The organism is Acidovorax sp. 56, from assembly GCF_002749705.1.
Taxonomy (GTDB): Bacteria; Pseudomonadota; Gammaproteobacteria; order Burkholderiales; family Burkholderiaceae_C; genus Acidovorax.
Genome location: NZ_PEEV01000001.1, coordinates 2,194,613 through 2,250,192, shown reverse-complemented (window position 1 = coordinate 2,250,192; position 55,580 = coordinate 2,194,613). Strand labels below are relative to the sequence as shown.

The following is a 55,580-nucleotide window of genomic DNA, read 5'->3' as shown; positions in this document are numbered from 1 at the left end:
CAGCGGCCTGGGCCTGGCCATCGTGCAGGCCATCGCCCAAAGGCACGGCGCCACGGTGGCGCTGGGTGCGTCCGAGCGTTTGGGTGGGCTGATGGTGGCGGTGCAATTTGCTATCAAATAGATAGCTTCTTGCGCTGGATGGATAAGCGCTGGGTGCCAAAAAACCTAGAAACCTGAAATGGATCTGCTGCGACGGCCCAGCGTCGCCTGGGCGCCAGACGGCGCCTGGCTGGGCCCGCACAATGCCCACACCGCGTCCACCAGGGCCTTGCACGGCACGCAGGCCCCGCAGTATTTCAGGTAAGTCTCACACCATGCACTTCATCGTTCTGGGCGCAGGCGCCATTGGTTGCTATGTGGGCGGGCGCCTGGCGGCCCACGGCCAATCCGTCTGCCTGGTGGGGCGCCCCCACGCGCTGGCGCCGCTGCAGGCGCACGGCCTGCGGGTGAGCGACCTCGACGGCTTTGACCGCCAGGTGCCCGCAGCCGCTTTGGCGCGGGTGCACACGCTGGCTGATGCCTCGCCCGGGGCCGACAGTGTCATCCTGCTGTGCGTCAAAAGCGGCGCCACGGCATCTGCCGCGCGCGAACTGGCGGCGGCTTGCGCACCAGGCACCCCCGTCATCTCGCTGCAAAACGGCGTGGACAACGTGGCCCGCATTGCCGCCCTGGCGCCGGGTTTGACGGTGCTGGCAGGCATGGTGCCCTACAACGTGGTGCTGCGCGGGGCCCATGTGCACCGCGCCACCGCAGGCCCCATGCAGTGGCAGTGCGACGCCATCACCGAGCGCATCGCCCCAGTCTTCAACGCCGCAGGCCTGGCCACCGAACTGCCGCCCGACATCCGCGCCGTGCAGTGGGGCAAGCTGCTGCTCAACCTGAACAACCCGGTCAATGCGCTGTCCAACCTGCCCTTGCGCGAGGAACTGCTTGACCGCCACTGCCGCCGCGTTTTGGCCGCCCTGCAAACCGAGGCCTTGGGCGTGATGGCCCAGGCAGGCATCGCCCCCGCCCAGCTCACGGCCGTGTCGCCCACCCTGTTGCCCCACGTGCTGCGCCTGCCCAATTGGCTGTTCACCCGGGTGGCCCGGCGCATGCTGCAGATCGACGCCACCGCCCGCTCATCCATGTGGGACGACCTGGAGGCCGGGCGGGTGACAGAAATCGACGCCCTGTGCGGCGCCGTGGTGCGGTTGGCTGCCCAGCAGGGCATGGCGGCGCCGTTGAGTGCGCGGATGTGCGCGTTGCTGAGCGGGCCGAGGTTGCGCCTGTCTGGTGCGGAGATGCGGATGATGTTGGGGGTGTAGGTGCGGTGCTTTGTCGGGTTACGCTGCGCTAACCCGACCTACGATGAGGCACTGTAGTTACCCGTAGGTCGGGTTAGCCTGCAAGGCGTAACCCGACGCATGCCCCTTACTCCCGCCCGACCCCCTCCAGATCCGGCTCCACTTGCCCCCAGTCGGCTGGGTAAATCCCCGCCGTCACAAAGCGCCGAAAGCTCGAATACGGCCACTCCGACGCTGACTTAGCCCAGCCGTGCTTCACCGGGTTGTAGTGGATGTAATCCACATGGCGGGCGTAGTCGTCTTCGTCGCGAACCCGGTGCTCCCAATAGCGGTGTTGCCACACGGCCTGCTCCTGCTTGGCGGCGCGGGCGGCATCCTTTGTGCCGCGTTGATGCACAGGACCATGTTTGGTGAACCAGGTCTTGATGAGCCGCCAGCGGGTGGCAAAGTCTGCATCGTCTGGCGGCAGTGTCCAGAGGCAATGCACATGGTCAGGCAGCACCACCATGGCATCTATGGAGAAAGGGCGCGATGCGCGCACCGTGCGCAAGGCGGCGCGTAGGGTTTCGACGGCGGCTTCGGATTGCAGCAGGGGGCGGCGCTGGTGGGTGACGACGGTGAAGAAATAGGTGGCGCCCGGGGTGAAGGCGCGGCGGTATTGCATGGGGTGGTGTGGGGCGTAAGGAGGGTGTCGGGTTACGCTGCGCTAACCCGACCTACGGGCGTAGCGGGCGTTGTCTCCAGCGCCACATGCAGCCCCGCTTTCAGGCACCCTAGCGCCACCGAGGTCCGAAACCGCCGCACGTTGTCGTCGCCCTCAAACAGGCGCTGCGTCAGCGCCTCGTAGTCGGCCATCGAGGCCACGTTCACCACCAGCAGGTAGTCGGCCTCACCGGTCACGCTGTAGCACTGCTGCACGGCCTCTTCGGCGGCAATGCGCTCGCGCAGCGGGGCGGTGCGGTCGGGGCGCTCGTTTTCCAGGTGCACTTCCAGCACGATGGTCAGTGGCTTGCCGACCTTCACCGGGTCCAGCACCGCCACGTTGGCGCGGATCACGCCGTTGTCTTTCAGGCGCTGGATGCGCCGCTGCACGGCGGGCGCCGACAGGTTCACGGCCTGCGCTATCACGCGTTGGGGCGTGGTGTTGTCGGACTGCAGGATGTTGAGGATGGCAAGGTCAAAGCGGTCAAGTGCAGCGTTGGTGGTCATGCAAGGCCCCTGGAGTGAGCGAAAGTTGCGTTCAAGGCCCCAAAACAGAGCCAAAAGCACGCGCCATACGCACTACATTTTTGCGCATGACTGCATCCCGTCTTCAACGTTTCTTTCCCTTCCTTGCGGTGCTGGGCTCCGTCACTGCCTTGGGGCTTGGCACTTCGTGGGCCAAGCAGGTGTTGTTTCCGGCCGTGGGCGCGCAGGGCACCACGGCAGTGCGGGTGGGCCTGTCGGCGGTGTTGATGCTGCTGCTGTGGCGCCCCTGGCGCTGGCGCCTGTCGCGGGCCGATGCCAAGGCCGTGGCCCTGTATGGCGCTGCGCTGGGCGCCATGAACCTCATGTTCTACATGTCCATCCAGACTCTGCCATTTGGCTTGGCCGTGGCCATCGAGTTTGCCGGGCCGCTGGCCGTGGCCATCTGGTCATCGCGCCGCGCTGTGGACTTTGTGTGGGTGGCACTGGCCATGGTGGGCCTGGGCTTGCTCCTGCCTTTGGGGCTCAGCGGCAGCACGTTGGACCCGGTGGGGGTGATGTATTCGGTGGGCGCTGCCGTGTTCTGGGCGCTGTACATCATCTACGGCAAGCGGGCCGGGCATTTGCACGCGGGGCAGTCGGTATCGCTGGGCCTGCTGGTGGCAGCGATGGTAGTGGTGCCCGTGGGCGTGGCGCATGCAGGCGCTGCGCTGCTGTCCCCCTCGGTGCTGCTGGTGGGCTTGGGGGTGGCGGCCATCTCCAGCGCCATTCCCATCTCGCTGGAAATGATGGCTTTGAAGCGCCTGCCCAAAGAGGCCTTTGGCATCATGATCAGCATGGAGCCCGCCGTGGCTGCGCTGCTGGCGCTGCCGCTGCTGGGTGAGCAGTTGAGCGCCATCCAGTGGCTGGCCATCGGGTGCATTGTTGCGGCATCGATGGGCAGTGCCATGACGGCGGGGCGATCCAAGGCGGCGCACCTTGCCCGCAGTGAGCCCGTCACGGTCTCCGGATAACCCGGGCCGTGGCAGGAGGCTACAGTGCCTCTTGTGTGGTCGGCCAGCCCAAGTGTCGGGTTTTACCCAGAGGCCGAAGGGGCTTTCTGCGACAATCCCTGGATAACAAGTGAGTGGATTGAGGGAAAGCCGTGCGAGCAGTGTTCGCCATCAAGGCGTGGGCTGCCGTAGCACCTGGCCTGCAAAATCAAGCGCAATGGTTGCAGTGGGCACAGGCCCCTGCCTGCCCGGTGGGTGTGGCCGAGGTCGATTTGGCCCATGTCCCGCCTATGTCGCGCCGCCGTCTGGGCCTGTTGGCCAAGATGGCGGTTTCTGTCGCCGATGCGGTATTGCCTTCAGGCCAAGGGGTGGATATCCCCATGGTCTGGGCTTCGCGTTATGGTGATGCTGAAAAAATGATCGCCCTGCTCAAGAGCCAGGCCCAGCAAGAGCCTTTGTCTCCGACCGCCTTTGGGCTGTCTGTGCACAACGGCGTGGGGGCGCAGTATTCCATTTTGCGGGGTGTGCGTGCCAACGCCGTGTGCGTGGCTTCATCGCATTGCGCCCCTGAGGCCGGGGTGGTGGAGGCGGTGAGCCTGCTGCAAGAAGAGGGGCGCGAGGTGATGTTGGTCTGTTATGACCAGCCTCTCGCCAGCGAATACGCAGCTTTTCATGATGAGCCCGTGGCTGACTATGCGTGGGCGTTATTGCTGGAGCCCTTGCGCGCGGGCTGCGAAGGGTTTGCGCTCCAGGCTTTGGACGCTGGTGGCAGTTTTGAGCGCGATAGTTCTGCTGCTGCGCTACCGCACGGGTTGGATGTCCTTCATTTTTTGTTGCAAGCCCATCGCAAAAACATGGTCTGCTCTCATGCAGCGGGTCAGTGGCTTTGGGAGCGTGTGCATGCTTGAATCGATCAATAGGGTGTGGCGCATAGTGGCCACGGGGTTTTGCTTTTCTGTTTTTGGATTGGGCGGGCTGGTTTTGCACTGCGTGGTGTGCCCGCTGCTCACCGTGGTGGTACGTGCGCCAGCGCGCCAGCAGCAGTGGTCGCAAACCATCATCCATTTCTGCTTTCGCTGGTTTGTGGCCTTGATGAATGGGGTCGGTGTTATCTCCTATGAGGTGCATGGCCTGGATCGCTTGAAGCGGCGCGGACTGTTGATCCTCGCCAATCACCCATCGCTGATTGACGTGGTGTTTCTGATCTCCTTTGTGCGCCATGCCGATTGCATCGTCAAAGCGCAGTTGTCGCGCAACCCCTTCACGCGCGGCCCCATCCGTGCGGCCGGTTTCATCACCAATGGCGATGGTGCGGGTTTGCTGGAAGACTGTGTGCGGTCACTCAAGGCTGGCAACAACCTCATCGTATTTCCGGAGGGCACGCGCACGCCGCTGAGTGGCCCCGTCAAGCTGCAACGTGGCGCAGCCCATGTGGCGGTGAAGGGGCGTGTGGACATCACGCCTGTGCACATCCACAGCAGCTTGCCGATGCTGACCAAAGGAACGCCATGGTGGAAAGTGCCCGCACGCAAACCCCATTTCACGATCGAGGTCCGTGAAGATATTGAGATTCACGATTTTTGTGCATCGTCTGCCAGCGAAGCATTGGCGGCACGCCATGTGACTGAGCATTTGTCAGAACAACTTTTTAAGAGATCAGCCTGTGCCTCAACTTGAGCAAGAGATCAAAGAGATCATCATTTCGTCCCTGGCGCTGGAAGACATCACCCCAGACGACATTGACCCTGTGGCACCTCTGTTTGTGGAGGGCCTGGGGCTGGATTCCATCGATGCCCTGGAGTTGGGGCTGGCATTGCAAAAGCGCTACGGGCTGAGCCTGTCCGCCGATTCGGAGCAGACACGCCAGCACTTTGGCAGCGTCCGTTCCCTGGCTGCCTTCGTGGCAGCCCATCGCGCGCAGTAGCCCAGTCCCAGTATGCGCGAGACAAGCACCACAGTTTTCACGGTTACTGCATATGAACAAAGAAGCCATTTATGAGCGCATCGCCTCTATCTTGCAAGAGACTTTCGAGATAGACGCCAGCCGCATCACCCCGGACGCCCGCCTGTACGACGATCTGGACATCGATAGCATCGACGCTGTGGATTTGATCGTCCAGCTCAAGCCCTGGGTGGGCAAGCGCTTGAATGCCGATGCCTTCAAGGCTGTGCGCACAGTGCAGGACGTGGTGGACGCTTTGCACCAATTGGTGAACGAGCCCGCGCCCGCAGCCTGAACGCGACCACGACTTGCGCGCCATGCACAAGCTGGTGACCGCCGTGCTGGTGGTGTTGACGGTGTTGTACCCCCTGGGCGTATACCTGGCCATGGGCCGTGTGGCCCCGCAATGGCTGGCCGTGCTGCTGATGCTGCTGGCTGTGCTGCGCGCGGTGGTCACGCGCCAGCGCTTTTGGTGGGCAGTAGCCTTGGGGGCTGCGGTGCTGGCCCTGGCTGCCTGGTGGCAGGGCGATGCGCTGGCCGTCAAGCTCTACCCGGTGCTGGTCAACGCCGTGCTGCTGGTGGTTTTCACGTTCAGCCTGCGCCACCCGCCCACCGTGGTGGAGCGACTGGCCCGGCTCACCGAACCTGGCCTTTCGCCCTCGGGCGTGCGCTACACGCGCAAGGTGACGGTGGTGTGGTGTGTGTTCTTTGTGCTTAACGGCGCCGCCGCTGCCTATACCGCCACCTTCAGCAGCGACGCCACCTGGGCCCTGTACAACGGTCTCATCGCCTACATATTGATGGGCTGCCTGATGGGCACTGAGTGGTGCATACGGCAATGGGTGAGGCGCCGCGAAGCCATGGCCTGATCCAGAAAAACTGCTTTCCCTGTTCCAACAACTCCAAGAATCCAGGAATCGAGCAAAGGTGAATACTTTCTCAGCATTGTCCGAAGTGGCACTGCCGCAGTCGCGTGCGGCCATGCATGCGGTGGCGACCGTGGGTGGGCGCACGGTATCGCATGCAGACTGGCTGCACAGCGTGCAGGCCTGGTGCGCAGCCTTCCAGAAGGTGCCGGGCACCGAGGTGGGCCTGTATTTTGACGACCCACTGTCCTTTGCGGCATCGCTGTGGGGCGCCTGGCACGCGGGCAAGACGCCAGTGCTCGCCAGCGACCTGCAACCACACACCTTGGCACACCTGCTGCCCCAGGTGCAGGCGTGTGCGGGCCTGCTGCCGGACGCTGTGCTGCCGGACGGCGCTGGCGCCGCAGCCGTGGTGCTGCAGCCTCTGTCGTTGCGTGATGCGCGGGTGGTGATGTTCACTTCTGGCTCTACAGGCGCCCCTGAGCGCATTGCAAAGCACCTCTCTCAGCTGGATGCCGAAGTGCATGCCCTGCAGGCCGTGTTTGGCGCCCTGGCCGATGCGCCCGGCCTGCGCACGCTGGCCACGGTGTCGCACCAGCACATCTATGGCTTGTTGTTCCGTGTGCTGTGGCCGCTGGCCGCAGGCCGTCTGCTGGGCACTGACTTCTTGCGCTACCCCGAAGAACTGGTGGCGCAGCTGTCCGTGCCTGGGCCTGCGTTGCTGATTTCGAGCCCGGCCATGCTCAGTCGCCTGCCGGACCATCTGGACTGGGCGGCCGCGTCGCAAGGGCTGCGTGGCATTTTTTCGTCGGGCGGCCCTTTGCCTCCCGATGCGTCAGCGCAGAGCCTGGCCTTGCTCGGGCACTCGCCCACCGAGGTGTTTGGTAGCTCTGAGACCGGCGGCATTGCCTGGCGGCGCAGGGCTGAGCAGGGCGATGCCTGGCAGCCCCTGCCGGGCGTCCAGGTGCGCCTGGCCGACAGTGGCTGCCTCTTCGTGCGCTCGGGCCACTTACCCGATGCAGCGGTGTGGTGGGAGACTGCCGACCGCGCCCTGCCGCAGGATGGGGGTACAGGCTTTGTGCTACAGGGTCGGGCTGACCGGATCGTGAAGATCGCGGAGAAGCGCATTTCCCTGACGGCCATGGAAAACGCTCTGTTGGCCAGTGGATGGGCGACCGCAGTCAAAGCGGTGGTGCTTGAGTTGCCTCACTCTGCAGCCCGTGTGGGCATGGTGCTGGAGCTCAATGACGCGGGCTGGCTGGTCCTGCAGCAGCAGGGGCGCAGGCAGATGGGCGCTGCGCTGCGCAGCTTGCTCGAGCCCTGTGTGGACCGCGTGGCGCTGCCGCGCAGCTGGCGCTACGTGGCACGTCTACCGCAAAACGCGCAAGGCAAGACCACGCAGCATGACTTGCTGGAGCTGTTTCGCCCGCTGATGCCGCCGCCCCAATGGCTGCAGCGCAGTGCGCACCAGGCGACGGCCAGTTTGCGGGTGGATGCGCAACTGCGCGTGCTGGACGGACATTTTCCTGGCGCCCCCATCGTGCCAGGCGTGGCGCAACTGCACTGGGTTGTGGCGCTGGGCATGCAGGCTTTTGGCATCCCTTCGGCTTTTTTGCGGGCCGAGGTGGTCAAGTTCCAGCAACCCATCCTGCCCGGTGACACCGTGCAGGTCCAATTGCAATGGGGGGCTGACAAAGGGAGCTTGCAGTTTGCCTTGACGTCTGAGCGCGGATCGCATGCCAGCGGGCGACTGGTACACGGGGTGCAGAAATGACCGTGCCCAGGTTCAACCCGGTGGCCATCATCCCGGTCTACAACCACCCCACCACCATTGGCCGCATGGTGCAGGGCGTGCTGGACGCTGGCCTGCACTGCATCCTGGTGGACGACGGCTCCGAGCCCGGCTGTGCTGCGGTATTGGACGCGCTGGGTGTGCAGCATGGGGCCTTGGTCACGGTGCTGCGACTGGTGCACAACCAGGGCAAAGGGGGCGCCGTGATGACGGGGATGCGCCATGCGCTGGCAGCTGGCTACAGCCATGTGCTGCAGATCGACGCTGATGGGCAGCACGCCGTAGCCGACATCCCCGCATTCATTGCGTTGGCCCGAGCCCAGCCTGACGCCATGGTGTGTGGTGCGCCACGCTATGACGCCAGCGTGCCCAAAGCACGCCTGTATGGCCGCTATGCCACCCATGTGTGGGTGTGGATCAACACCTTGTCGCTGGACATCGAAGATTCGATGTGCGGCTTTCGTGTCTACCCGCTTCGCGACGCGATTGGCGTGATGGACGGCGCCCGCATTGGCAAGCACATGGAGTTCGATACGGAGATCCTTGTCCGCATGCACTGGAAGGGTGTGCCTTTCATCACGCAGCGCACGGCTGTGACGTACCCGCAGGATGGGTTGTCGCACTTTCGCGTGTGGCGCGACAACGTGCTCATCTCGGGCATGCACACCCGCTTGTTTGGCGGGATGCTGCTGCGCAGCCCTGTTTTACTCGCACGCAAGCTGTTGGGGCGTGCCCGTCGCAGGTCGGTGGCATGACGGCACGCGCACCTCGGGCCCAAGCCACGACGCCGGATGTCACCTCGCAAGATGTGCCGCACTGGGCGCATTTGGGGGAAAGCACCTTTGTGGCTGGCATGTGGCTGCTGTACCAGGTGCACCGGTTTCTGGGTCGCTGGCCGTTCCTGGCCTGTTTGTACCCTGTTGTGGCGTACTACTGGCTGGCCAAGCCGATAGCACGCCGCGCCTCCTTGCAGTATCTGCAGCGCATGCAGGCGGCCCATGGCTTGTGGCCTGCGGTGCCGGGCTGGCGGCAGAGTCTGCAGCACTTTCGGGTGTTTGCGCAGGTGATTTTAGACAAGCTGCTGGCGCTCACCGGGCGTTACCGGTTCGAGCGCGTGGCTTTCGTTGGGGGTGAGCCGCTCGATGCTCTGCTGGCGCAGGGGCGAGGGGCGGTGGTGGTCACTGCGCACATGGGCTGCATTGAGCTGTGCCGCGCCATGGCTGAACGGCGTGAGGGGCTGCGGCTCAACGTTCTGGTGCACACGGCCCATGCCCAGCGCTTCAATCGGCTGATGCAGCGCCTGGCGCCGGACAGCGGAGTGCAATTGTTGCAGGTCACTGAATTCAGCGCGGCCACCGCCATCATGCTGGCCGAGCGCGTGGCGCGTGGCGAGCTCATTGCCATTGCGGGCGACCGTGTTCCTGTACACGAGAGCCGTGTCACGCACGCACCGTTCCTGGGGCATGAGGCGCCTTTCCCTTGTGGTCCTTACATCCTGGCGGCTGTGCTTGAATGCCCGCTCTACTTCATGGGCTGCGTGCACGAAGGCGAGGGCTATGCCGTGGAGTTTGTGCTGCTGGCCGACCGCGTGCAGCTACCGCGGGCCCGGCGCGAGCAGGCCATTGCCGAGTACGCATCCCTCTACGCCCAGCAGCTCGAGCGCATGCTGTGCAAGGCGCCCTACGACTGGTTTAACTTTTTCCCTTTCTGGGAGCAAGGCGTGGCTGCGCGTCCTGCTTCCACTGCTTGATCCCATGATCAATGGACTCTCCCCCATGAGCTGTGCCCCCGTCTCCTATTTTTCCAGGGGGCTCTTTTATGCCGACTGACAAAGAGCTGGCATCGCGCGATCGGCTGACTTGCGAGATCGACATCACACCGGCGTTTTACGACATCGACGTGATGGAGATCGTGTACCACGGCCACTACGTGCGTTACCTGGAGCTGGCGCGCAGCGCGTTGCTGGCGCAGTTCAACTACGACTACCCGCGCATGCGCGATTCGGGCTACGCATGGCCTGTCGTGGACATGCGCCTCAAGTATGTGCGCCCGGCCACCTTTGGCCAGACGCTCAAGGTGCGTGCCACCATCACCGAGTGGGAGAACCGCCTGCGCATCGACTATCTGCTGCGTGACGCTGCAACGGGCCACAAGGTCAACAGTGCACACACCATCCAGGTGGCGGTGGATATGCAGACACGTGCCATGTGCTTCGTCTGCCCGCCTGTGTTGTGGAAACGGTTGGGGGTGGCACCATGAGGTTCGCTGCATGGTTGTGGGCTGTGTCACTGTGTGCGATGGCGCTTGCTCCGGTGCATGCGGCAGAGCCCGCTGCGCAGGAGCTGCTTGCCCAGGTGCGCCAGCGTGTGCAGGACGCCCCTGTCGTGCGTGGCACCTTCGAGCAGCTCAAGACCGTCAAGGGCTTCAAGCAGCCACTTCGGTCCAGCGGCGATTTTGTTGTGGCGCGTGGCAGAGGCATCGTCTGGCATGTGCTGCGACCGTATGAATCGCTGCTGGTCGTCAAACCTGACAGCCTGCAGTCGCGCGGCAGCGACGGCAAGGTGACCATGCAGATGCGGGCGCAGGATGAGCCTGTGCTGCGCACCGTCAATGCCATGCTGTTCGCCGTGATGTCGGCCAACCTGGCAGAACTCGCCCAGCACTTCGAGGTGACGGGGCAGGTGGCGGCCAAGGGGTGGTCGCTGCATCTCGTACCCCGCGATCCCACACTGGCCCAGTGGCTTGCTGCCGTAGATCTGCAAGGCAACCAGTTCGTGCAAGAGGTCAAGCTGCAGGAGGCGCGTGGCGACAGCAGCGTGATCCGCATCACGGCCCCCGTGGCAGAGAACGCCTTGCGCCCGCAGGATGCGGCGCAGTTTGACTGAGGGTGGCGTAGCGCAATGCGTGTGAATTCCATGTCAACCCAAGACGCCCAGCCAGGCTGGCTGTGGCGCACGGCGGCACTGGCCTGGCTGCTGGTGACCATCGCCGTGGGCGTGCACCAATGGCAGTTCTGGAAGCACGACGGCATTGACACCGACGTGATGGCCCTCTTGCCGGTGAACGAGCAGGCACCCGACGTGGCCCAGGCCACCGAGCAACTGGTGGGGCAGATGTCCCGCCAGGTGGTGGTGTTGCTGGGCACAGGCGAATGGAACGAGACGCGCTCGGCTGCGCAAGTGTTCCGCCAGTCGCTGGGTGCGGGGGCTGGCGCGCTCCTGCGGGAAGACGCCATGGCGCAGAAGACCTCCATAGATGCCGCGCTCGGCTTCTACCAGCCCTGGCGCGATCGCCTGCTCACGCCCGAGCAGCGCGCCATGCTGGCGGGTACGTCCGATGCCGCAATGGTGCAAAAAGCGCTGCAGGACTTGTACCAGCCTGCTGTGCAGGCCCGCCTGTCCGACTGGGTGAGCGACCCCCTGGGCCTGTGGACGCAATGGTGGACTGCGCGCGGGGCGCAGAGCCAAGCGCGGCCACGCGACGGCGAACTGTGGGTGGCGGCTGGCGGATTGCAGTGGTCGGTACTGCAGTACACGCTGGAGGGCTCGGCCTTTCGCCTTTCGGGCGAGCCGGTACTGGGCCATGCGCTGCAACAGGCGCTGGCCAATGTGCAGGCGAAGTGGCCTGGCGCCCGCATGGTCGTGGCCGGCGTGCCCCTGCACGCTGAAGCAGCGGCCGTGCAGGCCAACCGCGAGATCAACACCATCGGCTGGGGCTCTCTTGCTGGCGTGCTGCTGCTGGCTTGGCTGGCTTTCCGTTCGCTGCGGCCGGTGGCGCTGGTCGGTGTCTCGCTGCTGGTGGGCTGCGCGGTGGCGCTGTCGGTCACGGCGCTGTTCTTCGCGCAGGTGCACCTGTTGACCTTGGTATTTGGTGCCAGCCTGGTGGGTGTGGCGGAAGACTATGGCATCCACTACTTTGCCAGCCGCCAGGGGGCGCCCGGACGCAGCCCGCATGGGCTCATGCGGGGGCTGATGCCAGCGCTGTGGCTGGCTTTGGGCACCAGCGCCATCGCCTATCTGGCATTGGGCGCTGCAGCCTTTCCGGGCTTGCGGCAGATGGCAGTTTTCTCGGTGGTGGGGCTCACTGCGGCCATGCTCACCGTGGTCTGCTGGTTCCCTTGGCTGGACCGGGGCAGCATGCCGCACAGCCCTGTGGCCCAGAGCATTGGCCAGACGCTGATGGCTTGGCCGCGTTGGCGCCATGCGCTGCCTGGCTCTGTGGCTGCCTGCGCGGTACTGGTACTGCTCCTTTGGCTGCTGGGTGGCCTGCGCGTGCAGGATGACGTGCGTCAGTTGCAGAACGCCTCCACCCCTCTGGTGGCGCAGCAGCGCCAAGTGAGCGAGATCCTGGGCCTGCCCAGCCCTGCGCAGTTCTATCTGGTGCAGGGCAAGACGCCGGAACAGGTGCTGCAGCGAGAAGAGGAACTCAAAGATCGGCTCGACGCGCTGGTGGCGCGCCAGGTGCTGGCGGGTTACAGCGCCGTGTCAGATTGGGTTCCATCGGCCCGGCGCCAGGACGGCGATGCACAGTTGGTGGCCCGTGCCCAGACCGCCGTGTTCAAGGGGGTGAACACGGCGTTGGGCGAAGACTTTGCGCTGGTTGGCAGTCCTGCATCTGCACCACTCACGGTGCAGGCCTGGCTGGCGCAGCCCATCTCGGCAGCCGCGCGGCCGTTGTGGCTGGGCGAGCGCGATGGCAGCTACCGCAGCCTGCTCATGCTGCGAGGTGTGAAGGGTGTCGAGGCGCTGCCCGTTTTGGAAGGCGCCGTGCAGGGCCTGGAAGGCGTAGCTTGGGTGGACAAGCCGGCCGAGATATCGGGCCTGCTGCAGCGCTACCGTATCTCCATGACCGAGTTGCTGCTGTTGGGGCACGCACTGGTGCTGGCAGCTCTGTGGCTGCGCTTTGGCAGCAAAGCCTGGCGCGCCTGGATGCCCACGGTGCTCGCCAGCTTGGTGGTGGTGGGTGCACTGACGGCCACGGGTGCGCCCTGGCAGCTGTTCAACGTGCTGGCGCTCATGTTGCTGCTGGGCGTGGGCATCGACTACGGCATCTTCCTGCAGGAGCATGAAGACGACCCCCATGCCTGGCTTGCTGTGGTGATTGGCGCGGGCAGCACCTGGTTGTCTTTTGGTCTGCTCGGTCTGTCGCAAACCCCCGCACTCAGGGCCTTCGGCCTGACGTTGATGTTGGGCTTGCCGTTGGTGTTGGTGCTAGCGCCCTTGTTTCGGGCGGGTATGGGCGATACGAACGACAAGAAAGTGGGGGCGAAATGATGCGCCAGCGAGCACGAGTTGACAGCCCCGACCGAGTGGTGGCGAGGGCATGCGTGCCGTTGCTGGCCTTTGCGATGGCATTGCTGGCGGGCTGTGCCTTGCCGGGTGGCCCATCGGCTGGCGCAACCCACCCACCTTTGCTAGCGTTGGCACCCTCTGCCCTGGGCTGCACCGTGGGCGTGCAGCAGCGGTTGACAGTCCAGCGCCCAGGCCAGCCTGCGCAGCAATTGGAAGCCTTGTTGGAGGTGGATGGGCAGGCTGTGCGCCTGGCCTTCTTCGTGATGGGGCAGGGCATGGGCACCATGGCCTGGGACGGCCTGCAGTGGGATACACAGCTTTCGCGCCACTGGCCTGCGCAGTTGACGCCTGAGCAAGTGCTCAGTGATCTGCAACTGGCCTTCTGGCCCACGCCGGTGGTGCAGCAGGCTGTGGCGGCAATGGGGGCACCATGGCAATTGGAAAGCTCTGCCACTGGCCGTCGCCTGCTGCGTGATGGCAAGGAGTATGTGCGCGTGCAATTTGTGGAGAGTTTGGCGGTGGAGATCGTTTACCCCCAGGGCCCTTTCACTTTGCGGGTGGAGTCTCCTGGGGGCCCCCAACTGTGCGCTACGGCGCAGGAGCCGGTTTGATGTCTGTCACCACGGCTGTTTATCTGAATGCAGCATCGGCTTACAGCGCATTGGGGGTCGATGCCGAATCCATGCGTGCCCACCTGTTTGCGGACGCCGACCCCCAGACCTTGCGGTGGACAGACCAATACTCGCCGGGCCGTGTATTGCCCTTGGGTTGCTTGCCTGAGGGTGTTGAGCTGCCTGCACTGGACTTTGCACCGGCGCATCAGCGCTCTCGCAACAACGCGTTGGCCTGGGGGGCTCTGCACGCTTTGCAAGGTGCGGTCGCGCAGGCCATTGCACGTTTTGGCCCCACACGCGTAGCGCTCGTCGTGGGCACCAGTGCGGCCGGCATTGAAGAGGGTGAAGCCGCCGCCCGCTGCTTGTTCAATGAAGGGCGGTTCCCTCCTGGTTTTTCCTACCCTTTGCAAGAGATGGGGAACGTGGCTGAGTTTTTGGCGCAGCACCTGGGTGTGCGTGGGCCAGCCCATACCATTTCTACCGCCTGTTCTTCTGGGGCCAAGGCGCTGGCGTCTGCCGCGCGGTTGCTGCGGGCGGGCATGGCTGATGCCGTGGTGGCTGGTGGCGTGGACGCGTTGGGCCGCTTTACCCTGGCGGGTTTCAGTGCGCTGGAGGCTGTTTCGGCCAAGCGCTGTAACCCTCTGTCCGTGCACCGCAATGGCATCAATCTGGGTGAGGCAGCGGCCTTCTTTGTCCTGAGCCGTGAGGCCGGGCCTGTCCGTTTGGCAGGCTGGGGCGAGTCGCAAGACGCGCACCATATGTCCGCCCCTGATCCCACGGGCCAAGGGGCTGCGGCTGCCATGCGGCAGGCACTCGCACGCGCGGGTCTGGAGCCCGCTGACGTGGACTACGTCAATCTGCACGGGACGGCCACGCCGCACAACGACGCCATGGAAAGCCATGCCGTGCACGCCGTGCTGGGCAATGGCGTGGCGGTCAGTTCCACCAAACCGCTCACGGGGCACGCTTTGGCGGCAGCCGGCGCGCTGGAGGCGGCCGTGGCTTGGCATGTGCTGCACAACAACCCGCAGGGCGTGCTGCCCGTGCATTGGTGGGATGGCATGGCCGACCCGGACGTACCCTCTCTGGCGCCTGTCGTACCCGGTCTGCGGTTAGGGCGCCCCGTTCGTGCCGTGATGAGCAATTCTTTTGCCTTTGGCGGTAGCAACAGCGCTTTGCTGTTCACAGCCGCCTGATGAGTGATGACAACCTGATGAGCAGCGAATTTCTTCCCATCGAAAACTACGTACCCCACCGCGGCGTCATGCTGCTGCTGGACCGCCTGGTTGCCGCAGACGAGGACACGGCTGTGGCCGAGGTGACCGTGCCACGCGACGGTTTGTTTTTGCAGGACGCAGGCATGCCCTCTTGGGTCGGCATGGAATACATGGCACAGGCAGTGGCTGCCTGGGCGGGCTGGCGCGCGCGGCAAAAAGGGCAAGCGGTCAAGATTGGCTTTTTGCTGGGCTCGCGCCGGTACGAGGCAGTGCAGCCCTTTTTTGCACCGGGTCAGCGCCTTAGGGTCAGCGTGCGCTGCGAATTGCTGGGCGACAACGGCCTGGGCATGTTCGATTGCCGCATTCATGCAGACGGTGACGTGGAGCTGGCCAGTGCGCGCGTTTCGGTCTTTGAGCCCGAAGACGGTGGCGCCTACATTGCCGCTGCGCCAGCGGCAAGTTCCTGAGAGATCCAGTGGGCGAAGACTTTGCCTGGAGATTGGGCCGCTCATTGTGCAAGGGTTACGCCAATGCCCATCTGCACACATCGGGCATCCAGCAACACACTAAAAATCGCCATCCGGGAGATGGGCAGTAGATGGACGGTAGATGGACCAAAGAATGAATGATCTGACACACACAACGACACCTACGTCGGCTTCGGACACCACCGTGCTGGTGACGGGGTCCAGCCGAGGCATTGGGCGCGCGATTGCGCTGCGTCTGGCGCAGGCGGGCCACAACATCGTGGTGCATTGCCGCAGTGGCATGGATTTGGCTCAGAGCGCCGTGGCCGAAATTGAGGCCCTGGGCCGCAGCGCACGCGTGCTGCAGTTTGATGTGGCCGATCGCGCCGCCTGCGCGGCCGCCCTGGAGGCCGACATGCAGGCCCATGGGGCCTACTACGGCGTGGTCTGCAACGCAGGCATTGCTATGGACAACGCCTTCCCCGCCATGACCGGCGAGGAATGGGACCGCGTGGTGCACACCAACCTCGACGCCTTCTACAACGTGCTGCATCCCGTGGTCATGCCCATGGTGCGCCGACGCAAGCCGGGGCGCATCGTTACCTTGGCCTCGGTCTCGGCGCTCATGGGCAACCGTGGGCAGGCCAACTACAGCGCTGCCAAGGCGGGTGTGATTGGTGCGACCAAGTCGTTGGCCATCGAACTGGCCAAGCGCAATATCACCGTCAACTGCGTGGCCCCTGGCTTGATTGACACCGAAATGGTCAGCGAAGAGGTGCTGGAGCATGCGCTGGAGTTGATTCCCATGCGCCGCATGGGCACCGTGGATGAGGTCGCTGGCGTGGTTGCCTTCCTCATGGGTGCAGAGGCTTCGTACGTGACGCGCCAGGTGATTTCGGTGAACGGAGGTATGGTCGGATGAACGCTTCCCCTGGAACTACCAAGCGCCGTGTGGTCGTCACCGGCATCGGTGCGTTGAGCCCGTTGGGCAACGATTGGGCCACGGTGCGCAGCCACCTGCTGAGCGGTCGCAATGCCATCCGCGTGATGCATGAATGGGCTGACTATGAAGGCCTGAGCACCCAGCTGGGCAGCACGGTGGCTCCCTTTGAGCTGCCCGCGCACTACAACCGCAAGACCATGCGCAGCATGGGGCGTGTGGCGTTGATGGCCACGCGTGCCACAGAGCTGGCCCTGGAGAACGCGGGTTTGTTGGGGGACCCCTTCGTCAAGAGCGGGCAGATGGGGGTTTCCTACGGTTCCTCCGCCGGCACGCCCGCTGCCATTGGCGACTTCGGGCGCATGATGGCCGAGAAAAGCACCGAAGGCATCAACGCCAACACCTACATCAAGATGATGTCTCACACGGCGCCAGTGAACATCGGTGTGTTCTTTGGCACCACGGGCCGCATTATCACCACGTCCAGCGCCTGTACGTCTGGCAGCCAGGGCTTGGGTTACGCCTACGAGGCCATCCAAAGCGGCAAACAACTCGCGATGCTGGCAGGCGGTGCCGAAGAACTGGATGCGACGCAGGCTGCCGTGTTCGACACCCTGTTTGCCACCAGCACCAAGAACGGCACGCCCGAGCTGACCCCACGCCCCTTCGATGTGGGCCGTGATGGCCTGGTGCTGGGGGAGGGCGCATGCACCTTTGTCCTGGAAGAACTCTCGCACGCCCAGGCGCGTGGCGCGAACATTCTGGCCGAGATCATTGGTTTCGCCTCCAACTCTGATGGCACCCACGTCACCCACCCCAACCCCATCACCATGGCCCAGGCCATGCGCATGGCTTTGGACGATGCGGGCTTGCCCCCTGAGGCCATTGGCTACATCAACGCCCACGGCACTGCCACGGACCAGGGCGACATTGCGGAGACCCATGCCACCCATGCTGTGTTTGGCGATGCGGTGCCTGTGAGCACGCTCAAGGGCTACATGGGCCACACCCTGGGGGCCTGCGGCGCGCTGGAGGCCTGGATGACGCTGGAGATGATGCGTGAAGGCTGGTTCGCACACAACGCGAACCTGGTCGAGCCAGACCCGCGCTGCGGCGCTGTGGACTTCATCATGGGTGAAGCGCGTCCGTTGCATACCGAAGTGGTGATGAGCAACAACTTCGCCTTTGGCGGTATCAATACCTCTTTAATCTTCAAACGATGGAGCCATCAGTAAATGAAATCTATGCGCAAAGTGGGATGGACGGGTGCCTTGCTCCTGGCGCTTGCGATGTCCAGCGGCGCCGCAGTGGCGCGCACGGCAGACCTATACGAACCCCCCAGAATTTTGACGGTGGGTAGCCAGGCTACAGATTTGCAACACAGCCGTGATCGCATCATTGCTGCGGGCCAATCCCTTGGGTGGGCCGTGGTGCGAGAGACCCCCGAACTGCTGGAGTTGCAATACGACAAGCAGGGCAAGCACCAGGTCACTGTCTCCGTCAGTTATGACACTTCGGGCTACCTGGTTCGGTATGTCACGAGCACCAACCTCAATTACGCCGAAGTGGATGGGCAGCGCAAAATTCACCCCAACTACAACCGTTGGGTTCGGAACTTGATCAAACAAATTGGTGGGCAGTAAAGCACCCATTGGCTTAGCTGCTTTGCAGACCGGGAATCGTCCCTAAAAACGCAACAGGTCTTTTGTGAAAGGCCGGGAGAGAAAAATGAAAAAAGCGATTGTTTTGCTGGCGACCCTCGCGGCCGTGGGCTTGGTCCATGCCCGTGACGAAGTGATCACATTGCCCCTGGATGAAGTGGTGCGATTGGGGGTTGAACAAGGCAAGTTGGACGGTAGCGTGGCGTTCCACCTTTCCGGTGCGAACACCCCCAAGGTGGTCGCCCGTCTGGGTGAGGATGTCTCCAACAAGAAGACCAACAGTGTGGGCAAGGACACTGCCACCGCTTGCAAATGGGCTGCACTGTCTGCCTTGATGGCGTTCCAGCAATCGGCCAAGGAAAAGGGTGCCAACGCTGTGGTGGACATGCACAGCTTCTACAAGCGCAATGCGGTGAAGGACCCGGTGACCTTCCAGTGCCACGATGGCAACATCGTGACTGGCGTGGCCCTCAAGGGAACCTACGCAAACATCGCGAAATAACCCAGCGTTGAGGACGGCGATGGAGGCAGAGCCCGGTCTTCGGCTGCTGCTGGCCCCGCAGGCCTTGATGGGGGGCGCGGCGCAGCAGCTAGAGCCTGGGTGGCTGACTGCAAGCGAGTTGGCTCGCGCCGCGGTCATGCGCCAGCCGGGCCGGCACCACGAATTCATGGCGTGCCGCTATGCCCTGCGCCACCTGCTCGCCCTGGCCTATGGCCATGCAAGCAGCACTTGGCGGCTCGATGCCCCCGAGGGCAAACCGCCCCGGCTCAACGCTGCGGTGCATGGAGCCGTCCTGGCTGCAAACACCCACTTGTCTTTGTCCCATAGCGCTTCCCTGCTGGCTTGTGCGGCCTTTCGCCAGCCTGTGGGGGTGGATGTGGAAGTGGTGGATGCACGCGCGGGCAAGCGCGATGTGCTGGCATTGGCTGGCTTGGCCTGCACCGATGAAGAGAGGCGCCAATTGAGCGCCATGGCGATGGGGCCGCAGCAGCGCCTGTTGTTTCTGCAGTGGTGGACGCTCAAGGAGTCGTACTTCAAATGCACTGAAACGGGGGTGGACTTTTCACGCATACGCCGCATTGAGTGCCGTCCTGCGAATGCGGTGCCGGGATCTGGGCAGCGGCTGGCGCGGGCGCAATCCTGGGTTGGCAGCACACCCGCTGGTGAAGATGTCGTGCTGTCTGTGTGCACATTGGACGGCGCATTGCCCGCTGCCCAAATTCAAAACTGCGCGGAGATTGCCTGGCGCCAAGAAACCGAGTGGACGTTGGTCGAGTTGCCGAGCACTTGAGAGCGGATGAAGTGTTCAGCCGCCATAAAAAAGTCCGCAAGAGCATAGGCTCTGGCGGACTGGTGATTGGTCCCTTCGACAGGAATCGAACCTGTATCTAGCGCTTAGGAGGCACTCGTTCTATCCATTGAACTACGAAGAGATTGGGCGCGATTGTAGAGGCTGTAGCGATGCACTCTGGGCAGGGTTGCATTCTCAGTCGTACTTCATCGTGTAGATCAGATCCACCGCACTGTTGCTGCCCGCTTGCCCGCGCAGGGTGAGGCGGCGCGAGAGGTCGTAGAAGATGTACAGCGCGCCCATGGTGCCGGACAGGGTACGTTCGTAGGTCACGTACAAGTCCTTGGACAGGCGTTTGCCGAAGGTGAGGGCGGCGGCGCTGGCGTCTTCGCCGGCTGCGGCGCTTTTGAAGCCGATCTCGTCCAGGCCCACGCGGCTGGCCAGGTTGGCGGTGACCGACTGGCCCCGGTTGCCCAGCAGGGTCAGCGCGGCTTGCTGCAGCACAGCGGCTTCGGCACCGCCTGCAGTGGCGTCGCGGCCCAGCACCACCCAGGCGAGCTTTTCGGCGTCGGGCAGTTCGGGGTCTGAGTACAGGCGCACGCGGGGCGCCAGGGCCGAGCCGGTGACCTGCACGCCTGCGCGCACGCTGATGTTGGGGCGCAGTGCCAGGATGTCGAGCGAGGGGTTGTTGTACGGGCCGTTGAAGCGGATGAGGCCGGTCTCCACGTCCAGCACCTGGCCCCAGGCGCGGTAGCGGCCCTCTTCGGTGCGCACCTCGCCCGTCACGCGCGGGGGCGCGCCGGGGGTGGAGCTGCTGCGCAGTTCCACCTCGCCAGTCAGCCGGGTGGTGATGCCGTGACCTTGCAGGGCAAAGTCGCGGCCCAGGTTCAGCGTCACGGCCATCACCGGGGGCTTGGCGGTGGTGATGCGCCCGGTGGGCTCTGGTGCGGCCTGCTCGGCTTTTTGCTGGGCCTTGGCGGCGGCTTGTGCGCTGGCCTGGGCCTGCTTGTCGCGCGCGGCAGATCGCACCACCACGTCCGAGCCCAGCGTGGGGGCGGATTCGTCGGGCAGCAAGATGGTGGCGCGGTCGGTGGTGAGCTGGCCGGTCAGGCTGAATTGGCCTTGCTCCAGCGTGGCTTGCAGGTTGCCCGAGACGCTGACCTGCCGATCGGCACGCACGAGCACCTGCAGCGCTTTGGCCTGGGCTTGCAGGTTCAAGCTGATGCGGGGCGCTGCATTGGTGGCCGGGTCGGCATCGGTCCAGGCCAGGCGGCCGGTGGCCGAGAGCGTGCCCCGCTCGTCGGGGGCTGCTGTGCGGTTGCCGCTTTGGCCGGTGATGCGGGCTTTGCTGCCGCGCCCGCCTTGCAGCTGGAACTCGGTCAATTCCACCTGGTTGCCGCGCAGGTTGGCGCGCAGGCGGCCGCCTTGCAGGTCTACTCCGTCCAGCAGGGAGCGCACAGCCAGGTCATCTGCGGCCAGCGTGCCTGCCCAGCGCGGGGCATTGCGGGTGCCGGACAAAGTGGCGTTGGCGTCCAGCGTGCCGCGCACGCGCCAGCCGGGGGGGGCCAGGGCCGACCACACGCCTACGTCGGGCAGCCGTGCGCGCAGGGTGCCTGCCAGCGGTGCGTCGGCAGGCCAGGGGGGCTCACCCTGATCCCATTGGATGCGGGTGTTGGCACTGGCATCGATCTCGCCCGCGCGGGCACTGGCCCATTGCAGGCGGGCGCTGAGGGTGTCGGCCTGCAGTTGCACCGACAGCTCTGCCTGGCGCACGCCCGCCGTGCTGATGGCGGCAGCAGCGGTGGCCGCTTGGACGCTGCCAGCCCCCAGCCCCTGGCCGCTGCTGTGGCTGACCACGCCGGTGGATGCATCGCCGCCCAGAATGCGTACATCGCCCTGCGTGCGCCGCAGGCTGGCGCTGGCGCGTGGGGTGTCGGTGGTGTCTACGTTCCACTGCCCTTCCAGCAAGATGTCCGTGGCCAGGCCCAGCCGGGCCAGCAAAGGTTGCGGGGCCAGGGTGGGGGCGGTGGGCGAGGGTGTGGTGCCGGTTGCCGGGGAGGTGGCCTGCTCGGTACCCAGCGCATCCACCCAGGCCAGGGGCAGGCCCTGTAGCGTGCCCTGCGTTTGCACGCGGGGCAGGGCGCCTGCCACCGTGGTCAGGCGCAGGGGCTGCCAGCGCAGTTGCACGGTGCCGGGCAGGGGGCCTGTGATCTGGGCTTGGCCTGCGGTGGCTTGCACGGCCCAGCCCAGAGGTGTGTGGGTAGCGGCTTTGCGGGGCTGTTCTTTGGGAAGCACTTTGGCCGCAGGGGCACCGCTGTGCAACGACACGCTCCACGGCTCGGTGAGCTGGGCCGTCCAGGTGCCGCTCAGGCGCGTGTCTTGCCACTGGGCGCGCAGATGGCTCCACTGGGCTTGCCATGTGCTGGAGCCTGCTGCAGCACCCGCCCCAGTGCCTGCCGCCGGGGCGCTGAGGCCGCCGCTGAGGCGGGTTTGCAGCGACCAGCGCTGTGTGCCGGTGCGCGCCTCGCCTTCCACTGTCAGGTTGGCTTGGGTCATTTGCCCCTGCAGCTCAGCCTTCACCGTCCGCCATTGGATGGATGTGGCGACGTTGCTGGACGCGCCCGCTGGCAGCACCGTCTCCAGCTGGGGGCTGCTCAGCGTGGCTTGCACGCTAAAGGCAGGCTGGCCTGCGGGCCAGGCCGTGCCCTGCGCGGCGGCTTGCAGTTGTTGCTGCAGCGTGTGCCAGCCGCCATTCCACTGCCATTGCAGCTGCGCCTGGCCTTTGGCCGATGCCGTGCCCAGCGCGCTTTGCAGGGCTGCGCCCACCCAGGGTAGGCGGCCCAGCCAGCGCAGGGTTTGCTCCGCATCGTTCACGCGCAGCAGGCCGTTGCCCTGGCCTGTGCGCGGGGCCATTTGCCCTTGCAGGCGCAGCTCGGTCCCGGGCACGGTCACGTTCAACAGCCCTTGCGTTGCCAGCGTGGGGGTGGGGCTGGGTGTGGTCGTCTGTCCAACTGCCTCCGCGGCTGGACCCCGGCTGATGCGCAGGTCGGTGGCTTGGGCCTGCAGTTGCAGGGCTTGCAGGTTCAGCTTCTCGATGCGCGCAGTGCCCCCGTTGTCCAGGGGGTCCCACTGGCCTTGGGCCGAGAACGCATCGATGCGCAGGGCTGCCGCGTTGCCCGCTGTAGCGCTTGCTGGGGCGCCTGGGCGGGCGGCGCGCACATCGGCCACAAAGCGCACGGTCTGCGTGGCCTGCGACGGCACGCTGGCCTGCAGGCTGCCTGATAGCGGTGCCGCTGCGAGTGCGGTGTGCAGCGCCGCGGGCGACAGGTGGCTCAGGCGGGCTTCTCCTTCCAGCACGCCGCTGGCGGGCGTGAAGCGGCCTTGCACACTGAGGCTGCCCGCGTTGGGGCCCGCGCCCACGGTAGCGGTGGCGCTGGGCACTGCCCACTGCGTGCCGTTGTAGGTGGCCTGGGCTTGCAGTTGGGCCAGGGGCAAACGCTGTGTGTCCCAAGGGCCGGGCTGGCGGTTGGTCACATCGGCCGCCAGCTGCCAGGTGGCGGGTTGTAGGGCATTGCCCGCCGTGGTGCCCAGGCTCAGGGTGCCCTGCAGATCGGTGGCGGGGGCCTGGGGCCACAGGGCGGCCAGGTTCACGGATTGCAGGGTGGCCTGGGCTTTCTGCACGGGCTGGGCTGCCCAGGGCTGCACCGTGGCCTGTACGCTGGCGCGCATGGCGGCTGCGTGGGCCTTGGTGCCTGCCAGTGAGGTGCCAGGCTGCACATCCGCCTGCAACTGCAATTGGGCTGCTGCTGTGGCCAGCGTGCCTTGCAGGCTGGCGTGGGCCGTGGCGGTGAATGCCTCGGTGCGGCCGGGCAGGGCTGTGGTGAGGGTGCCATCCACCGTGGCTTGCAGTGCCATGGGCGCTGCGCCTTGCAGGGTGGCCTGTGCGGTGTACTGGCCCTGCGCCAGCGCCAGGTGGTCAATGCGCAGGTGGTGCGCCTGTCCGTCAAAACGGTACTGGCCTGCCAGCCCGTGCACCTGCAGTGGGGAGGCACTGGGCTTGTCGGTGGCGGTTGCGGTACTTGCTTGGTCCTCCGAGCCTTGTTCGGCCCGGCTCCATTGCAGTTGTGCGATCTCAAACGGCACCTCCATCGCCAGGGGCAGCAGCAGTTGCTCCAGGGGGGCGGTGGCGGGCGGGGGCTCGTTGGCTGGGCGTGGCAGGGGCGTGATGTGCACCTGCGCCGCGCTCACGGTGCTCAGCTGCAACTGGCGCTGCAGCAGCGGCGGCAGTTGCCAGCCCAGTTGGGCATCGGTCACTTCCACCGCCAGGGTGGGGCTGCTCCAGCGCAGCCAACCCACGCGGCCGCCGCTGCGCAGCGAGCCTGTGACGTCGCGGCTTTGCAGGCTTTGGCCTGCGGGCAGCCACTGGGCCACTTGCGTCAGGGCGGTGGCCAGTGATGTGGACTGCCCGGCCCACCACCAGGCGGCCCCGGCCACGCAGGCCAGGGTGATGCACAGGGCTGCCAGCGCCCACAGCAGCCAGCGCAGCACCTTGCGGGCCGGATGGCCCGTTGGGGCTGGGCCTGCGGCTGGCGTGGGTGGGGTGTGCGGTGTGGGCGAGGACGTGTCTTGTGGTGTCTGCATCAGAAGGTGAATCCCAGTCGCAAGTGCAGCCGCAGCTTTTTCGATTGAACGCCCCAGGCCAGGTCGGCCTGCAGCGGCCCCACGGGGCTGCGCCAGCGCACGCCTGTGCCCACGCCCACGCGCGGGTCCAGGTCGCCCACGCGGTCGGCCACGGCACCGGCGTCCACAAACAGGGTGCTTTCCCAGTCGGTCATGTTGCCGCCGTAGACGATGGGGCGTTGCCACTCCACGCTGGCCACGCCCATGTAGCGGCCGCCGTACAGCAGGTTGTTGTCGGTGCGTGCACCGATGGCACGGTAGCCGTAGCCACGCACAGTGGTGTCGCCCCCGGTCAGGAAGAGCTGGGCGACGGGGATCTCGGCGCTGTCGCGTGCCAGCACGGCGCCCACTTCGGTGCGCACGGCAATGCGGGCGCTGCGGGCCACGCCGTCGCCCGCCTCGACCCGCCCTGCGGGAAAGAACGATTGCCAGCGCACCAGCGTGCGGGTGAAGGGGTTGCGTTCAGGCCGCAGCGTGACGCCTGCGCCCAGCTCCACCGCAATGCCGTAGCCGCGCGTGGGGGCCGTGTTGCTGTTGAAGTAGCGGCCCGTCCAGCCGTAGTTCACGCTCAGGGCCGCGCTGTCCGCCGGAGCATTGAGGCCCTGGGCGCGCGAAGTGTCGTAGCGCAGGTAGTAGGTGCGGTCGATGTTCTTGGTGCTTTGGCTGCGCCCGCCCAGCACTTCCACGCTGTTGACGTCGTAGTCGCCTGTTTGCTGGCGTTGCGCCAGGCCCGAGGTGAACCAGCGCCAGCCGTTTTCGCCGGGCAGGGCCGTCCAGCCGGTGCCGATTTGCTGCGCCTTCTTGTCGAGCGAGAGCTTGTTGATGGCACGCCAGCCCTCTGTGGGCCACTGGTTGTGCGTGTGGTCGATGGACAGGCGCGGCCCGCTGTCGGTGGACACGCCCACGCCAAACACCAGCTTTTGCAGCTTGGCCTCGCGCACCTGGGCGATCACCGGGGCGGCCTGCGGGGTGGGGCTGTCGGTGTCCAGCGTCAGAAACACCGCGTCGTAGTAGCCGCTGCTGGCCAGGCGCTGCTGGGCATCCAGCATTTCGGCCTCGTCATACACGGTGCCGGTGGGCAGCCGCGCCAGGCGGCGCGCGCCGTCGGGGTCATAGCGTTCGTTGCCCTGCACTTTCAGCGGCCCGAAGCGGTAGGCGGGGCCAGGGTCGTATGTGACGGACAGGGCCGCCTGCTGCGTGTCCGCATCCACCTCGGCGCGGCTGTTGGTGATGCTGGCGCTGGGGTAGCGGCGCGCCTGCAGCTGGCGCAGGCCTGCGCTTTTGGCACTGGACCAGCCCGATTGCGTGAAGGCGCTGCCCTCGGGCAGGGCCCAGTTGCGTTGCACGCGCTCCAGCTGGCGCACCCGGGCATCGGGCTCCGCCTCTGCACCTTCGGTGAAGCGGATGTCGGCACTGGCAATGCGCGTTTGGGGCCCAGGCTCCACGGTGATGGTGACGGCATAGGGCGGTGTGGGAGCGGCCGCATCGGCGGGGGCTTCGCGCAGGCTGATGGTGATATCCGGGGCAAAGTAACCCAGGGTGCCCAGCAGCTCGCGCACATTGGCGTCGGCGGCGTGCAGCAGGCGGCGCAGCTCTTCGGCCTGCAGGTCGGGCAACTGGCGAAAGCGTTGCAGCTCCAGGTGGCGCTCCAGCGTTTCGCGCACCGTGTCAGGGGCTTTGACATCCAGGCTGAACGTTGCTTGCGCTGCCGCTGTGGCTGCGTCGGTGGTGGTGTGGGTCTCGTCGTCTGTGGGGGCTTGGCGTGGCCACAGGCTGCAGCCTTGCAGCGCCAGCGTGCCGCAAAGCAGCAACGCCGACCATGGGGCCGGCGTTGAATGGGGCAGTGCCTTGCGCACGGTGCACGCGCTGGCAGCAGAAACGGGCGTGGATAAATTCATGTCAGGGGTGCAATGCCGCAATCGTGTTGCAGTAGTGCCTGAGTATGGAGGCAACTGCCTGGCACTATGCCCTGAAAACCCCGGCAGTTCTGTAGGACAGGGACTGTGAGCACCAGCGGCATTGCGCCGCATGGCGGGGCTATGCGGCTACTTGGACAGCAGCCGCATGGTCTCTTCCAGCCCCTTGAGCGACAGCGGAAACATGCGGTTGCCGATGAGCTGCTGGATGATGCTGATGCTCTGGCGGTACTGCCATACGCCCTGCGGCTCGGGGTTGATCCATGCAAACTTGGGAAACGCGTGGGTGAGGCGCTGCAGCCACTCGGCACCGGGCTCTTCGTTGTTGTATTCCACACTGCCGCCGGGCTGCAGGATTTCATACGGGCTCATGGTCGCGTCGCCCACAAAGATCAGCTTGTAGTCCTTGTTGTACTTGCGGATGATGTCCCAGGTCGGGAACTTCTCGGCAAAGCGGCGGCGGTTGTTCTTCCACATGAAGTCGTACACGCAGTTGTGGAAGTAATAAAACTCCAAGTGCTTGAACTCGCTCTTGACGGCGCTGAACAGCTCTTCCACGCGCTGGATGTGCTCGTCCATCGTGCCGCCCACGTCCATCAGCAGCAGCACCTTCACGTTGTTGTGCCGCTCGGGCACCATCTTGATGTCCAGGTAGCCCGCATTGGCTGCGGTGCTGCGGATGGTGTCGGGCAGATCGAGTTCGAGCTCATGCCCCTCGCGCGCAAACTTGCGCAGGCGGCGCAGTGCCACCTTGATGTTGCGAGTGCCCAGCTCTTGCTGGTCGTCGTAGTCCTTGTAGGCGCGCTGCTCCCACACCTTCACGGCGCTCTTGTTCTTGCCCGCGCCGCCAATGCGCACGCCCTGCGGGTTGTAGCCGCCGTGGCCAAACGGGCTGGTGCCGCCGGTGCCTATCCATTTGCTGCCGCCTTCGTGGCGTTCCTTCTGTTCCTCGAGGCGCTTCTTCAGCGTCTCCATCAGCTCGTCCCAGCCCATCTTCTCGATGGCGGCTTTTTGCTCGGGCGTCAGCTCGTTCTCCAGGATCTTGCGCAGCCAGTCGGCCGGAATCTCTTTGGTGAAGTCGGCCACCATCTCCACGCCCTTGAAGTAGGCGCCGAAGGCCCGGTCGAACTTGTCATAGTGCTTCTCGTCCTTGACCAGCGTGAGGCGCGAGAGGTTGTAGAAGTCGTCCAGCGCCCACGCGTCATCGGACTTGGGGCCCACCACGCCCGCCTGCAGGGCTTCGAGCAGGGTGAGGTATTCCTTCACGGACACGGGCAGCTTGGCTGCGCGCAGGGTGTAGAAGAAGTCGATCAGCATGGTTTTGGCCTCTGGCGCTGATTAGTAGAGCGGTGGGTGCTCTTAAGTTGATAGCAATGCGGCAAGGCTCAATCGCGCGGCTTGGCCTGCGCAGCCCGCCAGCGCCGGGCGCCGTGCAGCCCCAGCCCGCCGCCCAGCCCCACCAGCGCAATGCCGATCAGACTGCGGGTGCCGTAGCCCGGTGCAAAGATGTCCAGGCCCAACACCAGGCCTGCACCAAAGCCCAGCAGAGCCCCGCCCACAAACCCCACGGCGTCAGACAGGCCCTCGATCAGCAGGCGCTTGGACTCGCTCATGCCCGGCCTCAGCGGTTGCGCTGGTTCATGAACACCAGCTTTTCAAACAGGCTCACGTCCTGTTCGTTCTTGAGCAGCGCGCCCACCAGCGGGGGCACGGCCACCTTGTTGTCGGCGCTTTGCAGGGCCTCGAGCGGGATGTCCTCGGCCACCAGCAGCTTGAGCCAGTCGATCAGCTCGCTGGTCGATGGCTTCTTCTTCAGGCCCGGCAGGTTGCGCACGTCGTAGAACGTTTTCATAGCCACGGTGAGCAGCTCGCTCTTGAGCGTGGGGAAATGCACGTTCACGATCTGGCGCATCGTGTCGGCTTCAGGGAACTTGATGAAGTGAAAGAAGCAGCGGCGCAAGAAGGCGTCGGGCAGCTCTTTTTCGTTGTTCGAGGTGATGAACACCAGCGGCCGGTGCTTGGCCTTGATGAGTTCGCGCGTCTCGTAGCAGTAGAACTCCATGCGGTCGATTTCGCGCAGCAGGTCGTTCGGAAATTCAATGTCGGCCTTGTCGATCTCGTCGATCAAAAGGGCTACGGGCTCATCGGCTGTGAAGGCCTGCCACAGCACGCCCTGGATGATGTAGTTGCGGATGTTCTTCACGCGCTCGGCGCTGTCGCCGTCATTGAGCTGGCTGTCGCGCAGGCGGCTCACAGCGTCGTATTCATACAGGCCCTGTTGCGCTTTGGTGGTCGATTTGATGTGCCATTGCAACAGTGGCATGCCCAGGGCCTGTGCCACTTCTTCGGCCAGCATGGTCTTGCCTGTGCCGGGCTCGCCCTTGATGAGCAAAGGGCGTTGCAGGGTGATGGCGGCATTCACTGCCAACATCAAATCCTGGGTGGCAACGTAATTCTGGGAACCGTGAAATTTCATAAGGGAAATCACCGAAACGTTGATGAATGGGCTTGACAGGTGCTCGGTATAATCAAACGCTGAGCGGGGCCCAGAACCGAACTTCCACGAGATTGTGCGCGCAAAATGAACAAAACGCTGACCACGATATTTGCCTTGGCTGTCGCTTCCGTGACCGCTGTTTCTCATGCACAGGAAGTCAAGGGTGACATCAAGGCAGGCGAGAAAAAGATCGCCATGTGCATTGGCTGCCACGGCATTCCGGGCTACCAGGCCAGCTTTCCTGAAGTGCACAAAGTGCCCATGATTTCGGGCCAAAGCGGCAAGTACATTGCCTCTGCACTGGACGCCTACAAGAAGGGCGATCGCAAGCACCCCACCATGCGCGGCATCGCTGATTCGCTGTCTGAGCAAGACATTGCAGACGTGGCTGCTTACTACGAACAACACGGCAAGAAGGCCGCCGAGCTGCCCGCCAAGCCTGCCCGCGAACCCAGCGTGCAAGTGGCCGAGCTGCTCAAGAAAGGCGCTTGCGTTTCTTGCCACGGTGACAACTTTGCCAAGCCCATCGACCCGTCTTACCCCAAGGTGGCAGGCCAGCACGCCGACTACCTGTTTGTGGCCCTGAAGTCGTACAAGGCCGATGCGCGCAACCCCAACCTGGGCCGCAGCAACGCCATCATGGGCGGCGTGGCCAAGCAGTTCTCCAACGCCGAGCTCAAGGCCCTGGCCAGCTACCTGGGCAGTGTCGAAGGCGACTTGCAAGTGGTGCCGCAGTCGCGGTTTCGCTGATGACTGGCAGCTGTCAGAGCTTTCAGGTCTGACACCGCGACCTTCACCCATCACACAAAGCAAAAGGCCCGCATCTGCGGGCCTTTTGCTTTGTGTGGCTTGGTGCCTTGGTCAGGAGATCTGCTTGCAGACTGATCGCACGCTGTTGTAGAGGATTTTGCCGTCGTAGATGCCGAACGCATCTTCTTGCTGGCAGGTCTGCACCATTACCACTTCGCGGTCCTCCTTCGCGGTGGTGGTGTGCGTGTGCGTGTGCTTGGCTGTGGCCTGTGTGCCATCGGCGTTGATCTTGATCTGCACCCCGGACTGCTGCACGCTGGCGCGCAGACCGTTGGATGCCATGGTCTGTGCAGAGGCGCGTTGCAGTTCGCACAGTTCCTTGCGCTTGCCCGCCATCGTGCCGGGTGGCTTGGTCGAGTTATCGGTGATGGAGAAGGCAATGTCTGGTGCGGCCAGTGCGCATTGGCCCTTGTAGTCGCCGCGTGTTCCCAGATCAATGGCCTGCCGCAGGATGGCGGCGATGGCTGCCTCGGTGATCTTGCCTTTGACGGCAGCGTTGCTGAAGCTGGCGGCATTTTTGCCAGATGCGGTAGCGGCAGCTGAAGGTGTTGGCGCCTCACTGGCGCAGGCCCGGTCGGAGTAAACCACCTGGCCGCGTGCGTCTGTGCACTTGAAAAGATTGTTTGCTTGGGCAGACGACAGACCGGTGCCGACAAGCATGGCAGCCGCCAGCAGGCTGCGTGCAGAGATGAAAGACATGGTGTACCGCCCTTGGGGTGAGGGGCTGTTGAAAAAAAGTGAACTGAGTGTAGTCAGTTGCCTGCATGGGCCGTGTGTCACGCTGCGGTCTTGTCGTATTTCTGCATCGAAGAAGAAAACGCCCGAAGCGCTTGCCAATCCAAAGCAGGCAGCTATCAAATATATAGCTGAAGGCGGTTTTGTCAGCAAGGCCGTGCCCATCTGTGGCGGCACCACCGGTGCGGGGCATGCCTGCAGACAGTCTCAAGTGCTCAAGTGCGCTGGCCTTTTGGGCAGGCCGAAGAGCTGCCTATTAACGTCCGCGAAAGTCACGCCATTGCACTCGGGTGAACCAGGCGCTGACACCGCCGAGCGCAGTGTAGAAAGCAAACAGGCCCCAATTCACCGCAGGGAAGTTCCAGATATCGCTGATCACGGCGGACACGCTGATGGCACACAGCAGCCCCGAAAGCAGTGCCCAGATCAAGGCAAGGAACCGCTGCACACCCGATTTGACGTTTTGCAGGGTGTGCTGCGTTTGCTGCCATGCGTGGGCTGCGTCTTGCAGTGGGCTTTGGCCCTGCGCAGCCAGGGCCTGCGACACGTTGCCTTGCTCCACCAGGGCTGCAAAGTCCCCCTGCCGGGGGCGTGCCGCACGCCTGCGCCACCACAGGCCCAGAAAAATAAGGGCAATGGTCAAGACGATGAGGCCGGCGTAGAGCAACTGGTCTTGCCATGGGACCGACGAGGCGTGCAGCAAATAGTGAAGCATCGGCTCAAGCCTAAAGGGTGGATATCAATCGCGATCTGAACACGCTGTGCTGTGTCTGGTGAGGCGTCTGAAGTGTGTGCGGTGGTTCAATCGCGCGTGGCGCGGCGCTGCACCGCGGCGATGTAGGCATTGCCATCGGGCGGGCGGCCGGAGCGCTGGCTCTCCCACAGCATCTCGCCCAGGCACTCCATGGCAGCGTGGTGCGCGTCGTGCAGCGAGTCGAGCCGCTTGGCCAGCAGCTCCACCGCCTGGCGAATGCCGCGTGGCTGGTCAATGCTGCATTGCTCGCTGATCGACAGGTGCATGGACAGGTGCAGAAACGGGTTGGTTTGCTGCGGTGTCTCGTCGTAGTTGCGCGCGATGGCCGCGTCCACATCCGACAGGTCTGCGTGGTACTCGGGGTGCTCGGCAATCCACAGGCTGGCCAGCGTTTCGATGGCTTCCATGGGCGCGCCGCTTTGGGCTTTGGCGTGCACGCCGCACAGGAAGCGGCGCACATCGGCTTGGGAGGGGCTGAACATGGGGCGCGAGCGTAGCACGCCCCTTCTTGCCTTGTGCCCAGCGGGGCTTGGTGGGCAGTGCGTCAGCGCGTCAGCGCCGTGCTGCCCCCATCATGCGAGAGATGGTCTGCGCAGCACGCAGCAGTGGCGGCAGCAGGGTTTGCTGCATCAGCTCGGCGCTGGTGCGGTTGGCCTGGCCGCTGATGTTGAGGGCGGCCACGGTCTGCCCCGTGCGGTTGGTGAGCGGGGCGGCGATCGAGATCAGGCCTTCTTCCAGCTCCTGGTTCACCAGGCACCAGCCCTGCGTGCGGGCCTGGCGGATGCGTTCGAGCAGCGTGGGTAGGTCGGCGACGGTGTGGGCGGTGAAGGGTTGCAGCTCCAGCGTGGACAGGCGGGCTTGCAGGGCGTCGTCGCTCAGCCCGGCCAGCAGCACGCGGCCCATCGATGTCCAGGGTGCGGGCAGGCGCGAGCCCACGCCCAGGTTGGTGCGCATGATTTTGTGGGTGGGCACGCGCAGCACGTAGACGATGTCCAGCCCATCGAGCACGGCGGCAGAGGACGACTCGCGCACCTGCTCCACCAGGTCTTCCATTACCGGCTCGGCCAGGTTCCACATCGGCAGGGACGACAGGTAGGCAAAGCCCAGGTCCAGGATGCGCGGCGACAGGCGAAACAGCTTGCCGTCCGTTTCCACATAGCCCAGCGTTTGCAGCGTGAGCAGGATGCGGCGTGCCCCGGCGCGGGTCAGGCCTGTCTGGGCGGCCACCTCGCTCAAGGTTTGCTGGGGTGCGCTTGCGCTGAACGAGCGGATGACCTCCAGCCCCCGCGCGAACGATTGCACATAGCTGTCGCCCGGCTTGGGGGCGCTGGGCGGCTTGGCCGCTGCAGGGGTTGATGAAGGGGCGGACGCAGGCAAGCCCGAGGTGGCCTCGGGGTTTTCAGGGGTAGGCATGGTGGGCTCAGTCTCTATAATTCATTATACGAACAAATGTTCTTTATGCGAACATTTGGGGTCGGTGTTTTGAATCGATGTGCTGATGGGCGTGCTGCCGGTTCAAGCCAAGGTCGGGGCGCCGGGGTAGTGGTCCCATCCATCCGTTTTGCAGGAGACAAGGATTCATGATCAACAAGATAGCCGACTCGGCCGCACAGGCGCTGGCCGGGGTGCGCGATGGTGCCACGGTGCTGATTGGCGGTTTTGGCACTGCCGGGATTCCCGGTGAGCTGATTGACGCCCTGATGGAACACGGCGCGCGCGACCTGACGGTGGTGAACAACAACGCGGGCAATGCCGACCAGGGCCTGGCGGCGCTGCTCAAGACCGGCCGGGTGCGCAAGATCATCTGCAGCTTTCCGCGCCAGGTGGACAGCTACGTGTTCGACGAGCTGTACCGCAGCGGCAAGCTCGAACTCGAACTCGTGCCCCAGGGCAACCTGGCCGAGCGCCTGCGCGCTGCAGGGGCGGGGATCGGCGCCTTTTTCTGCCCCACGGCTTATGGCACCGAGCTGGCCGCTGGCAAGGAAACGCGCGAGATCAACGGCAAGCACTACGTGCTGGAGTACCCCATCCACGGCGATGTCGCCCTGATCAAGGCCGAGCAGGGCGACCGCTGGGGCAACCTGACCTATCGCATGTCGGCCCGCAACTTTGGGCCGGTGATGGCCACGGCGGCCAAGACCACCATCGCCACCGTGCACGAAGTGGTCGAACTGGGGGCACTGGACCCCGAAGCCATTGTCACGCCGGGTATCTACGTGAGCCACGTTGTGAAGATTGCGCGCACTGCCACGCAGGCAGGCGGCTTCAAGAAAACCGCCTGATTGCATATAAAAAGAGCCTCTGGCGCACAAGGAGAAAGCGTGATCAGCTATCAAAAACGGAGCAAAGACGAACTCGCCCGCCGCGTGGCGCAAGACATCCACGACGGTGCGTACGTCAACCTGGGCATCGGCCAGCCGACCCTGGTTGCCAACCACATCCCCGAGGGGCGTGAAGTCATCCTGCAAAGCGAGAACGGCATTCTGGGCATGGGCCCGGCGCCCGCGGCGGGGCTGGAAGACTATGACCTCATCAACGCGGGCAAGCAGCCCGTCACACTGCTGCCCGGTGGTGCGTACTTCCACCATGCCGACAGCTTCGGGATGATGCGCGGCGGCCACCTGGACATCTGCGTGCTGGGCGCCTTCCAGGTGTCGGCCACGGGCGACCTGGCCAACTGGAGCACGGGGGAGCCCGGCGCCATCCCCGCCGTGGGCGGCGCGATGGACCTGGCCATTGGCGCCAAGCAGACCTGGGTGATGATGGATCTGCTGACCAAGCAGGGCGCCAGCAAGATCGTGACGCAGTGCACCTACCCCCTCACCGGTGTCGCCTGCGTGAAGCGCATCTACACCGATCTGTGCACACTGGCCTGCACCCCCACCGGCCTGCAACTCATCGACACCGTGCCCGGCCTGTCACTGGCCGAGCTGGAGGAGCTGGTGGGCCTGCCCATCCGCCCCGCAGCCTGATTCCATTTTTAGATTCCAGGAGACAAACCCATGAGCCAACGACAAGCCTTTATCTGCGATGCCATCCGCACGCCCTTTGGCCGCTACGGCGGTGCGCTCAGCAGCGTGCGCACCGATGACCTGGGCGCCATCCCCATCAAGGCGCTGATGGACCGCAACCCCGGCGTGGACTGGGCGGCCGTGACCGACGTGCTCTACGGCTGCGCCAACCAGGCCGGTGAAGACAACCGCAACGTGGCCCACATGAGCAGCCTGCTCGCAGGCCTGCCCATCGACGTGCCCGGCGCCACCATCAACCGCCTGTGCGGCTCGGGGCTCGATGCCGTGGGCACCGCAGCGCGCGCCATCAAGGCGGGCGAGGCAGGCCTGATGATTGCTGGCGGTGTGGAGAGCATGAGCCGCGCGCCCTTTGTCATGCCCAAGGCAGAGTCGACCTTCAGCCGCAACAACGCGGTGTACGACACCACCATCGGCTGGCGCTTCATCAACAAGCTGATGAAGGAAAAGTACGGTGTGGACTCCATGCCCGAAACCGCCGAGAACGTGGCCACCGACTTCGGCATCGAGCGCGAGGCGCAGGACCGCATGGCGCTGCGCAGCCAGCTCAACGCCGTGGCGGCCATCAAGGACGGCCACCTGGCGCGCGAGATCGTGCCGGTGCACATCCCGCAAAAGAAGGGCGACGCCCTCATCGTGAGCCAGGACGAACACCCCCGCGAGACCAGCCTGGAAGCGCTGGCCAAGCTCAAGGGCGTGGTGCGGCCCGATGGCACGGTGACGGCGGGCAACGCCAGCGGCGTGAACGACGGCGCCTGCGCGCTGCTGCTGGCCGATGAAGCCCATGCTGCCAAGTACGGCCTCAAGCCCCGCGCCCGCGTGGTGGGCATGGCCGTGGCCGGTGTGGCGCCGCGCATCATGGGCTTTGGCCCCACGCCCGCCACGCTCAAGGTGCTGGCACAGACGGGCCTGACCATCGACCACCTGGATGTGATCGAGTTGAACGAAGCCTTTGCCGCGCAAGGCCTGGCCGTGCTGCGCGCGCTGGGCGTCAAGGATGACGACGCCCGCGTGAACGCCTGGGGCGGCGCCATTGCGCTGGGCCACCCGCTGGGCGCCAGCGGCGCACGTTTGGTCACCACCGCCGTCAACCGCCTGCACGAGCACGCTGGTCAGTACGCGCTGTGCACCATGTGCATTGGCGTGGGGCAGGGCATTGCCATCATCCTGGAGCGTGTGTGACCGTGGCAGATTCCAAAAGCATTCCTGCCACTGCCGTCACCGTCATCACCGGTGCGAGCAACGGCATTGGCCGCGCCATCGCCGAGGCCGTGCTGGCCCAGGGCCGCGCTGTGGTCAACCTGGACTACGTGCTGCCCACCTGGAGCCACCCGCTGCTCACGTCCTACCAGGGCGACCTGACCGACGAGGCACCGACCCGCGAACGCGCCGCCGAGATCGCTGAAAAGCACAACGTCACGGCCTTGGTGAACAACGCCGGCGCCACGCGCCCCGGCACCATCGACACCGCCACCACCGCGCAGCTCGACGACGTGGTGGGCCTGCACCTGCGCGCGCCCATGCTGCTGGTGCAGGCGTTTTTGCCCACGCTGCGTGCCAGCGGGCAGGGCCGCATCGTCAACATGTCGTCGCGTGCTGCCCTGGGCAAGGCCGACCGCATCGTGTATTCGGCCACCAAGGCCGGGATGATCGGCATGACACGCACGCTGGCCATGGAGCTGGGGCGCGACGGCATCACCGTCAACGCGATTGGCCCCGGGCCGATTGCCACCGAACTGTTCCGCCAGAGTAACCCTGAGGGCGTGCCGCAAACGCAGCGCATCCTGAACAGCATCGCCGTGGGTCGCATGGGCACGCCAGATGACGTGGCGCGTGCGGCGTTGTTCTTCCTGTCGCCCGACAACGGTTTCGTGACGGGCCAGGTTCTGTACGTGTGTGGTGGCACCACGCTGGGGGTGGCCCCGGTTTAGAGCAACTCACACCCTGTCCTGATTTCCCTGCCCCCAACGGGGCGCAACACCTTCTCGCCCGGGGCCGCAGAGCCCTGGTTGAGGCCATGGCGCGGTCAATTGCCGCAGCCATGGCACCGATTTCATCCACCTTTTGAAGGAGACAAACCATGAACCGCATTCCAACCACCCGCCGCCAGGCCCTTTCTGCCGTGGCTGCCGCAGCCCTGGCGGGTGCAGGCCTGCTGGGCAGTTCGGCCACGCTGGCCCAGAGCTATCCCACCAAGCCCGTCACCATCGTCGTGCCCTTTGCGGCTGGCGGCACCACCGACATCCTGGCGCGCATCATCGGCCAGGCGCTGACTGCTGAGCTGGGCCAGTCCGTCATCGTGGACAACCGGGCGGGTGCGGGTGGCAACATCGGCGGCGCCATGGCGGCCAAGGCACCAGCCGATGGCTACACGCTGTTCATGGGCACGGTGGGCACGCACGCCATCAATGCCAGCCTGTACAAGAAGATGCCGTTCGATCCGATCAAAGACTTTGCGCCGCTGACCCGCGTGGCCAATGTGCCCAACCTGCTGGTGGCCAACCCCAACCAGCCGTTCAAGACGGTGAAGGACCTGATCGCCTACGCCAAGGCCAACCCCGGCAAGGTGAACTTTGGCTCGTCGGGCAATGGCAGCTCCATCCACCTGTCGGGCGAGCTGTTCAAGAGCCTCGCCAAGGTGGACATGGTGCACGTGCCCTACAAGGGCAGCGCCCCGGCAGTGACGGACTTGCTGGGCAACCAGATCGCCATCATGTTCGATAACATGCCCTCGGCCATCCAGCATGTGCGCAGCGGCAAGTTGGTGCCCATCGCCGTGACCACGGCCAAGCGCTCGCCCGAGCTGCCCAACGTGCCGACCATCGCCGAGACCGGGGTGCCAGGCTACGAAGCCACCTCGTGGTTTGGCATGTTTGCGCCTGCCGGTACACCCGCGCCGGTGCTGGCCCAGCTCAACAAGGCGCTCGTGAATGTGCTGAACCAGACCGATGTGGCGAAGAAGATCAACGAGCAGGGCGCAGAAACCTACAGCGAGACCCCTGAACAGTTCGCTGCTTTCATCCAGGCCGAAAGTGCAAAGTGGGGCAAGGTGGTCAAGGAGTCGGGCGCTAGCCTGGATTGAGGAGGTGAGCGTGCCTGCTGCCTTTGGGAGGTGGCGGTTTAATAAAAAATGATAGCTGCTAGCGCTTATAAATAAAGAGTTAGCGGCCATTTTTATAGTGAATTTCTCCGCCGCAGCGCGCTGTGGCGCCCTCCGAGGGCATGCGCTGTTGCTGTGGGGCAGGTGCAAGCCGCAGATGCGCGCGCATTCACAATAAAAAACCGAGATATGGCAGGTGGATAAAGCGCTAGCAGCTATTGTTCTGATAGTGTTTTTGCTCAGCAAGACCGTTAACAGGCATTGGCTGAGAAACCCTCGAACCCGTGCGGGCGGTGCTGCTCGCTGCGTCGCCCATTCGCGCCACAATGGCGGCTGCTGAATCCCTCAGGGTTTTCCTATGCCTAATCCCACCCCATTGAGTGCCGAAATCGCCGCCACCACGGCCCGCATCGTCGTGGAAGAGGGGCTGGAATGGGGCCCCGCCAAGCGCCGCGCGGTGCGCGAGATGGGCTTGCCCGCCCGCACCCCGCTGCCCGACAACGACCAGGTGGAGGCCGCTGTGCGCGAATACCTGGATATTTTTTGTGCCGACACCCAGCCCCGCGAGCTGCGCGCCCTGCGCCAACTGGCCCTGGTGTGGATGGTGCGCATGGCCGAGTTTCGCCCGCACCTGGCCGGGGCGGTGTGGCATGGCACGGCCACGCGCCTGTCGGACATTTACATCCAGCTGTTTTGCGATGATTCCAAGTCGGCCGAGATTGCGCTGATCGACCACCATGTGGACTACGAGCCGCGCACGGTGACCGGATTCCACGGCGAATCGGTCGAAGCGCTCAGCCTGGGTAGCAAATGCGCAGAACTCAATGAAATGATTGGTGTGCACCTGATGATTTATGACCTGGACGATTTGCGGGGGGCTCTGAAGCCCGACGCCAAGGGGCGCACCCCCCGTGGCGATGTGACGGCCGTGCGCCGCTTGCTGGAAGAGACCGCCCCATGAGCGTGCCGCCTGATACCTCATCTGCCGCCCCATCCGTTGACCACACGGCCCAGGCCGCGCGCAGGCGCTGGCTCTATGGCGCCGTGGCCGGGGCTGCGGCGCTGGGCGGCGCCGGGCTGGCGTGGTGGCGCTTGCAGCCCCATGCGCAGCAAGAGGGGGCTGAAGCTGCGCTGTGGGGCATGGAGTTCGACACCCCTGCGGGTGGCGCGCCCTTGGTGATGAAAGCCTTGCAGGGCCAGCCGGTGTTGCTCAACTTCTGGGCCACCTGGTGTCCACCCTGTGTGGACGAGCTGCCCATGCTCAACACCTTCTACCGCGAAAACGCCCCCAAGGGCTGGCAGGTGGTGGGCTTGGCCATCGACCAGCCCTCGGCTGTGCGCAAGTTCCTGGGCCGCTTGCCGCTGGATTTCCCCGTGGGGCTGGCGGGCATGGGGGGCACGGAGCTGGGGCGCTCGCTGGGCAACCTCACCGGTGGCCTGCCGTTCACCGTGGTTTTGGGGCAGGGGGGGCGTGTGCTGCATCGTAAAATGGGGCAGGTCACGGCCCAGGATTTGCAGCAGTGGGCCAGTTTGCGATAGGCGCTGCAGTGCTTTCGCAGGGCGCCTGCCTGGCCTTTGGCGCTGTTTCACCCGCTTTTTTGGCTTTGATGTTGGTGAAAATTACCTCCCAATCGCTGAGGTAGTACGAAATTAGAGTAAATTCGCGCCCTATTTAGTTTTATAGCCGTTGGAGCTTCCATGGATCTGCGAAAACTCAAAACCTTGATCGACCTCGTTTCCGAGTCAAACGTTTCCGAACTCGAAATCACCGAGGCCGAAGGCAAAGTCCGTATCGTCAAGAGCGGCGGCGCCGTGGTTCAGCAATATGTAGCCGCCCCCATGCAAGCCCCCGTGGCGGCTGCTGCCCCGGTGGCCGCCCCTGTGGCCGAGTTGCCCAGCCCTGCGGCTGCGGCGCCCACAGGCCATGTGGTCAAGTCGCCCATGGTGGGCACCTTCTACCGCTCGTCCAGCCCAGGCGCCAAGGCGTTTGTGGAAGTGGGCAGCCAGGTCAAGGAAGGCGAGACCATCTGCATCATTGAAGCGATGAAGATCCTCAACGAAATCGAAGCCGACAAGTCGGGCACCGTGACCCGCATCCTGGGTGAGAACGGCCAAGCCGTGGAATACGGACAGCCGCTGTTCGTCATCGAATAAGGCGCCCATGTTCAAAAAGATTCTCGTTGCGAATCGCGGGGAGATTGCTCTCCGTATCCAGCGCGCGTGCCATGAGTTGGGTGTGAAGGCCGTGATGGTCTACTCCGAAGCCGACCGTGACGCCAAGTACGTCAAGCTGGCTGAAGAGGCCGTGTGCATCGGCCCTGCGCCCTCGCCGCTGTCCTACCTCAACATGCCCGCCATCATCTCGGCCGCCGAAGTGACCGACGCCGAGGCCATCCACCCTGGCTACGGTTTCCTGTCGGAGAACGCCGACTTTGCCGAGCGCGTAGAAAAGAGCGGCTTCCAGTTCATCGGCCCTACACCCGACAACATCCGCACCATGGGTGACAAGGTGTCGGCCAAGCAGGCCATGATCAAGGCGGGCGTGCCTTGCGTGCCGGGCTCTGAGGGCGAACTGCCCGATGATCCGGTCCAGATCCGCCGCATCGCCAAGGCCGTGGGCTACCCCGTGATCATCAAGGCCGCAGGCGGCGGTGGTGGTCGCGGTATGCGTGTGGTGCACACCGAGGCCGCGCTGGTCAATGCCGTGCAGATGACCAAGGCCGAAGCGGGCGCTGCGTTTGGCAATCCTGCGGTGTACATGGAGAAGTTCCTCCAGAACCCCCGCCACATCGAAATCCAGGTGCTGGCCGACAAACACCGCAACGCGGTGTACCTGGGCGAGCGCGATTGCTCCATGCAGCGCCGCCACCAGAAGGTGATCGAAGAGGCTCCGGCCCCTGGCATCCCCCGCAAGCTGATCGAGAAGATCGGTGAGCGCTGCGTGGCCGCTTGCAAGAAGATCGGCTACCGCGGTGCGGGCACGTTCGAGTTTCTGTACGAAAACGGCGAGTTCTACTTCATCGAGATGAACACCCGCGTGCAGGTCGAGCATCCCGTCACTGAGTGGATCACCGGCGTGGACATCGTGAAGACGCAGATCATGGTCGCCGCTGGCGAAAAGCTGCCGTTCACCCAGCGCCAGATCGAGATCCGTGGCCATGCCATCGAGTGCCGGATCAATGCCGAGGACCCGTACAAGTTCATCCCGTCCCCCGGGCGCATCACCACCTGGCATCCCCCGGGCGGCCCTGGCGTGCGTGTGGATTCGCATGCGTACACCAACTACTTCGTGCCACCCAACTACGACTCGATGATCGGCAAGATCATCGTGCACGGTGACACGCGCGAGCAGGCCCTGGCCCGCATGCGCACGGCGCTGTCCGAGACGGTGATCGAAGGCATCAACACCAACGTGCCGCTGCACCGCGAGTTGATGGTGGACGCCAAGTTCATGGCTGGCGGCACCAACATCCACTACCTGGAAGAGTGGCTGTCGCAACACAAGCGCTGATAAAGCGCTGAGCAACCCAGCATGCTGGCACCTGGAGACGGGTGCCAGCATTTCATTTTTGCAAAGAGGCGTTTTTCATGTTTGAGCTGAGCCTGATGTGCCCTGAAGACCGCATCGAAGCGGTGAGCGACGCGCTGGATGCGCTGGACGCTTTGAGCGTTTCGGTGGAAGACGCGGACGCGCAGACCGATGCCGAGCAGGCGCTGTTTGGCGAGCCGGGCATGCCTCCGCCCAAGGATGGCTGGCAGCGCAGCCGGGTCGTGGCGTTGTTCCCCACCCAAGCGGCTGCAGAGGAAGCTCAGCAGTTGCTGGCAGTGCAAGATTTTTTTGAGGGTTGCCAGGTGCTGGGCATTGCCAATGTGCCTGAGCAAGACTGGGTGCGCCTGACCCAATCGCAGTTTGCCCCGGTGGACATCACACCAGATTTCTGGATCGTGCCGACCTGGCATGAGTTGCCAGCGCAGGCGGTGCGCAGCATTCGCCTGGACCCGGGCCTGGCCTTTGGTACGGGCACACACCCCACCACCCGCATGTGCCTGCGCTGGATTGCGCGCAATGGGGCTGTGGCGGCCGATGGCACAAGCACCGCAAGCACCTTGGGGCGTGTGCTGGACTATGGCTGTGGCTCCGGCATCCTGGCCATCGGCGCTGCCAAGTTTGGCGCCGTGGACATTGATGCGGTGGACATTGACCCGGCAGCGGTCGAATCCACCTTGCAAAACGCGCAGGCCAATGGCGTGCAACTGAAGGCGGGTTTGCCTGACAAGGCCCAGGGCGAGTACTGCACGGTGCTGGCCAATATCCTGGCGACGCCGTTGCGGGTGTTGGCGCCTTTGCTGTGCAGCCATGTGGCGGCCGGGGGACACCTGGTGCTGGCCGGCATTTTGGAGCGCCAGGCCCAGGAGCTGCAAGAGGCGTACTCGCCTTGGCTTCAGTTGCAGGTGGCCGACAAGGAAGACGGCTGGATCTTGATGACGGCCAGCCGTTGATCTGTGCCTGCAGGCCCCGCAGGCTGCGGGGTGTGCGCTCTACAATCCATTGCAGATGAGCCAGATTACACGCTGCCCAGCCTGCTCGACCCAGTTCAAAGTGGTCGCGGATCAGCTGCGCATTTCTGAAGGCTGGGTGCGTTGCGGCAATTGCGCTGAGGTGTTTGACGCCTCCGAGTTTCTGATGCCCGCACCGCCGCCAGCGTTGCTGCCCGATGTCTCTCTGACCGATGTGCGCCCACCGCCCCAGCCCGTGGCGCGTGCGGATGAATCGACCAGGGCCTGGGGGGCTCCCCCCGCATCGGCACCAGTCGCCGCCAAAGGGGCTGCCGTGGCCAAGCCGCAGGCCCCTGCGGTTGTAGCCCCTTCTGCTCCGGCCAGCAGTCCAGCCCGGGCGCAGGCCCCTTTGCCAGAGGTGCTGGCGGTTCCCGACCCTGTGCTGCCTGCCTTTCTCGCCGCAGCCTCAGCGGGTGACCGCGATGGGCATCCGCAAGGTACGGAGCTGGGTTTGGAGCCGTTGGCGCCGTTTGCGTGGGGTGGCGCACCTGCTGCTCCCACTCCCCGGAATCCGCCCCAGGTTTCGACCCCGGTTCCACCGCCTGTGCCAGTTCGGCCTGTGATCGTGGAGCGGCAGGAAAGCCGCATCCTGTCGGCCGATATGTTGGAGCTGGTGCTTCAGGGCACGCGTGCCCCCGTGCCCGTGGCCGCCCCTGAGGCTCCTGCTGCACAGGTTGCCCAGGCACCTGTGCCACTGCCTGGCGGCTACGAGCTGCCCTACGCGGAAGATTTTGCAGACACTGCCTTGCTCCCAGAGGGTTTGGCAGAGGACCTGGAATTGCCGCAGGGCCTTGCTGTGCCTGCGCCAGCCGATGGGGCTGCTGCGGCAGCACCGCAGGCCACGCCCGAGTCCGATTCCCAGGTCCATGCACCGTATCCTCCGTTGGACTTGCCCACCAAGCCCCAAGACCCGCCTGCCCAGCAAGCGGTGCAGGTGTCGGCCTTGGAGGCTGCACAGAGTCAGCCTGCGGAGCGGCTTGAGCGGTTGGAGGGTGATGCAGGCAATGCGGGGCGTGCGAAAAAGCAGCCCCTGGAGACCTCGGTGTTGGGTGAGGGTCGGGACGTCGTAGACGGTGTCGATGGCGAGGTCGCCCCAGCTCTGGCGCTGCCTTCTGTGGCGTTTCCGTCGGTGTCCACCGATTCGGAGCGCAAGGAGCCGCCAGCTTCCTCCAGCGCCCCGGCGGAGCTGCTGGCGGATGCGGCGGGCGATGATGACGACGACGCCACCGCAGATGCCACGCCCACCGAAGATGTGAGTTTTGTGAAGGCCGCACGCCGCCGTGCGTTTTGGCGAAAACCCTTGGTGCGAGTGGCCTTGGTGGCCGTGTCTCTTGGCTTGCTGGCCGTGCTGGCAGGGCAGGTGGCGGTACACGAGCGCAATCGCCTGGCGGCCATGGAGCCGCGGCTGCGCCCAGCCTTGTTGGCGCTGTGCGAGCCCTTGCAGTGCGTACTGGCGCCCCAGCGGCAGATCAGCGATGTTGTGATTGACAGTTCGTCCTTCAACAAAGCGCGCGGTGACAGCTATGTGCTGGCCATCACCATGAAGAGCCGCGCCACCCTTCCATTGGAAATGCCGGCCGTGGAACTGACGCTGACCGATGCGCAAGACCAACCGGTGCTGCGGCGGGTGCTGCTGCCCTCAGAGATGTCGGCGCCCCAAGAGCTGCCTGCAGGTGGCGAGTGGAATGCCGCAGTGTCTGTGTTGGTCACAACGGGGGGCGCGCGGGTGGCGGGCTACCGCCTGCTGGCTTTCTATCCTTGATTTTCTTTTTTGATTGTTTCCTATGGCTGCTCTCATTTGTGGTTCTCTGGCGTTCGACACCATCATGACCTTTGAGGGGCGCTTTGCGGAGCAGATCCTTCCGGACCAGTTGCACATCTTGAACGTCTCCTTCCTGGTGCCGTCTTTGCGCCGTGACTTTGGTGGGTGTGCGGGCAACATCGCCTACAGCCTGAAGCTGCTGGGTGGCGAGGCTTTGCCGATGGCCACCTTGGGAACGGACGGTGCGGAGTACCTGCAGCGCCTGTCGGCGTTGGGCATCAGTGACCAGTTTGTGAAGCAGGTGGATGGCACCTACACAGCGCAGGCCATGATCATGACCGACCGTGACAACAACCAGATCACGGCATTCCACCCAGGGGCCATGATGCAGGCGCATGTGACCCGCATCACTGCAGACCCTCGGATCCGGCTTGGCATCATTTCGCCGGACGGTCGCGATGCCATGCTTGAGCACGCAGCACAGTTTGTGGCGGCGGGTATCCCCTTCGTTTTCGATCCAGGCCAAGGCTTGCCCATGTTCAATGGTGCCGAGCTGTCTCAGTTCATCGAGCAGGCGACTTGGGTCACGGTGAATGACTATGAAGGCAAGATGCTGTGCGACCGCACGGGCCTGAGTCTTTCGGACATTTCGCGCAAGGTACAGGGCCTGGTCGTCACGCTGGGTGCCGAGGGTGTGGATGTGTGGGTGGCCGGCGAATGCACCCGTGTGGCACCTGCTCAGCCTGCGGCGGTGGTGGACCCCACGGGTTGTGGCGATGCGTGGCGCGGTGCGTTGCTGTTCGGCTTGGAGCAGGGCTGGCCGCTCGTGCGCTGTGCCGAGTTGGGCAACCGGGTGGGGGCGCTCAAGATCGCGCAGCGCGGCCCGCAGAACTACACCCTGGATTTCTCTCCGACAGAATACGCCTGAGGTGTGGTGCCATGGCGCGCTGTTGATGTGGCGCGCCCTACTACGTTGAGAGAGGGCGTTGGCAGGCACGGCCTCGTTTTTAGAACAGGTTCTCAGTAGTGTTTGGGGATAAAAAAACCCGGTGCAGGGCACCGGGTTGGGCTTGGTAAAGCGCGAATTCCTTAGGGCTTGGAGCCTGTAGGAAATGGCCAAGCAGCTTGGGGGTTCAGTGTGGTTTGAGCAGCAGGGGCTGCAGTCACGGCGGGAGCCTTCACCACTTTCTTTGCAGCAGCAGCCTTCTTCGCTGGAGCAGCAGCCTTCTTCGCTGGAGCAGCAGCCTTCTTCGCTGGAGCAGCAGCCTTCTTCGCTGGAGCAGCAGCCTTCTTCGCTGGAGCAGCAGCCTTCTTCGCTGGAGCAGCAGCCTTCTTCGCTGGAGCAGCAGCCTTCTTCGCTGGGGCGGCAGCCTTCTTCGCTGGGGCGGCAGCCTTCTTCGCTGGGGCGGCAGCCTTCTTCGCTGGAGCAGCAGCCTTCTTTGCTGGAGCAGCAGCCTTCTTTGCTGGAGCAGCAGCCTTCTTTGCTGGAGCAGCAGCCTTCTTTGCTGGAGCAGCAGCCTTCTTCGCTGGAGCAGCAGCCTTCTTCGCTGGGGCAGCAGCCTTCTTCGCTGGAGCAGCAGCCTTCTTCGCTGGGGCAGCAGCCTTCTTCGCTGGAGCAGCAGCCTTCTTCGCTGGAGCAGCAGCCTTCTTCGCTGGGGCAGCAGCCTTCTTCGCTGGAGCAGCAGCCTTCTTCGCTGGAGCAGCAGCCTTCTTCACAGGGGCAGCAGCCTTCTTCACAGGGGCGGCTTTCTTTACGGCCGGTTTTTTCGCAGTTGCCATCATGTTCTCCTTGGGTCAATTAGCAAAGAGCACTTCCTGTCTGCAGTGGACAAGAAGCGATCCATGGTGATGGACGCTTCTTGAGCTCCATCACCATGAATACGGAAACACCACCGCCGAGCCCCTTCTGTGAGGGTACTTGTGAGCGGGGTGTGGTGTAAGCGTCCATGGCCGAAAGTGCGCGATCTGATCAGTCCCAAGACAGGGCGCCGCCCGACTGGTACTCAATGACCCGGGTTTCAAAGAAGTTGCGTTCCTTCTTCAGATCGATCATCTCGCTCATCCATGGAAAGGGGTTCTCTTCGTTCGGGAAGAGGGTCTCCAGGCCGATCTGGGTGGCGCGGCGATTGGCGATGTAGCGCAGGTAGCCTTTGAACATCGACGCATTCATGCCCAGCACGCCACGCGGCATGGTGTCTTCGGCGTAGCGGTATTCCAGCTCCACGGCCTTCATGAACAGGGCATTGATCTCGGCCTTGAACTCTGAGGTCCAGAGGTGTGGGTTTTCCAGCTTCAGCTGGTTGATCAAGTCGATGCCGAAGTTGCAGTGCATCGACTCGTCGCGCAGGATGTACTGGTATTGCTCGGCCGCGCCGGTCATCTTGTTCTGCCGACCCAGCGCCAGGATCTGTGTGAAGCCGACGTAGAAGAACAGCCCTTCCATCAGGCAGGCAAAAACGATCAGGGACTTGAGCAGTGTCTGATCGGTTTCGAGCGTGCCGGTGTGGAAGTTAGGATCCATGATCGCTTCGATGAAGGGAATCAGGAACTCGTCTTTGTCCCGGATGGACTGGACTTCGTTGTACGCGTTGAAGATTTCGCTTTCATCCAGGCCCAGCGACTCCACGATGTACTGGTAGGCATGGGTGTGGATGGCTTCTTCAAACGCCTGGCGCAGCAGGAACTGGCGGCACTCGGGGGCAGTGATGTGGCGGTAGGTGCCCAGCACGATGTTGTTGGCGGCCAGCGAGTCGGCGGTCACAAAGAAGCCGAGGTTGCGCTTGATGATGCGGCGCTCGTCATCGGTCAACCCATTCGGATCTTTCCACAACGCGATGTCGCGCGTCATGTTCACCTCTTGCGGCATCCAGTGGTTGGCGCAGGTGGCGAGGTATTTTTCCCAGGCCCACTTGTACTTGAACGGGACGAGCTGGTTGACGTCCGTCTGGCCGTTGATGATGCGCTTGTCTGCTGCATTGACACGGCGGTGTGTGGCTGCAGGGGCCTGCTGTGCACTGGTTGCAGGCTGCGATGCCGTGGACTCAAAAGACAGCGGAGACTGCTCTGCTTGGCGGTTGTTTTGCAGACCGCCGTCCGTTTGATTTTGCGATGAGGGCTTGACTTCTTCGTCCCAGGTCAGCATAGATTTTCCAGTGTTCGGATTATGAAAGCAGTGCTGCAAAAAGGAAAGCACTGAAGCGTTATGCAGCAACGATTTGTTGCTTCACAGCACATGCGCAGCACACCAATTGGGGTCGGTGTGCCGCGTGGTTGTGGTTACTGGCACGCCTCGCAAGCCACATCGTCAATCGCAGTGAATTGAACGTCGGTGGCTGGCACTGCTGATGTGGTTGCGGCAGAGGCTTCGGGCGCGTTGCCGTGGGCTTGCGCGCCGTGGGCCGAAGTGCCTTCGGTACCGGAGGAGACGGCATTGAGCTGGCGCGTATTCACGGTGCTCATTTCCACGTGTGTCGCGCTTTGCGTGCGCAGGTAGTAGGTGGTCTTGAGGCCACGCACCCATGCGAGCTTGTAGGTGTCGTCCAGCTTTTTGCCCGATGCACCGGCCATGTAGATGTTCAGGCTCTGGGCCTGATCGATCCACTTTTGGCGGCGCGAGGCCGCCTCCACCAGCCACTTCGGTTCCACTTCGAAAGCTGTGGAGTACAGCGCTTTGATGTCAGCGGGCACGCGGTCGATGGGGTGCAGCGATCCCTTGAAGTGTTTGAGATCCATGATCATCACGTCGTCCCACAGGCCCAGGCGCTTGAGGTCGCGCACCAGGCCGCCGTTGATCACGGTGAACTCACCCGACAGATTGGACTTGACCGACAGATTGCCAAACGATGGCTCGATCGAGGCGTCTACGCCGATGATGTTGGAGATGGTGGCTGTGGGGGCAATGGCCACGCAATTGGAGTTGCGCATGCCGTCCTGCGCGATCTTCTTGCGCAGCGCATCCCAGTCCAACGTGGCAGAGCGGTCCACTTCCACGTAGCCCCCACGGGCTTGCGCCAGCATGTCCAGGGTGTCGAAGGGCAGGATGCCGCGGTCCCACAGCGAGCCTTTGTAGCTGGAGTATTGGCCGCGTTCCTTGGCCAGTTCGGTCGATGCCCAGTAGGCGTAGTAGCAGATGGCCTCCATCGACTTGTCGGCAAACTCGACGGCTTCTTGCGACGCGTAAGGAATGCGCAACTCATACAAGCTGTCCTGGAAGGCCATGAGCCCCAGGCCCACCGGACGGTGGCGCAGGTTGGAGTCGCGGGCTTTCGTCACGGCGTAGTAGTTGATGTCGATGACGTTGTCCAGCATGCGCATGGCCACCGTGATGGTCTTCTTCAGCTTGTCGTGATCGATCTGGCCATCCTTCAAGTGCTGGCGCAGGTTGACCGAGCCGAGGTTGCACACGGCCGTTTCGGTGTCGCTCGTGTTGAGGGTGATTTCCGTGCACAGGTTGGACGAGTGCACCACGCCAGCGTGCTGCTGGGGCGAACGCACATTGCAGGCGTCCTTGAAGGTGATCCAGGGGTGGCCTGTTTCAAACAGCATGGTCAAAATCTTGCGCCACAGGTCGGTCGCCTGCAAGGTCTTGCTGGGCTTGAGTTCGCCGCTGGCGGCCTTGGCTTCATAGGCCACGTAGGCCTTCTCGAAGTCTGCGCCAAACAGGTCGTGCAGATCGGGCACGTTGGATGGCGAGAACAGGGTCCAGGTGCCCTTTTCCATCACGCGGCGCATGAACAGGTCGGGAATCCAGTTGGCCGTGTTCATGTCGTGCGTGCGGCGGCGGTCATCGCCGGTGTTCTTGCGCAGCTCCAGGAACTCCTCGATATCCAAGTGCCAGGTTTCCAGGTAGGTGCAGACAGCGCCCTTGCGCTTGCCGCCCTGGTTCACGGCCACGGCCGTGTCATTGACCACCTTGAGGAAGGGCACCACGCCCTGCGATTCGCCGTTCGTGCCCTTGATGTGCGAGCCCAGGGCGCGCACGCGGGTCCAGTCGTTGCCCAGGCCGCCGGCAAACTTGGACAGCAGGGCGTTTTCCTTGATGGATTCGTAGATGCCGTCCAGGTCGTCGGGCACCGTGGTCAGGTAGCAACTCGACAGCTGCGAGCGCAGCGTGCCGCTGTTGAACAGTGTGGGCGTGCTGGACATGAAGTCGAAGCTGGAGAGCACTTCGTAGAACTCGATGGCACGGGCTTCCGGGTCTTTCTCATTGAGCGAGAGGCCCATGGCCACACGCATGAAGAAGGCTTGGGGCAACTCGATGCGGCTCTTGCGCACGTGCAGGAAGTAGCGGTCGTACAGTGTTTGCAGGCCCAGGTAGTCGAATTGCAGGTCGCGCTGGGGCTTCAGGGCTGTCGCCAGACGGGCCAGGTCGAATTTCAGCAGGCGTGCATCCAGCAGTTCGTTGTCCACGCCCTTTTGGATGAATTGGGGGAAATACTCGGCGTAGGCTGCGCCCATGTGGTCTTGCGTGACGTCCCGGCCCAGCACTTCGCGCACGATGGTGTGCAGCAGCAGGCGTGCGGTGGCGTAGGTGTAGTCGGGGTCTTTCTCGATCAGGGTGCGGGCCGCCAGAATGGATGCCTTGTACACCTCGTCCATGGGCACACCGTCATAGAGGTTGCGCATGGTCTCTGCCACGATGGGGTCTGCCTTGATGTCTTTGCCCAGCCCAACGCAGGCCGATTCGATCAGGGACTGCAGGCGGTGCAGGTCCAGCGTGACGCGCTGGCCGTTGTCCAGCACATGGAGTACAGGCACGGCGGGGGCATGTTGCTTGACCAGATTGGCGCGCTCTTGCGTGCGGCGCTCGCGGTACAGCACATAGGCACGGGCCACTTCGTGGTGGCCGCCGCGCATCAGTCCCAATTCGACTTGGTCTTGCACGTCTTCAATGTGGAACGTGCCGCCACCGGGGCGTGAGCGCATCAGCGCGCGGCTGACGCCCTGTGTCAAGGCGTCTACCACCTCGCGCACGCTGGCCGATGCTGCGCCCTGGGTGCCATGCACCGCCAAAAAGGCTTTCATCAGAGCGATGGCAATCTTGGGTGCTTCGAAGGGCACGACCGCGCCGTTGCGCCGAATGATCTGGTAATGGCCTTGGGCGTTGGCTGCCGTGTTGGCGGCGTCGCCTGCGGCTTCTTCAGGGGTGGCGTGCGTGGTGGCGGGCGTGTTCAAAGCAGCTTGCATGGGTGTCCTCTTCTGTGGGCTGACTGGGGTGTGTGGGCAGCCGCTGGGGCTGCTGCAAAGGCGAGAGTGGTGCGCCAGCCTTTCGGCTGTCGCACACTATATATGGTGTGTCGATTGTGTTCAAGACACTACCGGTAGTGTAATGCCTTGGGTGTTGGGTTTCTGGAAACCAGCTGTTTTGCACCCCTTCAGGGGTGGATGCAGAGCGTGAAAACCCGCTGTGCCACACGGTTTGGAAGAGCAGACCTTGTGGTGGTGCGGGCTGTCGCGGTATTTGGCCCGCTGCGGCGCTCAGTGCTTGGTTTGTCTTTTTGGAAGGGGGGCGATCCTACCCTGAATCCGCCCCGATTTTTAAACCTGAAAACAGGTCGGGTTTAGCGAGGGGTCACTTGACTGGGGAGTTCCAGGGTGCTTTGGGTCAGCAGCTCTGCCAGTTTGTGCCAATCGAATCCAGGCCCTGGATCTTGCTTGCGCCCGGGGGCTACATGCTCATGCCCTGCCAGATAGCGCAGGGGATAGCGTTCGGCCAAGGCATGGCAAAGCGCTGCCAGGGTGAGGTACTGCGCAGATTCAAAACGATGCCCCTCCAGTCCCTCCAGTTCAATGCCAATCGAGTCATCGTTGCAGTTGGTTCTGCCGCGATAGGCCGACTGGCCTGCATGCCAAGCCCGTTGGTCGCAGTCCACAAATTGCCACAGGCGCCCGCTGCGCTCAATAAAGAAGTGGGCCGACACCTGCAATCCACGGATCTGCTGGAAATAGGGATGGGCCTCCCAGTCCAGGGTGTTGGTGAACAACTGTTGCACGGCCCCGGTGCCGTAGTGCCCGGGCGGCAGGCTGATGGAATGCACCACGACCAAGTCCACCGACTGCTTGGCGTCCACAGGGCGGGGGCCGTGGTTGGGCGAAGGTAGGCGCATGGCATCGCGGTGCCAGCCACCGTCCCACAGGTCTGGCGATGGGGCTGAGGCCATGTCAGCCGATCTCGTCCAGAAAGTCCTGGTCGTTGGGCACTGCGATGTTCAGCCGGGCGATGCGGTAGCGAATCTGGCGCAGGCTGATGCCCAGCCGCGCGGCCGTGGCGGTGCGGTTGAACCCGGATTCTTTCAGTGCCCGAACCAGAATGTCCCGCTCCTGCTGGTCGAGCCAGGCCTGCAAGTCGTTGGGCAAGGCGGGGCAATCTGCCGCCGAATGCGGCGTGCCGTGGGTGTGTTGGTCGGGCGTGGGCTCGGGGCGGGCTGAAGGTTGTGGCGGTGCGGCGTCGCCTTGCCACTCCACTTGCAATTCGTCCCCTTCGCTCAGCGCCACGGCGCGGTGCAACAGGTTTTCCAGCTCACGCACGTTGCCTGTCAGGGGGTGCGATGCGATGGCCTGCAAGGCCGCTTCGTTCAGTCGGGGCACGGGCATGCCGGACTCTTGGCTGATGCGCGCCAGCAAGGTGGTGCACAGGGCGGGCAAGTCCTCCCGGCGCTCACGCAGTGGCGGTATCACGATCTCGATCACATTCAGGCGGTAGTACAAGTCCTGGCGAAAGCGCCCGGTTTGGACATCGGCGGCCAAATCGCGGTGGGTGGCACTGACGATGCGCACATCCACTGTTTCCTCCTGGGTAGAACCCAGGGGACGCACGCTGCGCTCCTGGATCGCGCGCAGCAGTTTCGACTGCATGGCCAGCGGGAGGTCGCCGATCTCATCCAGAAACAGTGTGCCGCCCCGTGCCGCCTGGAAGTAGCCGTCGCGGTCTTGGTTAGCGCCGGTGTACGACCCCTTGCGCGCGCCAAAGAACTCCGCTTCGAGCAGGTTTTCCGGGATGGCGCCGCAATTCACAGCGATGCAGGGGCCGTCCGAGCGTTGGCTGCAGGCGTGCAAGGCCTGGGCCACCAGCTCTTTGCCGGTGCCTGATTCGCCGTGCACCAACACGGGGGCCATGCCGCGCGCGACCTTGGCGATGCGCTGCTTGACATTGCGCATGGCTTCGGAGTCACCCACCATGCGTGCCAGCGCTGCGGGCACGATCCCTGGCGCAGTGGCAGTCTGTTCGCCACCAGAGGCCGATGAGCGCTGGGTGGTGCCCGCTCGGGGGGCTCGGGGGGCGGGTGTTGCGCCGGTGCCCTGCACGGCAGAGGCCACGACCGAGCGGAACTGCTTGAGATCGACCGGCTTGGTCAGGTAGTCAAACGCGCCCGACCGCAGGGCCTCCACCGCGTTCTCTGCCGACCCATAGGCGGTCATGACCACACAGCGTTCGCGGCGTTGCTGGTCGCGCAGGTCTTGCAGGATCTCCATGCCAAAGCCGTCAGGCAGGCGCATGTCGGTGATCACCACGTCAAAGGGGCGGCCCTTGAGCTGTTCACGGGCCTCTTGCACGGTCGAAGCGGTCTCGACGCGGTAGCCCTCGCGCAGTAAGGTCAACTCGTACAGGGTGCGCAGGTCGGGCTCGTCATCAATGACCAAAATGGAGGCAGCGGTGGCGTTCATGGTTCTCAGATCACGATGGAGTCGAATAGCGTGGCGGCTTCTTGGGGGCGTGTTGTGCGCCTGAACGCCACGGTGAAGGCATTGCCGCCGGTGTTGCCACGCGCGGTGGTACGGTGGGTGCGCTGGTAGCTGATGGAGGCGCCGTGCCTTTGGCACAGTTCGCGGCATATATAGAGGCCCAGGCCGCTGGAGCGGCTCTCTGAGGAGAAAAAGGGCTCGAACAGGTGGCGCTCCACGGATTTGTCCATGGGGGCACCGTCGCTCCAGACCTGCAGCGTGATCTGGCCTGTGACGCTGGTGCGGGTCTGCACCTGCAACGAGTCTTCATGGGGCCCCATGTAGCGCAAGGCGTTGTCCAGCAGGTTAACCAGTACCCGGCGCAGGTGCTCGGTATCAAACTCTACGTGCAGCATCGGCGCATTCAGCAAGATTTGCCCTTGGCGCTTGGCGGGCTCCTGGGCGCACCAGTCACTCCACACCTGGGCCACGCTGGCATCCAGCGCCAGCGTGGAGGCCGGCGCATGGCTGATCTGGTGTTGCACGCGGGCAATGTCCAGCACCTCCTCGGCAATGCGTGCCAGTCGGTCGGCGTTTTGCTGCACCATTTGTGCCAGTCGTTTTTGGCCAGGGTCTTGCAGGTCTTCTTCCAGCAGCGCGTTGGCTTGGACGATGGCGGCCAGCGGATTGCGGATTTCATGCGCCACGGCAGCAGACATGCGGCCCATGGCGGCCAACTTTTCGGTGCGCAGGCGCGCCTCCAGTTCCCGCAGGTCATGCAAGAACATCACGCACAGGCGCTCTCCGCGGCTTTGCGGGTCGGCGTGGGTGGATGTCATCCAGGTGCGTGCATGCAGCCCGGTGGGACTTTCGCCAGGGTGCAGCAATGCGACGTCGGCCGTTTGGGGGGCTTCCTGGTCAAACGTGCGGTGTGCCAGGTCCACCAGGGGCTGCCAGCCTTCGCACCGGCCCAGGGAAAAAGGCAGCTGGGTGTGCTGGCTCTCCCCCAGCAGGCCCTGAGCGGCCGGGTTGGCCATGCGGACCACGTCGCTTTCGTCCACCACCAGCACGCCGTCGCTCAAATGCTCAATCACCAGGGCACTCACCTGGGTCTGCACCTGCGCTGCCATCCTGTTGCGCTGGGCGACTTCCTGCTCGCCCACCAGCCGGGTGGCCAGTTGGTGCACCAAGTAAGTCACCACAAAATACCCGGTGCCCGTCAGCGCGCTTTGCAGGTAGCGCTGGGTGTCGTCGCTCAGCGATTGGGTGCTGCTCCACCAGGCCCACAGCAACAGCAGCAGCGTCACGGCGGCGGTGGTGCCCAGTGCCAGGGTCAGGGTGCCGAGCACGGCGGCCATCAGGATGGGCAGGCCGAACAAGGGGGTGAAATTCATGGCGCCCGTGTGCAAGAGCTGCAGGGTGCTGACCACGGCAATGTCCACGCCGATGGACGGAAGCCACTGCACGCCCGTGCCCGCAGCAGGGGGGGCATGGCGCCCCAGAATGCGCAGCAGCACGGCAGCGCATAGGTAGGCCCCGCATACGGCCATCAAGACGGGGTCGCTGACTTGGTTGAACCACCGTCCCAGGATCTGCAGCACCAGCAGAGCCACGGCAATCATCACCCGTCCTGTGAGAAAGCCACGCCACAGGCGCACAAAGGGCGCGTCCGCAGTGTTCAGCCGGGCGTCGGCCAACAGGGCTTCTTTCATGGGCGCAGCGCAGGGCCAGCGCGCAGGTGCTCAGCGCTGCAATAGGCCACGCCACGTTGCACGACCGCATCGCTGTAGGGCAAGTGCAGGCCGCAATGGGCGCAGGCCACCATGTCCTGGGGTTTGGGGGGGGCTGCGGGTGGGGTGCGCGCTGGCTGGGCGGGCTCGCGCTTGCTGCGCCATACGCCCACGGCAATCACCAGCACGATGAACAGGACCAGGTATTTCATACGCTGCGGCCCAGCACGACTTCCATCACAAAACGCGAGCCCACGTACGCCAGCATCAGCAATGCAGCGCCTGCGTACAGCACCCGCACGGCATTGCGCCCGCGCCAGCCAAAGCGTGCGCGGCCCAGCAGCAAGGTGGCAAACGTGAGCCACGAGAGCATCGAGAAAACGGCCTTGTGGTCCCAGCGCCAAGCGCGGCCGTACAGGGTTTCGCTGAACAGCCAGCCCGCCAGCAAGGTGGCGCTGAGCAGCACAAAACCGGCCGTCACAAAGCGAAAGGTCAGCCGCTCCAGCGTCAGCAGAGGAATGCCACTGTGTGGGTCTTCGGCCTGGCGGATGTGGCGTTCTGCACGGGTCATGAGCCAGGCGTGCACCACGGCAGCGGCAAACAGGCCATAGCAGGCAATGCCCAAGGCCAGGTGCAGCGGCAGCCAGGCCGATGCCGCCACATGCAGCGGCTGCCCAGGAAACGCCAGGGCCAGCACGATGGTGGCGGCGCCCAGGGCGGCCAGCACCCAGCGAGCCTGCATCTGGGGAAAGAGCTGCCGCTCGACGGCATACACCGTCAATACCAGCCAGGCCGTCATCGACAGGGCCGGGGCAAAACCGAAGCGGGGCGCATCACCCCACAGCCCCCAGACCAGCAGGGCACCGTGCAACACCCATGCCACCAGCAGAGCGTTGCGTGAGGCGGTGGCGCCCAACCGGGCGGCGGCTGCGGCAGGTGCAGCGTATGCCAAGGCTGCGGCAAGGGCCAGCAACCAGCTGACGGGGGAAGCACTGGGTAAAATCATGGGTCACAGTTTAGCCTTTCGCCCGCTGCCAGCGCTTTGGCAAACCTGCCCACATTTGACCTGTGTGCGGGTAACGGGTAACCCTGGAACCTTTCCAAAATCTCCTATGGCCTCCGCACTTACCGACAAACTCACGCGACTCGTCAAGGAGATGCGTGGCCAGGCCCGCATCACCGAATCCAACGTGCAGGACATGCTGCGCGAAGTGCGCATGGCGCTGCTGGAGGCCGATGTGGCCTTGCCGGTGGTGCGCGACTTCATCGCCCGCGTCAAGGAAAAAGCCCTGGGCCAGGAGGTGCTGGGCTCACTCAAGCCCGGGCAGACGCTGGTGAGCATCGTCAACCAGGAGCTGGCCGCCACCATGGGCGAGGGCGTGGCGGACATCAACCTGGCCGCGCAGCCCCCGGCCATCATCCTGATGGCGGGCCTGCAAGGTGCGGGTAAAACGACCACCACCGCCAAGCTGGCCAAGCACCTGATCGAGCGGCGCAAGAAGAAGGTGCTGACGGTGTCGGGCGACGTGTACCGCCCCGCCGCCATCGAGCAGCTCAAGACCGTGACTGCGCAAGCCGGTGCCGAGTGGTTCCCCAGCACCCCGGACCAAAAGCCGCTGGACATCGCCCGCGCGGCGCTGGACTATGCCAAGAAGCACTACTTTGACGTGCTGCTGGTGGACACGGCCGGGCGCTTGGCCATTGACGAGGCCTTGATGAAAGAAATCAAGGACCTGCATGCCGCCCTCAACCCGGTGGAAACACTGTTTGTGGTGGACGCCATGCAGGGCCAGGATGCGATCAA

General features: G+C 64.3%; 55 protein-coding genes and 1 tRNA gene (2 of these 56 running past the window's edge). 36 read left to right on the top strand and 20 right to left on the bottom strand.

Features of this window, described 5'->3' with window-relative positions; all coding sequences use genetic code 11:
* Both CLU88_RS09960 and CLU88_RS09955 read left to right on the top strand, forming a co-directional pair.
* Positions 1–121 carry the end of an ATP-binding protein gene (locus tag CLU88_RS09960; RefSeq protein WP_099658772.1) on the top strand. It extends 1,250 nt beyond the left edge of the window, so only the last 121 of its 1,371 coding nucleotides appear in the window; its start codon lies beyond the left edge, outside the window; its stop codon occupies positions 119–121.
* Positions 122–314: 193 nt separating this feature from the next.
* Positions 315–1,307, top strand: coding sequence for a 2-dehydropantoate 2-reductase (locus CLU88_RS09955; protein ID WP_099656457.1), 993 nt, complete (start codon positions 315–317; stop codon positions 1,305–1,307).
* A gap of 106 nt (positions 1,308–1,413) precedes the next feature.
* Here CLU88_RS09955 and CLU88_RS09950 read toward each other — a convergent pair whose 3' ends face one another.
* Both CLU88_RS09950 and CLU88_RS09945 read right to left on the bottom strand, forming a co-directional pair.
* Positions 1,414–1,950, bottom strand: coding sequence for a transposase (locus CLU88_RS09950; protein WP_099656456.1), 537 nt, complete (start codon positions 1,948–1,950; stop codon positions 1,414–1,416).
* Between the two features lie 32 nt (positions 1,951–1,982).
* Positions 1,983–2,495, bottom strand: a complete 513-nt coding sequence (locus CLU88_RS09945) for an Lrp/AsnC family transcriptional regulator (protein ID WP_099656455.1) — start codon at positions 2,493–2,495, stop codon at positions 1,983–1,985.
* Positions 2,496–2,581: 86 nt separating this feature from the next.
* On the opposite strand from CLU88_RS09945, the gene CLU88_RS09940 reads away from it, so the two are divergent.
* The 20 genes from CLU88_RS09940 to CLU88_RS09845 all read left to right on the top strand — a co-directional run bounded on the left by CLU88_RS09940 (position 2,582) and on the right by CLU88_RS09845 (position 19,545).
* On the top strand, positions 2,582–3,484 hold the full coding sequence (locus CLU88_RS09940; RefSeq protein WP_099656454.1) for a DMT family transporter: 903 nt from the start codon (positions 2,582–2,584) through the stop codon (positions 3,482–3,484).
* 131 nt (positions 3,485–3,615) lie between these two features.
* Positions 3,616–4,371 carry a beta-ketoacyl synthase chain length factor gene (locus tag CLU88_RS09935; protein WP_099656453.1) on the top strand — a complete coding sequence of 252 codons (756 nt, stop codon included), beginning with the start codon at positions 3,616–3,618 and terminating at the stop codon, positions 4,369–4,371.
* A gap of 184 nt (positions 4,372–4,555) precedes the next feature.
* A complete protein-coding gene (locus CLU88_RS09930) occupies positions 4,556–5,140 on the top strand; it encodes a 1-acyl-sn-glycerol-3-phosphate acyltransferase (protein WP_233205596.1) in 585 nt (194 codons plus the stop codon).
* Positions 5,127–5,387, top strand: a complete 261-nt coding sequence (locus CLU88_RS09925; protein WP_099656452.1) for a phosphopantetheine-binding protein — start codon at positions 5,127–5,129, stop codon at positions 5,385–5,387. Before CLU88_RS09930 ends, CLU88_RS09925 begins: the two co-directional genes overlap by 14 nt.
* A gap of 52 nt (positions 5,388–5,439) precedes the next feature.
* Positions 5,440–5,700, top strand: a complete 261-nt coding sequence (locus CLU88_RS09920; RefSeq protein ID WP_099656451.1) for an acyl carrier protein — start codon at positions 5,440–5,442, stop codon at positions 5,698–5,700.
* A gap of 22 nt (positions 5,701–5,722) precedes the next feature.
* A complete protein-coding gene (locus CLU88_RS09915; RefSeq protein WP_099656450.1) occupies positions 5,723–6,274 on the top strand; it encodes a hypothetical protein in 552 nt (183 codons plus the stop codon).
* A gap of 58 nt (positions 6,275–6,332) precedes the next feature.
* Positions 6,333–8,045: an AMP-binding protein gene (locus CLU88_RS09910; protein WP_099656449.1), complete on the top strand. Its 1,713-nt coding sequence runs from the start codon at positions 6,333–6,335 to the stop codon at positions 8,043–8,045.
* Complete coding sequence (locus tag CLU88_RS09905) at positions 8,042–8,818, top strand: glycosyltransferase family 2 protein (protein WP_099656448.1); 777 nt, start codon at positions 8,042–8,044, stop codon at positions 8,816–8,818. The genes CLU88_RS09910 and CLU88_RS09905 overlap by 4 nt, the downstream gene beginning before the upstream one ends.
* Complete coding sequence (locus CLU88_RS09900; protein WP_099656447.1) at positions 8,815–9,813, top strand: acyltransferase; 999 nt, start codon at positions 8,815–8,817, stop codon at positions 9,811–9,813. The genes CLU88_RS09905 and CLU88_RS09900 overlap by 4 nt, the downstream gene beginning before the upstream one ends.
* Before the next feature lie 68 nt (positions 9,814–9,881).
* Positions 9,882–10,322: a thioesterase family protein gene (locus CLU88_RS09895; protein WP_099656446.1), complete on the top strand. Its 441-nt coding sequence runs from the start codon at positions 9,882–9,884 to the stop codon at positions 10,320–10,322.
* Positions 10,319–10,948 (top strand): outer membrane lipoprotein carrier protein LolA, encoded by a 630-nt coding sequence (locus CLU88_RS09890; RefSeq protein ID WP_099656445.1) that lies wholly within the window; start codon positions 10,319–10,321, stop codon positions 10,946–10,948. The genes CLU88_RS09895 and CLU88_RS09890 overlap by 4 nt, the downstream gene beginning before the upstream one ends.
* 30 nt (positions 10,949–10,978) lie before the next feature.
* Positions 10,979–13,336 carry an MMPL family transporter gene (locus tag CLU88_RS09885; RefSeq protein ID WP_099656444.1) on the top strand — a complete coding sequence of 786 codons (2,358 nt, stop codon included), beginning with the start codon at positions 10,979–10,981 and terminating at the stop codon, positions 13,334–13,336.
* Positions 13,337–13,389: 53 nt separating this feature from the next.
* Positions 13,390–13,965, top strand: a complete 576-nt coding sequence (locus CLU88_RS09880; RefSeq protein ID WP_158235592.1) for a DUF3261 domain-containing protein — start codon at positions 13,390–13,392, stop codon at positions 13,963–13,965.
* Entirely contained in the window at positions 13,965–15,164 is a 1,200-nt protein-coding gene (locus CLU88_RS09875; RefSeq protein ID WP_099658770.1) for a beta-ketoacyl-ACP synthase, read from the top strand. Before CLU88_RS09880 ends, CLU88_RS09875 begins: the two co-directional genes overlap by 1 nt.
* Positions 15,164–15,652, top strand: coding sequence for a hotdog family protein (locus CLU88_RS09870; protein WP_233205424.1), 489 nt, complete (start codon positions 15,164–15,166; stop codon positions 15,650–15,652). The genes CLU88_RS09875 and CLU88_RS09870 overlap by 1 nt, the downstream gene beginning before the upstream one ends.
* 154 nt (positions 15,653–15,806) lie before the next feature.
* Positions 15,807–16,574, top strand: coding sequence for a 3-ketoacyl-ACP reductase FabG2 (locus tag CLU88_RS09865; protein WP_099656442.1), 768 nt, complete (start codon positions 15,807–15,809; stop codon positions 16,572–16,574).
* A complete protein-coding gene (locus tag CLU88_RS09860; RefSeq protein WP_099656441.1) occupies positions 16,571–17,827 on the top strand; it encodes a beta-ketoacyl-ACP synthase in 1,257 nt (418 codons plus the stop codon). The genes CLU88_RS09865 and CLU88_RS09860 overlap by 4 nt, the downstream gene beginning before the upstream one ends.
* On the top strand, positions 17,828–18,235 hold the full coding sequence (locus tag CLU88_RS09855) for a hypothetical protein (RefSeq protein ID WP_099656440.1): 408 nt from the start codon (positions 17,828–17,830) through the stop codon (positions 18,233–18,235).
* 85 nt (positions 18,236–18,320) lie between these two features.
* Entirely contained in the window at positions 18,321–18,755 is a 435-nt protein-coding gene (locus CLU88_RS09850; RefSeq protein ID WP_099656439.1) for an excinuclease ATPase subunit, read from the top strand.
* A 19-nt stretch (positions 18,756–18,774) separates the two neighbouring features.
* A complete protein-coding gene (locus CLU88_RS09845; protein ID WP_099656438.1) occupies positions 18,775–19,545 on the top strand; it encodes a 4'-phosphopantetheinyl transferase superfamily protein in 771 nt (256 codons plus the stop codon).
* A gap of 67 nt (positions 19,546–19,612) precedes the next feature.
* Here CLU88_RS09845 and CLU88_RS09840 read toward each other — a convergent pair.
* The 6 genes from CLU88_RS09840 to CLU88_RS09815 all read right to left on the bottom strand — a co-directional run bounded on the left by CLU88_RS09840 (position 19,613) and on the right by CLU88_RS09815 (position 28,617).
* A tRNA-Arg gene (locus CLU88_RS09840) sits at positions 19,613–19,687 on the bottom strand.
* Between the two features lie 53 nt (positions 19,688–19,740).
* Complete coding sequence (locus CLU88_RS09835; RefSeq protein ID WP_099656437.1) at positions 19,741–24,186, bottom strand: translocation/assembly module TamB domain-containing protein; 4,446 nt, start codon at positions 24,184–24,186, stop codon at positions 19,741–19,743.
* On the bottom strand, positions 24,186–26,123 hold the full coding sequence (locus CLU88_RS09830) for an autotransporter assembly complex family protein (protein WP_099656436.1): 1,938 nt from the start codon (positions 26,121–26,123) through the stop codon (positions 24,186–24,188). Before CLU88_RS09830 ends, CLU88_RS09835 begins: the two co-directional genes overlap by 1 nt.
* A 147-nt stretch (positions 26,124–26,270) precedes the next feature.
* On the bottom strand, positions 26,271–27,458 hold the full coding sequence (locus CLU88_RS09825; protein ID WP_099656435.1) for a VWA domain-containing protein: 1,188 nt from the start codon (positions 27,456–27,458) through the stop codon (positions 26,271–26,273).
* A 68-nt stretch (positions 27,459–27,526) separates the two neighbouring features.
* Positions 27,527–27,754, bottom strand: a complete 228-nt coding sequence (locus CLU88_RS09820; protein ID WP_099656434.1) for a hypothetical protein — start codon at positions 27,752–27,754, stop codon at positions 27,527–27,529.
* Between the two features lie 8 nt (positions 27,755–27,762).
* Positions 27,763–28,617 (bottom strand): MoxR family ATPase, encoded by an 855-nt coding sequence (locus tag CLU88_RS09815; RefSeq protein WP_099656433.1) that lies wholly within the window; start codon positions 28,615–28,617, stop codon positions 27,763–27,765.
* Positions 28,618–28,722: 105 nt separating this feature from the next.
* On the opposite strand from CLU88_RS09815, the gene CLU88_RS09810 reads away from it, so the two are divergent.
* On the top strand, positions 28,723–29,388 hold the full coding sequence (locus CLU88_RS09810) for a cytochrome c (RefSeq protein ID WP_099656432.1): 666 nt from the start codon (positions 28,723–28,725) through the stop codon (positions 29,386–29,388).
* A gap of 111 nt (positions 29,389–29,499) precedes the next feature.
* Here CLU88_RS09810 and CLU88_RS09805 read toward each other — a convergent pair whose 3' ends face one another.
* The 4 genes from CLU88_RS09805 to CLU88_RS09790 all read right to left on the bottom strand — a co-directional run bounded on the left by CLU88_RS09805 (position 29,500) and on the right by CLU88_RS09790 (position 32,350).
* Complete coding sequence (locus CLU88_RS09805) at positions 29,500–30,147, bottom strand: DUF4124 domain-containing protein (RefSeq protein ID WP_158235591.1); 648 nt, start codon at positions 30,145–30,147, stop codon at positions 29,500–29,502.
* Positions 30,148–30,439: 292 nt separating this feature from the next.
* The gene (locus tag CLU88_RS09800) at positions 30,440–30,898 is read right to left on the bottom strand and encodes a hypothetical protein (protein ID WP_099656430.1); all 459 of its coding nucleotides are present in this window, start codon (positions 30,896–30,898) and stop codon (positions 30,440–30,442) included.
* Between the two features lie 86 nt (positions 30,899–30,984).
* Positions 30,985–31,419, bottom strand: coding sequence for a DUF1841 family protein (locus CLU88_RS09795; protein WP_099656429.1), 435 nt, complete (start codon positions 31,417–31,419; stop codon positions 30,985–30,987).
* Positions 31,420–31,489: 70 nt separating this feature from the next.
* Positions 31,490–32,350, bottom strand: a complete 861-nt coding sequence (locus tag CLU88_RS09790; RefSeq protein WP_099656428.1) for an IclR family transcriptional regulator C-terminal domain-containing protein — start codon at positions 32,348–32,350, stop codon at positions 31,490–31,492.
* Between the two features lie 167 nt (positions 32,351–32,517).
* Between CLU88_RS09790 and CLU88_RS09785 the strand changes: the two genes are divergently transcribed.
* The 12 genes from CLU88_RS09785 (at position 32,518) to CLU88_RS09730 (ending at position 44,313) form a co-directional block, all read left to right on the top strand.
* Positions 32,518–33,219: a 3-oxoacid CoA-transferase subunit A gene (locus CLU88_RS09785; protein WP_099656427.1), complete on the top strand. Its 702-nt coding sequence runs from the start codon at positions 32,518–32,520 to the stop codon at positions 33,217–33,219.
* 39 nt (positions 33,220–33,258) lie between these two features.
* Positions 33,259–33,909 carry a 3-oxoacid CoA-transferase subunit B gene (locus CLU88_RS09780; protein ID WP_099656426.1) on the top strand — a complete coding sequence of 217 codons (651 nt, stop codon included), beginning with the start codon at positions 33,259–33,261 and terminating at the stop codon, positions 33,907–33,909.
* Positions 33,910–33,939: 30 nt separating this feature from the next.
* Positions 33,940–35,148: a 3-oxoadipyl-CoA thiolase gene (gene pcaF / locus CLU88_RS09775; protein WP_099656425.1), complete on the top strand. Its 1,209-nt coding sequence runs from the start codon at positions 33,940–33,942 to the stop codon at positions 35,146–35,148.
* A 20-nt stretch (positions 35,149–35,168) separates the two neighbouring features.
* A complete protein-coding gene (locus CLU88_RS09770) occupies positions 35,169–35,897 on the top strand; it encodes an SDR family NAD(P)-dependent oxidoreductase (protein WP_099658768.1) in 729 nt (242 codons plus the stop codon).
* Between the two features lie 149 nt (positions 35,898–36,046).
* Entirely contained in the window at positions 36,047–37,048 is a 1,002-nt protein-coding gene (locus CLU88_RS09765) for a tripartite tricarboxylate transporter substrate binding protein (RefSeq protein WP_099656424.1), read from the top strand.
* A 376-nt stretch (positions 37,049–37,424) separates the two neighbouring features.
* Complete coding sequence (locus tag CLU88_RS09760; protein WP_099656423.1) at positions 37,425–38,027, top strand: hypothetical protein; 603 nt, start codon at positions 37,425–37,427, stop codon at positions 38,025–38,027.
* On the top strand, positions 38,024–38,605 hold the full coding sequence (locus tag CLU88_RS09755; protein WP_099656422.1) for a TlpA disulfide reductase family protein: 582 nt from the start codon (positions 38,024–38,026) through the stop codon (positions 38,603–38,605). Before CLU88_RS09760 ends, CLU88_RS09755 begins: the two co-directional genes overlap by 4 nt.
* Before the next feature lie 159 nt (positions 38,606–38,764).
* Entirely contained in the window at positions 38,765–39,220 is a 456-nt protein-coding gene (gene accB / locus CLU88_RS09750; RefSeq protein ID WP_099656421.1) for an acetyl-CoA carboxylase biotin carboxyl carrier protein, read from the top strand.
* A 7-nt stretch (positions 39,221–39,227) separates the two neighbouring features.
* Positions 39,228–40,577, top strand: coding sequence for an acetyl-CoA carboxylase biotin carboxylase subunit (gene accC, locus CLU88_RS09745; RefSeq protein ID WP_099656420.1), 1,350 nt, complete (start codon positions 39,228–39,230; stop codon positions 40,575–40,577).
* Between the two features lie 77 nt (positions 40,578–40,654).
* Positions 40,655–41,566 carry a 50S ribosomal protein L11 methyltransferase gene (gene prmA / locus CLU88_RS09740; protein ID WP_099656419.1) on the top strand — a complete coding sequence of 304 codons (912 nt, stop codon included), beginning with the start codon at positions 40,655–40,657 and terminating at the stop codon, positions 41,564–41,566.
* A gap of 55 nt (positions 41,567–41,621) precedes the next feature.
* Positions 41,622–43,385, top strand: a complete 1,764-nt coding sequence (locus CLU88_RS09735; protein ID WP_099656418.1) for a zinc-ribbon and DUF3426 domain-containing protein — start codon at positions 41,622–41,624, stop codon at positions 43,383–43,385.
* A 22-nt stretch (positions 43,386–43,407) separates the two neighbouring features.
* Positions 43,408–44,313, top strand: a complete 906-nt coding sequence (locus tag CLU88_RS09730) for a carbohydrate kinase family protein (protein ID WP_099656417.1) — start codon at positions 43,408–43,410, stop codon at positions 44,311–44,313.
* Between the two features lie 161 nt (positions 44,314–44,474).
* On the opposite strand, the gene CLU88_RS23250 is transcribed toward CLU88_RS09730, so the two are convergent.
* The 8 genes from CLU88_RS23250 to CLU88_RS09690 all read right to left on the bottom strand — a co-directional run bounded on the left by CLU88_RS23250 (position 44,475) and on the right by CLU88_RS09690 (position 54,782).
* A complete protein-coding gene (locus tag CLU88_RS23250; RefSeq protein ID WP_099658767.1) occupies positions 44,475–45,164 on the bottom strand; it encodes a histone in 690 nt (229 codons plus the stop codon).
* 190 nt (positions 45,165–45,354) lie between these two features.
* Entirely contained in the window at positions 45,355–46,527 is a 1,173-nt protein-coding gene (locus tag CLU88_RS09720; RefSeq protein WP_099656416.1) for a ribonucleotide-diphosphate reductase subunit beta, read from the bottom strand.
* A gap of 134 nt (positions 46,528–46,661) precedes the next feature.
* Positions 46,662–49,571 carry a ribonucleoside-diphosphate reductase subunit alpha gene (locus CLU88_RS09715; RefSeq protein ID WP_099656415.1) on the bottom strand — a complete coding sequence of 970 codons (2,910 nt, stop codon included), beginning with the start codon at positions 49,569–49,571 and terminating at the stop codon, positions 46,662–46,664.
* A 374-nt stretch (positions 49,572–49,945) separates the two neighbouring features.
* On the bottom strand, positions 49,946–50,545 hold the full coding sequence (gene ampD / locus CLU88_RS09710) for a 1,6-anhydro-N-acetylmuramyl-L-alanine amidase AmpD (protein WP_099656414.1): 600 nt from the start codon (positions 50,543–50,545) through the stop codon (positions 49,946–49,948).
* 1 nt (position 50,546) lies between these two features.
* Positions 50,547–52,049 carry a sigma-54 dependent transcriptional regulator gene (locus CLU88_RS09705; RefSeq protein ID WP_099656413.1) on the bottom strand — a complete coding sequence of 501 codons (1,503 nt, stop codon included), beginning with the start codon at positions 52,047–52,049 and terminating at the stop codon, positions 50,547–50,549.
* A gap of 5 nt (positions 52,050–52,054) precedes the next feature.
* Positions 52,055–53,758, bottom strand: coding sequence for a PAS domain-containing sensor histidine kinase (locus CLU88_RS09700; protein ID WP_099656412.1), 1,704 nt, complete (start codon positions 53,756–53,758; stop codon positions 52,055–52,057).
* Positions 53,755–53,988: a PP0621 family protein gene (locus CLU88_RS09695; RefSeq protein WP_099656411.1), complete on the bottom strand. Its 234-nt coding sequence runs from the start codon at positions 53,986–53,988 to the stop codon at positions 53,755–53,757. Before CLU88_RS09695 ends, CLU88_RS09700 begins: the two co-directional genes overlap by 4 nt.
* A complete protein-coding gene (locus CLU88_RS09690) occupies positions 53,985–54,782 on the bottom strand; it encodes an inner membrane protein YpjD (RefSeq protein WP_099656410.1) in 798 nt (265 codons plus the stop codon). The genes CLU88_RS09695 and CLU88_RS09690 overlap by 4 nt, the downstream gene beginning before the upstream one ends.
* 106 nt (positions 54,783–54,888) lie before the next feature.
* Between CLU88_RS09690 and ffh the strand changes: the two genes are divergently transcribed.
* A protein-coding gene (gene ffh / locus CLU88_RS09685; protein WP_099656409.1) for a signal recognition particle protein crosses the window boundary here: on the top strand, positions 54,889–55,580 show its 5' portion. It continues 691 nt past the right edge of the window; only the first 692 of its 1,383 coding nucleotides appear in the window; it begins with the start codon at positions 54,889–54,891; its stop codon lies beyond the right edge, outside the window.

Excerpts from the sequence above, each read along its gene's own strand:
- CLU88_RS09955 (WP_099656457.1), top strand. The coding sequence starts at position 315 with ATGCACTTCATCGTTCTGGGCGCAGGCGCCATTGGTTGCTATGTGGGC.
- CLU88_RS09950 (WP_099656456.1), bottom strand. The coding sequence starts at position 1,950 with ATGCAATACCGCCGCGCCTTCACCCCGGGCGCCACCTATTTCTTCACC.
- CLU88_RS09945 (WP_099656455.1), bottom strand. The coding sequence starts at position 2,495 with ATGACCACCAACGCTGCACTTGACCGCTTTGACCTTGCCATCCTCAAC.
- CLU88_RS09940 (WP_099656454.1), top strand. The coding sequence starts at position 2,582 with ATGACTGCATCCCGTCTTCAACGTTTCTTTCCCTTCCTTGCGGTGCTG.
- CLU88_RS09930 (WP_233205596.1), top strand. The coding sequence starts at position 4,556 with ATGAATGGGGTCGGTGTTATCTCCTATGAGGTGCATGGCCTGGATCGC.
- CLU88_RS09920 (WP_099656451.1), top strand. The coding sequence starts at position 5,440 with ATGAACAAAGAAGCCATTTATGAGCGCATCGCCTCTATCTTGCAAGAG.
- CLU88_RS09915 (WP_099656450.1), top strand. The coding sequence starts at position 5,723 with ATGCACAAGCTGGTGACCGCCGTGCTGGTGGTGTTGACGGTGTTGTAC.
- CLU88_RS09905 (WP_099656448.1), top strand. The coding sequence starts at position 8,042 with ATGACCGTGCCCAGGTTCAACCCGGTGGCCATCATCCCGGTCTACAAC.
- CLU88_RS09900 (WP_099656447.1), top strand. The coding sequence starts at position 8,815 with ATGACGGCACGCGCACCTCGGGCCCAAGCCACGACGCCGGATGTCACC.
- CLU88_RS09895 (WP_099656446.1), top strand. The coding sequence starts at position 9,882 with ATGCCGACTGACAAAGAGCTGGCATCGCGCGATCGGCTGACTTGCGAG.
- CLU88_RS09890 (WP_099656445.1), top strand. The coding sequence starts at position 10,319 with ATGAGGTTCGCTGCATGGTTGTGGGCTGTGTCACTGTGTGCGATGGCG.
- CLU88_RS09885 (WP_099656444.1), top strand. The coding sequence starts at position 10,979 with ATGTCAACCCAAGACGCCCAGCCAGGCTGGCTGTGGCGCACGGCGGCA.
- CLU88_RS09875 (WP_099658770.1), top strand. The coding sequence starts at position 13,965 with ATGTCTGTCACCACGGCTGTTTATCTGAATGCAGCATCGGCTTACAGC.
- CLU88_RS09870 (WP_233205424.1), top strand. The coding sequence starts at position 15,164 with ATGAGTGATGACAACCTGATGAGCAGCGAATTTCTTCCCATCGAAAAC.
- CLU88_RS09865 (WP_099656442.1), top strand. The coding sequence starts at position 15,807 with ATGAATGATCTGACACACACAACGACACCTACGTCGGCTTCGGACACC.
- CLU88_RS09860 (WP_099656441.1), top strand. The coding sequence starts at position 16,571 with ATGAACGCTTCCCCTGGAACTACCAAGCGCCGTGTGGTCGTCACCGGC.
- CLU88_RS09855 (WP_099656440.1), top strand. The coding sequence starts at position 17,828 with ATGAAATCTATGCGCAAAGTGGGATGGACGGGTGCCTTGCTCCTGGCG.
- CLU88_RS09850 (WP_099656439.1), top strand. The coding sequence starts at position 18,321 with ATGAAAAAAGCGATTGTTTTGCTGGCGACCCTCGCGGCCGTGGGCTTG.
- CLU88_RS09845 (WP_099656438.1), top strand. The coding sequence starts at position 18,775 with ATGGAGGCAGAGCCCGGTCTTCGGCTGCTGCTGGCCCCGCAGGCCTTG.
- CLU88_RS09835 (WP_099656437.1), bottom strand. The coding sequence starts at position 24,186 with ATGCAGACACCACAAGACACGTCCTCGCCCACACCGCACACCCCACCC.
- CLU88_RS09830 (WP_099656436.1), bottom strand. The coding sequence starts at position 26,123 with ATGAATTTATCCACGCCCGTTTCTGCTGCCAGCGCGTGCACCGTGCGC.
- CLU88_RS09825 (WP_099656435.1), bottom strand. The coding sequence starts at position 27,458 with ATGCTGATCGACTTCTTCTACACCCTGCGCGCAGCCAAGCTGCCCGTG.
- CLU88_RS09820 (WP_099656434.1), bottom strand. The coding sequence starts at position 27,754 with ATGAGCGAGTCCAAGCGCCTGCTGATCGAGGGCCTGTCTGACGCCGTG.
- CLU88_RS09815 (WP_099656433.1), bottom strand. The coding sequence starts at position 28,617 with ATGAAATTTCACGGTTCCCAGAATTACGTTGCCACCCAGGATTTGATG.
- CLU88_RS09810 (WP_099656432.1), top strand. The coding sequence starts at position 28,723 with ATGAACAAAACGCTGACCACGATATTTGCCTTGGCTGTCGCTTCCGTG.
- CLU88_RS09805 (WP_158235591.1), bottom strand. The coding sequence starts at position 30,147 with ATGTCTTTCATCTCTGCACGCAGCCTGCTGGCGGCTGCCATGCTTGTC.
- CLU88_RS09800 (WP_099656430.1), bottom strand. The coding sequence starts at position 30,898 with ATGCTTCACTATTTGCTGCACGCCTCGTCGGTCCCATGGCAAGACCAG.
- CLU88_RS09795 (WP_099656429.1), bottom strand. The coding sequence starts at position 31,419 with ATGTTCAGCCCCTCCCAAGCCGATGTGCGCCGCTTCCTGTGCGGCGTG.
- CLU88_RS09790 (WP_099656428.1), bottom strand. The coding sequence starts at position 32,350 with ATGCCTACCCCTGAAAACCCCGAGGCCACCTCGGGCTTGCCTGCGTCC.
- CLU88_RS09785 (WP_099656427.1), top strand. The coding sequence starts at position 32,518 with ATGATCAACAAGATAGCCGACTCGGCCGCACAGGCGCTGGCCGGGGTG.
- pcaF (WP_099656425.1), top strand. The coding sequence starts at position 33,940 with ATGAGCCAACGACAAGCCTTTATCTGCGATGCCATCCGCACGCCCTTT.
- CLU88_RS09765 (WP_099656424.1), top strand. The coding sequence starts at position 36,047 with ATGAACCGCATTCCAACCACCCGCCGCCAGGCCCTTTCTGCCGTGGCT.
- CLU88_RS09760 (WP_099656423.1), top strand. The coding sequence starts at position 37,425 with ATGCCTAATCCCACCCCATTGAGTGCCGAAATCGCCGCCACCACGGCC.
- CLU88_RS09755 (WP_099656422.1), top strand. The coding sequence starts at position 38,024 with ATGAGCGTGCCGCCTGATACCTCATCTGCCGCCCCATCCGTTGACCAC.
- accB (WP_099656421.1), top strand. The coding sequence starts at position 38,765 with ATGGATCTGCGAAAACTCAAAACCTTGATCGACCTCGTTTCCGAGTCA.
- accC (WP_099656420.1), top strand. The coding sequence starts at position 39,228 with ATGTTCAAAAAGATTCTCGTTGCGAATCGCGGGGAGATTGCTCTCCGT.
- prmA (WP_099656419.1), top strand. The coding sequence starts at position 40,655 with ATGTTTGAGCTGAGCCTGATGTGCCCTGAAGACCGCATCGAAGCGGTG.
- CLU88_RS09735 (WP_099656418.1), top strand. The coding sequence starts at position 41,622 with ATGAGCCAGATTACACGCTGCCCAGCCTGCTCGACCCAGTTCAAAGTG.
- CLU88_RS09730 (WP_099656417.1), top strand. The coding sequence starts at position 43,408 with ATGGCTGCTCTCATTTGTGGTTCTCTGGCGTTCGACACCATCATGACC.
- CLU88_RS23250 (WP_099658767.1), bottom strand. The coding sequence starts at position 45,164 with ATGGCAACTGCGAAAAAACCGGCCGTAAAGAAAGCCGCCCCTGTGAAG.
- CLU88_RS09720 (WP_099656416.1), bottom strand. The coding sequence starts at position 46,527 with ATGCTGACCTGGGACGAAGAAGTCAAGCCCTCATCGCAAAATCAAACG.
- CLU88_RS09715 (WP_099656415.1), bottom strand. The coding sequence starts at position 49,571 with ATGCAAGCTGCTTTGAACACGCCCGCCACCACGCACGCCACCCCTGAA.
- ampD (WP_099656414.1), bottom strand. The coding sequence starts at position 50,545 with ATGGCCTCAGCCCCATCGCCAGACCTGTGGGACGGTGGCTGGCACCGC.
- CLU88_RS09705 (WP_099656413.1), bottom strand. The coding sequence starts at position 52,049 with ATGAACGCCACCGCTGCCTCCATTTTGGTCATTGATGACGAGCCCGAC.
- CLU88_RS09700 (WP_099656412.1), bottom strand. The coding sequence starts at position 53,758 with ATGAAAGAAGCCCTGTTGGCCGACGCCCGGCTGAACACTGCGGACGCG.
- CLU88_RS09695 (WP_099656411.1), bottom strand. The coding sequence starts at position 53,988 with ATGAAATACCTGGTCCTGTTCATCGTGCTGGTGATTGCCGTGGGCGTA.
- CLU88_RS09690 (WP_099656410.1), bottom strand. The coding sequence starts at position 54,782 with ATGATTTTACCCAGTGCTTCCCCCGTCAGCTGGTTGCTGGCCCTTGCC.